Consider the following 57,671-nt stretch of genomic DNA (forward strand, 5'->3'; position numbering starts at 1 on the left):
CCTTCCGGTTATCTGGAATACGGGGGTACACTGGCCGAACTGGTGAAAATTTATCCGATGTCGAGTGCTTTAATAACAACAAACCGACAACAGGGGGCCGAAATGACCATCAGTTCCACACCAGACGGCGTCGCCGTCAAACCCAGGCATCTGCGTTTTGATGTAAGGGATGAGTTGAAAACCCTTTGGCACGGCAACGATGCCTTCCGCACTGCATTCTTCAATGCCTTGTCGCTGCAGTTTCCCGACGGAGAGCAGCAATTCATTAACGCCGTTCGCCTGTACCGGGACCAGATTACCGACCCTAAGCTCAAGGAAGAGATCAAAGGCTTTATCGGCCAGGAAGCCCTGCACAGCCGAGAGCACAAAGATTACAACGAAGCCCTGAAAGCCCGTGGCTATGATATCGATGCCCTCGACGCGCGCTTCCGCAAGCACATGGACTGGGTAGGGCGGTTGCCGCCCAGCCGCCAACTGGCGGGCACCTGTGGTGCAGAGCACTACACCGCCGTGCTGGCCAACGCCATTCTCAGTCACCCCGAGTGGATGGAGGGCGCTACGCCGACAATGCAGAGGTTATGGCGCTGGCATGCCATTGAGGAAACCGAGCACAAGTCGGTGGCGTTCGACGTATACCGGGCCTGCGTTGGCAATGAGCGGTTGCGCCGGATTGTCTTTCTGTTTGTCACCTGGAATTTCTTCAAGTACACCTTCATCAACACCTGCAGCCTGCTGAAGACGGATGGCAAGCTCTGGAGTCTGAAAACCTGGTTAGGCGGGCTGAATTTTCTCTGGGGGAAGCCCGGCGTTCTGCGCAAGTGCCTGCCGGAATTCCTGGCCTACTTCCGGAAAGGTTTCCACCCATGGCAGCAAGACAACCGTCGGCTACTGGAACATAACCTGAAAGAACTGGAGGTTTGACAGCCTGAGGTGGGTGCTGAAATTTTCACCAATCTGTGCAAGACTGTAGCGCGACAAAAATAATGACAATAAAGGGCATGCCCATGTGAGGTGTTGCCCGCACCCGGAGACACACAGCATGCGAGTAGGCCTGATTGTAGATTCCGCCTGTGACCTGCCCTATGACTTTGCCCGCAAGCACGACCTGTTCGTTCTGCCGGTAACCGCTATTATCGACGGCCAGACCTACACCGATAAACATTGCCCGGTTCGTACCCAGGAGTTTTATCAAAGTGGCCTGCTGGGCAAAGGTCATGAAGCGGAAACCAAAGCCTACACTGCCGAACAGATCCATGACCTGTTCATGGAAAAGATCGTGACCGAGTTCGATGTGGCCATCTGCGAAACCGTCACCAAAAGCCGTAGCCAGATTTTCCAGAACGCCGCGGAAGCCATGAACTCGGTCATGGCTCATTACGAGGAGGCCCGTAAGGCCGCTGGCCGGGATGGCAAGTTCTCCATGCGGGTGATCGACAGTAAACAGATCTTTGCCGGGCAGGGTTTGCTGGCGGCTCATACTCTGAAACTGATTGAGCAAAAGCTTTCCAAGAATGCCCTTCGGCATGAGGTTGAGACGTTTACCGACAAGATCTATACCTGTGTGATTCCCCGAGATCTGCACTATATACGCGAGCGTGCCCGGCGCCGTGGTGACAAAAGCGTCTCGGCGTTTGCCGCGTTCCTGGGTAAGGCCCTGAACATTGTCCCGGTGATCTTTGGCCAGGGTGCCGAAGGCAAACCCGTGGTTAAAACCCGCAACTTTGATATGGCAGTCGAGAAAGTGATGAATTACGCGGTCGCCCGGGTGGAGGCTGGTTTATTGACGCCTTTCGTCAGCTTGTCCTGCGGCCTGACCTGGACGGAGATCGAAGATCTGCCAGGCCTGAATCGCTTGCGCGATGCCTGTGAAAGCAATGGGGTAGAGCTGTTGCTGTCACAAATGGGTATTACCAGTGCCATCTACGTGGGCCCGGGCAGTATCTGCCTGGCCCTGGCCGCCGAGCCCCATACCTTCAACGATTTCCAGTAGCCTCCAGGCCCGTCGGCCCAGACTGGCCCTGCATTGCCCCAGCCGGGGTAATTCCGGCGAACCCGCGACAGGCCAGTTCGTGTTAGCCTCGTTGGCAACGTTCAGGACCCTAGCCAAAAGGATGCCCGGTTTATGTCAAAGACAAGCCCAAGCCTTGCCGATACTTTGTTGGAAGCACACGTCAAACATGAGATGTCTGCTCTCAAAGGGGCGAAACTGAAAAAGTTCATCGATAACGAGGTGGACGAACTGCTCGATCACGCGGGCAGTGTCACCCTGAAACGACTGGTGAGCGCGGACCAGGTGATGGGCGTGATCCAGCGTATTGTGGTGGATATGGAGCTGGACGCCGGTATTCCGGAGCTGGCCGCGGAAATGGCGACCGAGGTCATGAATGCCTCGGTCCAGTCGGACACCACCCTGGGCGATATCCTGTCTCGTGAACAGGCCAGCGGGTTCATCGAAGAAGCCCTGGAGCTGCGTCACCAACGTGAGCGCATTATTGCCGAAATCATGGCGCACCCGGTCTACCAGGAGCTGGTGTCCAACGTGGTCTACCACGGTCTGGTCAATTACCTCTATGAAGACAACCTGATTACCCGGTCTGTGCCTGGTGTTGGCTCAATGATGAAGTTCGGCAAGAAAATGGCCAATAGGGCGGTGCCCGGGCTGGACGAAACGTTTGAGCGGCGCATCAAGGCCTGGTTGGCAGACAGTTTGCCGGGGCTGATTTCCCGCAGTGAGCAATTCCTGCACAAGGCGCTGTCTGATGATGAGCTGAGAGATACCGTGATGGCTGCCTGGGTATCCCTGGAAGGTCGCACCATTGCTGAGCTCAAAGAGGGGCTGGGCGATGTGGAGTTGCAGGAGTTCGTGGTGATGGGGTACGAGTTTTGGCTGAATTTCCGGAAAACCGGCTACTTTGAAGGCTGCGCCAGGGCGGTGGTGGAGCATCTTTTTGCCAAGTATGGCGATCGCCCGGTCATGGACCTGTTGCAGGATGTCGGGGTGACTCGAGAGGTTATCGTGACCGAAGTGGAATCCCTGGCGCTGCCCATCGTGGAGGTGTTGGCCGAGGAGGGCTACCTCGAAGCGCTGGTACGCCGGCGTTTGGGAGCATTCTATCGATCTGCAGCAGCCAAGAAATTGCTGGCTTAGTCTTTTTGGCGGCTTCCTTGCCCTGAGCCCGTCAAGACCCGGGCTCAAACAAAAAGGCCGGACGATGTTTGTCCGTCCGGCCTTTTTGTTGTTGAAGTAATGTTGGAGGTTCTTAGCGCTCCAGGTACTTCAGTTTGTCAGGCTTGCCGTCCCACTCTTCAGCGTCTGGCAGCGGGTCTTTCTTCTCGGTGATGTTCGGCCATTTGCCAGCCAGCTCGGCGTTGATCTCAACGAACGCTTCCTGGCCCGCCGGCAGTTCGTCTTCAGAGAAGATGGCCTCGGCCGGGCACTCTGGCTCGCACAGGGCGCAATCTATGCACTCGTCCGGGTCAATCACCAGAAAGTTGGGGCCTTCGTAGAAGCAGTCCACCGGGCAGACTTCCACGCAGTCGGTGTATTTGCACTTGATGCAGTTATCAGTAACGATAAACGCCATAGTCAGATCCCTGGTTCGTAAAGTAATCGGTCTCATCAGGAGCCCTGATGTTCCGGCCCCATCTATAATTTTGTGCGCGATATTGTAGGGAGCGCCCCCCGCAGCCGCAAGCGTTGGGCTGCTATAACCTTATTACACAGATCAAGTTTGGCCCAGTTTCCTGTTATTTTGCCAGCAAAGCTTTCAGCTCATAGAGCTGATTGAGGGCATCCCGTGGTGAAAGTCCATCAATGTCCAGTTTTTGCAAGGCGTTCTCTACAACGCTCGGCTCCGCGCTGGCAAACATATCGCCCTGAAACACCGATTCCACGGCAGCCGGTTGTTTAGCCGTTTTAGGGGCTGGTGATGGCGCTGCAGCGGTACCGCCTGTAGCTCCCTTGGACGGGCCGGCGCTGCCTTCCAGATGCGCGAGCTGCGCCTTGGCATTGCGAATCACATCCTGGGGCACGCCCGCCAATTTGGCCACTTGAAGGCCATAACTCTGGCTGGCCGGGCCGTCGTGTACATTGTGCAGGAAAACGATGGAGTCGTCGTGCTCGGTGGCCGTCAGATGCACATTCACCGCATGTTCCAGGTCATCCGCCAGTTGGGTCAGTTCGAAGTAGTGGGTGGCGAACAGGGTGTAGCAACGAATGTCCTTGGCCAGGTGCTCAGCCGTGGCCCAGGCCAGCGACAGGCCGTCAAAAGTACTGGTGCCGCGGCCCACCTCATCCATCAGTACCAGGCTGTGATCGGTGGCGTTGTGCAGGATGTTGGCGGTTTCGGTCATTTCCACCATAAACGTGGAGCGGCCGCCGGCAATGTCATCGGAAGAGCCCATGCGGGTGAAAATCCGGTCTACCGGCCCCAGCACCGCCCGGTTGGCGGGCACAAAGCTGCCGGTGTAGGCCAGCAGGGCAATTAACGCAGCCTGGCGCATGTAGGTGGACTTACCGCCCATGTTCGGGCCGGTGATCACCAGCATTCGCCGCTTCGCATCCATCAGCAGGTTGTTCGGCACGAAGGGCTCGTCGAGCAGTTGTTCCACCACCGGATGGCGGCCTTCCTCCACATCAAAGCCCGGCTCTTCGGTGAATTCCGGAGCAGTGAAACGCAGGCTGGTGGCCCGCTCGGCAAAGTTGCTGAGCACATCCAGTTCCGCCAGGGCCTGGGCGGCGTCCTGCAGCGGTGCCAACTGCTCGGCGACGGTTTCCAATACGTCGTCGTACAGGCCTTTTTCCCGGGCCAGGGCCCGGCTCTTGGCGCTCAGGGCCTTGTCTTCAAATTCTTTCAGTTCCGGCGTGATGAACCGCTCGGCGTTTTTCAGGGTCTGGCGGCGGATGTAATCCACCGGCGCCTGGTCAGATTGGCCCCGGCTAATCTCGATGTAGTAACCGTGCACCCGGTTGTAGCCCACTTTCAGCGTGGAAATGCCGGTGCGTTCGCGCTCGCGGGTTTCCACATCCAACAGGTACTGGCCAGCGTTCTCGCTGATGTTGCGCAGTTCGTCCAGTTCTTCGTCGAAGCCTTGGGCAATCACGCCGCCGTCCCGGATCACCACGGGCGGGTTCTCGATAATGGCCCGCTCGAGCAGATCAGCCAGCTCCGGGTATTCGCCAATAACCGTGGCCAGCTTCACCAGGTGATGTGAGTTAACGGGCTTTAGAGCCTCCTGCAGCCCCGGTAAGGTCTGGAACGCATCCCGCAGGCGTGCGAGGTCCCGGGGGCGGGCTGAGCGCAGCGCGACTCGGGCCAGAATCCGCTCGATATCACCCACTTGCTTGAGCAGATCGTGGATTGGCTCGTAATGGAAGCCGTCCAGCAAAGCTGACACCGCCTGCTGGCGCTGGCGGACGACCTCCACATTCCTGAGCGGCCGGTTCAGCCAGCGGCGCAACTCCCGGGCGCCCATGGCCGTGGCCGTGCGGTCCATTACCCAGGCGAGGGTGTACTGCTGGCCGCCCATCAGGTTGGTGTCTATCTCCAGGTTGCGGCGGCTGGCGGCATCCAGGATCACCGCATCTTCCCGACGTTCACGGGTCAGTTTGCGGATGTGGGGCAGGGCGGTACGCTGGGTTTCCCGGGCGTACTGCAACAGGCAGCCGGCGGCACAGATTGCCAGGTGCAGGTCTTCGCAGCCGAAGCCGGTCAGGTCCTTAACCTGCAGCTGTTGGGTAATCACCCGCCGGGCGGAATCCATCTCAAACAACCAGGGGCCCTGGCGACGAACCCCGGTGAAGCCCTCCAGCACATCGCTGTAAGGGAAGTCCTCGCTGATCAGAATCTCCGCCGGCCGCAGGCGCTGCAGCTCCCCTTGCAGAGCTTCCAGGCTTTCCAGCTCTGCGACCGCAAACCGGCCACTGGAGATGTCCAGCGACGCGAAGCCGAACTGCTCCTTATGACTGAAAATCGACACCAACAGGTTGTCCCGCCGGTCTTCCAGAAACGCCTCGTCGCTCAGGGTGCCCGGTGTCACCACGCGCACCACCTGACGATCAACCGGCCCCTTACTGGTGGCCGGGTCGCCAATCTGCTCAGCAATGGCGATGGATTGACCTGCGCGCACCATGCGGGCAATGTAACCTTCAGCCGCATGGAAAGGCACGCCCGCCATCGGGATGGGGTTGCCCCCGGACTGGCCGCGGGCAGTCAGGGTAATGTCCAGAAGTTCCGCTGCTTTCTTGGCGTCGTCGTAAAACAGCTCATAGAAATCACCCATGCGATAAAACACCAGCTCGTTCGGGTGTTCCCGCTTGATCTTCAGGTACTGCTGCATCATCGGGGTGTGCTTGGAAAGATCGGTCTGGGCTACTGACATGGGTTTGTCCGGTTGATCGTACTTTTGGGTGAAAGCGGGGATTGTAAGAAAATAATGCCCGTGATGAAACGAAGGGTTTGGCAACAGACACAGGGAGATTGTTATGCAGGCCTCTGACCAACAACTGGAGAGCGCTGGAAACACGCTGGGTGAATGGCTCGTCGAGCACGGTAAAACCATCGCCACCGCCGAAAGCTGTACCGGCGGCTGGGTGGCCAAAGTGCTGACTGACCGGGCGGGGTCGTCTGCGTACCTGATGGCCGGGTTGGTGACCTACAGCAACGAGGCGAAACAGGCCATTCTGGGGGTTGAAGAATCGGTGCTCGCCGAGCATGGCGCGGTGAGCGAGCCAGTGGTTCGCCAGATGGTCGCCGGTGCCGTCCGCGCTGCGGACGCTGACATAGCCGTGGCCATCAGCGGCATTGCAGGCCCAGGTGGCGGCACTGATGAAAAGCCCGTAGGCACCGTATGGTTCGCCTGGGGCACCGGCCCGGACCGCATCGAAACCAGCACGCAGTGCTTTGACGGCGACCGGGATCAGGTGCGCCGAAAGTCGGTTTTGTATGTTCTGCAAGGGGTTACGGAGTTTCTGAAAACACTGTGACGTTTTTCACCCGGGCAGGGGTTGGTCTCAGCGAAGGCTTATGTTTTAATACTGTTCAAATATACAGGAAAACACTGGATGCCTCCGGTGTCATCGCTTTGAATTTCGCTGCTGTCGGCCCAATCGCGGCTCAGCAGCCCCGGCAAATGAGGGTCAGGTACCAATGGAAGACAATCGCAAGAAAGCACTCAGCGCAGCACTCGGCCAGATTGAGCGCCAGTTCGGCAAAGGTGCCGTGATGAAAATGGGCGACCAGCCCCGTGAAGCCATTCCTGCGGTATCCACCGGTTCCCTCGGGCTGGACGTAGCCCTGGGTATTGGCGGCCTGCCTTACGGCCGGATCGTTGAAATCTACGGCCCGGAAAGCTCCGGTAAAACCACACTGACCCTTCAGGTGATTGCGGAAGCCCAGAAGGCTGGCAAAACCTGCGCCTTCATCGACGCCGAGCACGCGCTCGACCCCATCTACGCAGAAAAGCTGGGCGTAAACGTAGACGACCTGCTGGTGTCCCAGCCAGACACCGGCGAACAGGCCCTGGAAATCGCCGACATGCTGGTGCGCTCCAACGCCATCGACGTGATCATCGTCGACTCCGTTGCCGCACTGACACCGAAAGCCGAAATCGAAGGCGAGATGGGCGACAGCCACGTAGGCCTCCAGGCCCGCCTGATGTCCCAGGCCCTGCGTAAACTGACCGGCAACGTCAAACACGCCAACTGCCTGATGGTCTTCATCAACCAGATCCGTATGAAAATCGGCGTCATGTTCGGCAGCCCGGAAACCACCACCGGCGGTAACGCCCTGAAATTCTACTCCTCCGTACGCCTGGACATCCGCCGCATCGGTGCTGTCAAAGAGGGCGACGAAGTGGTCGGTAACGAAACCCGCGTAAAAGTCGTCAAGAACAAGGTATCTCCGCCCTTCAAACAGGCCGAGTTCCAGATCATGTACGGCAAGGGCATCTACCACATGGCCGAAGTTCTGGACATGGGCGTAAAAGAAGGCTTCGTCGACAAATCCGGCGCCTGGTACGCCTACAACGGCGACAAAATCGGTCAGGGCAAAGCCAACGCCTGCAAGTTCCTGGAAGAGAACATGGATATCGCCAACGAAATCGAAGCCAAGGTTCGCGACAAACTGATGCCCAAGCCGGTGAAGAAAGAAGCGGCCGAGGCGCCGGTGGAAGCGAGTGGCGAGTTGCTGTAACCCGCTTCATACGGCTCTATGCGGCATTGATACGTTGGACGGCATATTCGGAGCCTAGCGAGTTGTGGCAGGGACCCCCTCACGGGAATCTCGTAGGCCATGGATGGCCGGAGCGAAGCGCACATGGATGTGCTCGTAGCGTTTCCCGTGAGGGGGTTCCTGCCACAACTCATGCTCCATGAGTTAACGGCAAGAAGGGAGTCGGACGGCAAATGTCTAGCAAAAAGAGACTACTCATCGTAGCCCACGCCCCATCCCCAAATACCCTGAAACTCCGTAACGCCATAGAAAAAGGCGCCCGTAACCCCGACATCGAAGCCGTAGAAGTGGTGGTAAAAGCCCCACTCGATGCCGGCCCCGAAGACATCCTCGCCTGCGACGCCATCATCCTCGGTACCACCGAAAACCTCGGCTACATGTCCGGCGCCCTCAAAGACTTCTTCGACCGAAGCTACTATCCGTGCCTCGAGAAAACCCAGGGCCTGCCCTTTGCCTACTACATCCGCGCCGGCCACGACGGCACCGGCACCCGCCGCGCCATCGACAGCATCACCACCGGATTACGCTGGAAACGCATACAGGAGCCATTGCTGTGCAGGGGAGATTACAGGGATGAATTCGAGCAACAGTGCGAGGAACTGGGCATGTACGTGGCGGCCAGCCTGGATGCTGGCCTGATCTGATTAACTGGCGAACCGGTTGTAAAAACCCTCAATCCGGGAAAGCGCATTGTCGATCGCTCTCGAGTAGCCTTTCTTGTCGAGACAGTAGCTGAACTGCAGACTCACACGGAAGCCCGTCTGAAACGGCTGGCACGACACCACTCGGGCATCAATGCGCGACTCGCTGATGTATTTACCCTCAATATCCAGGAACAAATGCGCGCCGGAGTCTACCGGCCGAGGGCACAGCACCGCCATACCGTAACGATTGAGGTCCAGGCAGGTTACCGCCACTGGCTGCTTCCCGCGACCAAAGAACGCCCTCTCACGGAGTTGCACCCTGAGACACGACGCCGAAAAACGATCCTTGATGCGGCGATCTGCGGAATAATTCGTCATTGCTTTGACCATCACCCGTATTGTACTTGTTGTGTCCGGAATCCGTCCGGGCATGGAAGTGTAGTAATCGACGGCCTGCCTGAAAAATGACCAAGGGGGAATTTGTGACCCGGTTGGCATATTGTCACGAATCCGGCCTCTTCCGATAAATGCGGCGCGGATAGGCGACAGCTTGAAGCTCAAACACTACAATGCGAGCGATAGTTACTACTCAAAACCGAACTCAACGGGAATCGAACTTGAAGTCATTGCCCTTGCATCAGCTCTACAAAGCCTGCGTTCTTAAAGATCTGCCATTCAAAACCACCCGGCAACTGGAGCCGCTGGCCGAGATTGTTGGCCAGAACCGCGCCCAGGAAGCGGTGCGTTTTGCGCTCGCCATGCCCCACGGTGGTTATAACGTGTATGCGGTCGGTCGCAATGGCTTGGGTAAGCGCACCATGATGCTCCGGTACCTTGAACACCACGTCGATACCGAACAGCAGAGCCACGACTGGTGTTACGTGGCCAACTTCGATGAGCCACGCAATCCGCGTCTGCTGCAACTGCCGGCAGGGATGGGTACCCAGCTCAAGCAGGACATGGACAAGCTGATGTCCCGGTTGGTGAAGGTGATTCCCCAGACGTTTGACAGTGACAGTTTCCTGGAGCGCTCCGAGCACCTCAAGAACGAGTACGGCAAAAAGCAGGAAGACGAGCTCGAGAAAGTCGCCAAGCAGGCGCGGCGCAAGAAAGTCAGCCTCACGGTAACCACACCGGGTGGCTATCGGCTGGTTGCCATGAATGGCGATGAGCCCCACACCGTGGAGAGCTTCCAGGCGCTTACCGATGAGCAGCGTGACAAGTTTGAAGACACCATCAACGCCCTTGAAAAGAAGCTCCGCCAGGCCCTTCGCAAGCTGGCCGATTGGGAGCAGGAGTACGCCGAGAAGCAACAGGCATTGAATCAGGAAACTCTCGAAGGCATTTCCGGTCACCAGATCGATGAGCTAGTCAAACGCTACAGTGACCAGCCAGACGTGGTTTCCTATCTTGAGGCCGTTCGCAAAGACCTGGTCGACAACCTGGATATCTTCCTTGAGGACGATGAAGAGCAGGCGGCGATCGCCTACGCCTCACTGGACAAGAAAACGCCCCGGCGCTACGTGATCAATGTGCTGGTGCACCAGAAAACCAATGAAGTGCCGGTGGTGGTGGAAGACAATCCCACCTACCACAACCTGTTCGGGTACGTGGAGAACGTCACGTTCAAAGGCACCGTGTTCACCGACTTCTCCCTGATTCGACCGGGCAGTCTGCACAAGGCCAATGGCGGTTACCTGCTGATGGATGCCATCAAGGTGCTGGAGCAGCCGTTTGTCTGGGACGGTCTGAAGCGCGCCCTGCGCTCCCGCACCCTGCAGATCAATTCCCTGGAGCGGGAGCTGACGCTTTCAGGGACCATTTCAATTGAGCCGGAAGCCGTACCTCTGGATGTTAAAATCGTGCTGTTTGGCGATCGCGAAACCTGGATGCTGCTGCAGGAATACGATTCCGAGTTTGCCGAGCTGTTCCGGGTGACGGCCGATTTCGAAAACGAGATGTACCGTACCGAGGAGAGCCAGCTGCTGTATGCCAAGTTCATTGCCAGTCTGGTGGTGGAGAAGAAGCTGCTGCACTGCACCAATAAAGCGGTGGCCCGTATAATCGAGCACAGCGCTCGCATGGCCGAACATCAGAACAGGCTCTCGCTGCATGCAGCGGACATCGCCAACCTTTTACGGGAATCCGATTTCTGGGCCCGACAGGCGGGTGCCAAACTGATCTCTGAAGTGCACGTTGAGCGCGCGCTGGAGAGTGCCCGTTACCGTAGCAGCCGTATCCGGGATCATTTTTACGATTCGGTTCGGGACGGCTCCACCCTGGTGACCACAACCGGCACCTGCGTCGGTCAGGTGAACGCCTTGTCGGTGCTGTCGACCGGCGGTTTCGAGTTTGGTCTTTCCAACCGGGTAACCGCAACCTGCTACTATGGTGATGGCGGTGTCATGGACATCGAGCGGGACGTGAAGCTGGGTGGCAATATCCATTCCAAGGGCGTGATGATTCTCAGCTCCTGGCTGGCCTCCCATTTTGCGGTGAATGACCCGATGCACCTGTCGGCCAGTCTGACCTTCGAGCAGAACTACGGCGAAGTGGACGGTGACAGCGCCTCCCTGGCCGAGCTGTGCGCCTTGATCTCTGCACTGTCTGGTATTCCGGTGCGGCAGGATCTTGCGATTACCGGCTCGGTGAACCAGTTTGGCGAGGTGCAGCCGATCGGCGGCGTCAACGAAAAGGTCGAAGGCTTTTACGCCACCTGTGAGCTGAAAGGCGGCCTGACCGGCTCCCAGGGCGTCATTATCCCGGTCACTAACGTGCAGAACCTGATGCTGGACAGCGAAGTGGTTACGGCATCCAAAGCGGGCAAATTTGCTGTATACCCGGTTGCCCGTGTGGAGGAGGCCATTACACTGTTGCTTGGCAAACCGGCGGGCAAGGCCGATGACAAAGGCAGGTACCCCAAGCAAAGCGTTTTTGGCATTATCCAGCAACGGCTCGAGAAAATGCGGGAACATGAACGGCAGGAACATGCCAGGGACGATCATAAAGATCCGTCCATCCACTGACCGGCTCCATAATAAAACGGACAGGAGAAAACAGATCCATGACTGATATCCAGCAGACTGTGTATGTGGTAGAGGACGACGAGGCCGTCCGCGATTCACTGGAATTGTTGCTGAAATCCGATGGCAAGCCGGTGAAAACCTATGAAAGCGCCGGCTCTTTTCTGGCGGATTATTCTGACCAGATGGCGGGCTGCATTGTGCTGGATATCCGTATGCCGGGTATGGACGGCATGGAGTTGCAGAAAAAACTCAACGACAAGCATTCGATCCTGCCCATTATTTTCGTGACGGGGCATGGCGACGTTCCCATGGCTGTCGATGCCATGAAGGAAGGTGCCGTCGACTTTATCCAGAAGCCCTATCGCGAGGAAGCGCTGCTGGAGAAGATCGAGGCGGCGCTGGAGCAGGATCGTGAGCAGCGGAAATCTCTGGATGAGCGCCAGGAGATCGTTCGCCGTATCAAGAGCCTGACACCCCGCGAGCGTGAAATCATGGATCGGATGATTGCGGGCCAGGCCAACAAGGTGATCGCCATCGAGCTTGAGATCAGCCAGCGCACCGTTGAGATTCACCGGTCCCGTGTGATGCACAAGATGGGCACCCATTCATTGGCACATCTGGTGCGTATGGTTCTGTCCGTAAAGGAACTTATCGACTAGGTCTGTCGGTATCGTCATCATACAATGACGTTTTTAACCGGCCATGTTTCTATGACTGAAGTTGTCAGTGAGAACTCCGAGGTGACGGTTCTGCTGGTTGATGACAACCCGCAGAACCTGAAAGTCCTCTACGAGACCCTGAAAGACAAAGGCTACCGGCTTCTGATCGCCAACGAAGGCGAGAAAGCATTGGACCTTGCCCACCGCCATCATCCGGAAGTGATTCTGCTGGATATCATGATGCCGGAAATGGACGGCTATGAGGTGTGTGAGCGCCTGAAAGCCGATCCGGAAACTTCAGATTGTGCCGTTGTATTCCTGTCAGCCCTGGACGACCTGCAGGCCAAGGTGAAAGGCTTCAGCCTGGGTGGTGCAGACTACATCTCCAAGCCATTCCAGTCCCTGGAAGTGATTGCAAGGGTTAAAACCCACGCCCAGGTGATTCGCCTCGAGCGGGAACTCCAGGCCCGGAACCGCGAGCTGCAGAGCGATCAGGCGCGCATCCTGAACTCCATCAGCGAGGGCATCTACGGCCTTGACGAGAACGGCATCATCGAATTTGCCAATCCCGCAGCCGCCATGATTATGGGATGCCCGGCGGAAGACCTGATCGGCAAGAGTTTTTTCGAACTGCACTTTTCGACGGCGGCGGAGTGCCAGGACAGCCTGCCGGTGATGGCCACCTGCCGGCAAGGTGTGGCGGAAAACCAGCGTGATATCCGGCTGCTGCGAGCTGATGGCAGTGGCTTCCCCGCGGAGTATCGTTCCACCCCCAAACTGGATGACGGCGAGTTGCATGGCGCGGTGGTTGTGTTTCGGGACATTACCGTGGAACTGGACAACGAACTGGCCCTGGAGGAAGCGCGGGCCCTGGTTCAGGAACAGCGGGATCAACTGGCCCACACCTCACGCCTGACCACCATGGGTGAGATGGCCGCAGGGTTTGCCCATGAGGTCAACCAACCGCTGACCGCTATCACCAATTATGCCCGGGTGTCCAAGCGCATGATGGCCAAGGAGCAACCGGACCTTGTGTTGCTTCAGGAAACCCTCGACAAGATCGAAGCGCAGTCGCACAGGGCCAGTGAGATTATTCGCCGCATCCGACGGTTCATGAAAAAGCCTGCCACTGGCAAAGAAGTCCTGTCTGTTCCGGTGCTGCTGGAGGACACCCGGCAGTTTGCGGAAGTGGATATGAGGAACAACGAGGGCGGTATTGATGTCCGCGTTGAAGATGACCTGCCAGACGTACTGGCGGACCCGATTCAGGTGCAGCAGGTTGCCCTTAACCTGATCCGTAATGCCCTTGAAGCCACTCGCAGTGCCGAATCATCCACGCCTGTGGAAGTCAGCGCCCGCCGATGCGGTGACCAGTGTGTGCGCATTCAGGTGCTCGATCACGGGGTGGGTGTGCCGGAGGATGCCGAGGAAAAGCTGTTTCATCCCTTCTACACCACCAAGGATGAAGGCATGGGCATTGGTCTGGCCACCTGCCGGTCCCTGATTCAGGCCCAGGGTGGCGACATTGGCTATGAGCGTCCGGAAGAGGGTGGTGCCTGCTTCTACTTCACGCTGCCTGTTGCCAATGCTGAGGGGCAGCCCTGCGCAGCAGGTTGAGCATCGATCTGGCGGTGAGCGGCCAGATCGAAGCGTTTATCCCGCCGTTATAGCCATTCAATACGACCACTCAGGTGTGGCGCATCGCCTTTGCTGTTCAGGAGCTGGTAATCCCAGGCGTCGCTGGCGGTCTGCCAGTTCAGTTGGGCGGTGCCGGGCAGAAACAGGGGTTTCTTGAACTGACAGCTCACCCGCACAGGGCCGGATTGCCAGTCAGCCTGCTGTTCCAGTAATGACAGCGCCCGGGCTTTGCTCCACATGCCATGGGCAATGGCCCGTGGGAAGCCAAAGGCTTTGGCACTCAATGCGTGCATGTGAATCGGGTTGCGGTCCCCGGATACCTGCCCGTACCGTCGCCCAAGGTTTTCCGGTGCCGTGATGGACTCGCTGAACGGATAGGTTTCGAGTTTGGGCGGTTGCGCTTTCGGCTTGCCACTTTCAGCATTTGCCATCCGGAACAGGTTGGTGCTTACCTCCTCCCAGATCAGCCGGCCCGCAGAGCGCGCCTCGGTGATCAGGTCGAACTCGATGCCGCGCTCCGTGCTCTGCTGATTGCCCAACGTAACCCGGATATCCAGGTTTTCGCCGGTCTGGATGGGTCGGTGTTGGGTGATGGTGTTGCGCAGATGCACAAGGCCCAGCAGGGGCAGTGGAAACCGTTTGTCGGTCAGCAATTTCAGGTGCAGCGGGAAAGCAAGGATGTGCGGCCAGGTCATGGGCAGGGTGGAGCCAGGCTTGAATCCGCACACGTTCAGATAGCGGGACAACATCGGCGTATCTGTGGCCACGCCCAGCAGCTCAGCCTGCAATTCCGGGATCTCTGTGTTGGCGCCGGGCTTGTGTGATTTTGGCAGCAGTGCTCTGCCGAACATGGGCAGCAGAGAGGGTGGGGTGCTGCGATAAATCAGTGGTTCTGTCATGGTATTCATCTCCCTTGTTGGCCTGATCGGCCGGGTAATTTCCCGTGAATCAGTAACGTAATTACCGATTTTCTCTACATTCTGGTACAACTGTGCGTCTGTGGCCTGATATGCTCTAATGTAAGACGAAAGTCGTGGCGGCCTCGCAGTCTGGCAAACCCCTCCAGATCGGGCATTGACCCACCGTGCCATGAGCACTGTCCGGTGGGTCAAAGTAGTAACCATATAAATAAAATAGCGGGATACTATGCAGGAACTACGTGATGCGGGCGTGATGTTGCGCCTGATTTATGAGGCGATGAAGAAAAAGGGTGTCGATACCGATGCCATATTCAGCCGCCTCGGCGTTGACGAGAACTACGTCTACACAGACCAGCTTCGCACTCCCCACAGCGCCCAGCTTTACTTCTGGCAGGCGGTGGAGGATGTATCCGGCGACCCGGACATAGGCCTGCACCTGGGGCCGCTGTTGCCCGCCTATAAGGGCCAGGTTCTCGAATACCTGTTTCTCAGCAGCCCAACCTTCGGAGAGGGACTGCGCCGGGCTCAGAACTATCAGCGCTTGCTGAGCGATGCCGCCAATACCGATTTCTTCATTGAAGGCGAAGAAGCCTGCATGGTGCTGGACGCCGCCTCCGATGAGATTCGCAAGCTCAAGCACTTCAATGAGTGCTTCGTACAGGGGCTGATTACCTTCTTCAAGTCCATCACCGATGGCAATTTCTACCCATCACGAATCGAGTTCGAGCATGGGCGGGAGCAGGGAGCCGAGCACGTACGCGAAGTTCTGGGTTGTAACGTGGTTTTTGGCGCAGAAGAAAACCGGTTGTATTTCCCCGCTGCGATGCTGTCCCACGCCTCTCCCCACGCCGAACCAGAACTGTTGGCGCTGCACGAGCGCTTTGCCAGTGAACAGGTGGCGCGGCTAGAGAAAAAGGACATTGTCGGTCAGGTGGAGCGCATCATCGCCGAGCTCCTGGACAGCGGCGAGGTGACCCTGGATGCCGTTGCAGAACGGCTGGGTATCAAACCAAGAACCTTGCGCACCCGGCTCACCGAGGCGGAAACCAGCTTCAACCAGGTGCTGGCGGATTTCCGCTATCGGCTGGCGCGGCAGCTCCTTGCGACCACCGATGAGTCCATTGATGAAATTGTGTACCTCACCGGTTTTTCCGAACCCAGTACGTTCTATCGGGCGTTCAAGCGCTGGTCTGGTATGACGCCCATCGAATACCGGAAGACGGCCCAGGGCAAAGACGCCATGGTTGACGCCATGTAACCGGGGGTTTGGAAAAATCTGAAAAAAGTTCAGTAAAAGCGTTGACATAAACGGGGGCCTCTTTATAATGCGCCCTCGTTGTCACCGAGCAGTCAGCAAACAGGCTGTTAGGCAACAAACGCGGAGCGGTAGTTCAGTTGGTTAGAATACCGGCCTGTCACGCCGGGGGTCGCGGGTTCGAGTCCCGTCCGCTCCGCCATTTTTATCTTCCCCCCCTTGCTTTACCTCAGTTACTTCCCTTGATGTGTTTCCGGTATTCTCCCGGGCTTATGCCATACCAGCGCCGATAGGCCTTGTGGAAGGCTGGTGGGTTCGCGAATCCCAAGAGCCAGGCGATTTCCGAAAGCGAACTGTTGGTCTCCTGCAAATAGTCTTGTGCGAGTTGTCGTCGAGTGTTGTCCAGCAACTCCCGAAAGCCGGTTCCTTCACTGGCAAGCTGTCGTTGCAGTGTCCAGGGCGTTGTTCCCAGTCGGTTGGCCAGGGTTTCAATGGTGGGTGTTTCTCCCCGCAATAACGGCGTCATCAGGTACCGGGCCCTGTCAGCCACACTCCAGCCTTTGCGAATCTGCTGCAGCTCCTGTTCACACCAGGCGGTCAGTTTTTCGTGCATACCTTGGTGCGCCTGGCTCGGTGCCTGAAGCCAAGCGCTTTCCTTCAGACGAATCGAGTTTTCCTTCGCGCCGAATTCCACGGGGCAACGAAACCAGCTCTCGAATACCTCGTCCAGCCCGATCGAGGGGTACTCAATACGCACCCGTTCCAGGATGTCGTAACGGCCGGTCATGTGTCTGATCAGTTGGGTCCAGGCGGCAAGGATGGAGTCCACGACAAAGTAGTTGTACTGGTTGTATGGACTGATCGAATAGAAGCAGGCCTTACGATGTTCAGCCGCCAGACTTGGCTCGCCTCTGGAGTTCCGGCTGCTTAGCAGCGCATACCGTATCAGTGTGGCAAGGGACTGGTGTACTGTGTTGGCGGTTTCTGCGGCCAGGCCGGCAATGCCGGCGTCGATGGGGCGGGTCAGGGCGCCCATACGCAGGCCCAGGGCGGGGTTGCCCGTTGTGGCGATGGCAGCCTGGCCCAGGCGCATGAACCTGGGAATGCTGATGCGTCCTTCCGGCGCGGCCAGCTCAGGGTCGTTCAGATGGAACTGGGATTTTAGCCTTTCGGCATCGCCTCCCTCGGCCTCAGTGGCACGCAGCAACACGGAAGCATAGAGCAGGCTGATGTCGCCCAGCGAATTCTGGTTGGGTCTGGATGCATTGGTCATGATCGTATTATCGGTGTTGTCCAGGGATAATAAAATGTTCTTTTTGGATATTGTTGCGCTGGCGGGAGCTGGGTAGTGTAGGGGCCATAACAACGGGCGCGATGGTTGCCCGATCCTACAATCGATGAGGAGATTACCAATGGCTGCATCACCGGGCGTGAGCAAGTACCCGCACCTGCTTGAACCACTGGACCTTGGTTTTACCACCCTGCGTAACCGCACACTGATGGGTTCCATGCATACCGGCCTGGAGGAAGTGAAAAACGGATTCGAGCGTCTGGCTGCGTTTTACGCCGAGCGCGCCCTTGGTGGCGTTGGCCTGATCGTAACCGGTGGCATCGGCCCGAATACCGAAGGTGCGGTATTCCAGCACGCAGCCAAGATGAACACAGAGGAAGAATCTGACAAGCACAAGGTGATTACCCAGGCGGTGCATGAGGCTGACGGCAAAATCTGTATGCAGATCCTGCATGCTGGCCGTTATGCGTATTCCCCTGAGCTGGTCGCGCCTTCGGCTATCCAGGCGCCGATCAATCCGTTCAAGCCCAAAGAGCTGGACGAAGCCGGCATCCAGAAGCAGATCGACGACTACGTGAACTGTGCTGCCCTGGCCCAGCGCGCTGGATACGACGGCGTGGAGATCATGGGTTCCGAGGGTTATTTCATTAACCAGTTCATTGTCAAACACACCAACCACCGCACCGATCAGTGGGGTGGCAGTTACGAGAACCGCATTCGCCTGCCCATTGAAATCGTTCGCCGGGTTCGTGAGCGCGTGGGCGAAAACTTCATCATCATTTATCGCCTGTCCATGCTCGATCTGATCGAAGACGGCAGTACCTGGGAAGAAGTGGTGCACCTGGCCAAGGAAATCGAGAAGGCGGGCGCCACCATTATCAACACCGGTATTGGCTGGCATGAGGCCCGTGTGCCGACCATCGCTACCTCAGTGCCCCGTGGCGCCTTCACCAAGGTAACGGCCCGCCTCAAGGGTGAAGTCAGTATTCCGCTGGTAACCACCAACCGGATCAACATGCCGGACGTTGCCGAGAAGGTTCTGGCAGAAGGTGATGCGGATATGGTGTCCATGGCCCGCCCATTCCTGGCAGACGCTGACCTGGTGCGCAAAGCTGTGGAAGATCGTGCCGAGGAGATTAATACCTGCATCGGCTGTAACCAGGCCTGTCTTGATCACACGTTTAGCGGCAAGCTGACGTCCTGCCTGGTCAATCCCCGCGCCTGCCACGAAACCGAACTGGCGTACGTGAAGACGGCTACGCCGAAGTCGGTTGCGGTGGTTGGTGCTGGCCCCGCAGGCCTGGCGTTTGCCTCGGTTGCCGCCGAGCGTGGGCACAAGGTTACGGTCTTCGACGCCGGCAGTGAGGTAGGTGGTCAGTTCAATGTGGCCAAGCGCATTCCGGGCAAGGAAGAGTTTTACGAAACCCTGCGCTACTTCCGGGTGATGCTCGACAAACATGGCGTTGATATTCGGCTCAATACCCGCGTTACCGCAGAGGACCTCAAAGCCGGTGGCTTTGATGAGGTGGTCCTGGCCACTGGCGTGGAGCCACGCACACCGGAGATCGAAGGCATTGATCACCCGAAGGTGATTGGCTACCTGGATGCGCTGTTGGAGCGCAAGCCGGTTGGTCAGAAGGTAGCTGTCATCGGTGCGGGTGGTATCGGCTTTGATGTGTCTGAATTCATCGTCCACAAGGGGGAATCGCCTTCGTTGAACACCGAGCACTTCATGAAGGAGTGGGGCGTGGATCTGACGGTTGAACACCGTGGCGGTATTGAGGGTGTTCAGCCTCAGGTGCCTGAGCCTGCGCGGGAGGTCTGCCTGCTGCAGCGCAAGGCCTCGAAAGTTGGCAAGAACCTGGGCAAGACCACCGGCTGGATTCATCGTACTTCTCTCAAGCACCGCAACGTGCAGATGGTGCCCGGCGTCAGTTATCGCAAGATTGATGACGAAGGCCTGCACATCACCATCACACCGAAAGGTGCCGAGCAGGGCGAGGATAAAGTGTTGCCGGTGGATACCATCATCGTGTGTGCTGGTCAGGAGCCGCTGCGTGAGCTGCAGGCAGGCCTGGAAGCAGCCGGTTTGCCGGTGCATCTGATTGGTGGTGCCGATGTGGCGGCAGAGCTGGATGCAAAGCGGGCCATTGATCAGGGTAGCCGCCTGGCAGCGGAGATCTGATCACAAAACGTTGCAGTTTTTCTCTGTGTTTCGGTTAAGGTCTGGCTAGACTATGGAGTTGAAGAGCGGGAGGGGGATGGAACTCTCTTCCCGCATCGGGCGTCCATAACAAGAGTTTTCCGAAGCATGGAGAAAGTGAATGGTTAATGCCGGGCAGGCAGCCGACGGGTATTCGGCGGTTTTCTTTATGGAGGGCAGTCAGGTTGCCCGGCAGATGCGGTTGTCTGAATTCGGCGCGTTTCTGGACGGCTATGTTGGCCTGTCTGATCTTGCCGAGACAGATGTTCGGGCGGTGCTGGTAAACCTTTCACCGGAGTTGACGGTTCGGTCGCTGGTTTTCTTCCGTATCTGGTTTGATGATGAGGGGCGGGCCGACAGTCACTGGAACGTGCCTATCGAGGCGTTGGCAGAGAAAGGCGCCAAGGGGCCGGATATGGGCGGCGGTGCTATCCGGCTGGTTTGTAGGAGCCAGTGTCCTGATCCGGCATTTGCCCAGGAACTCTGGGATCCGGACATGACGCCGGGTAGTAACCACTTCCAGTTGATCCGCAAAGCGGTTGACGCCAACGCTTTGCGTTTCCAGAAGGTGGAACCGGAAGAAGAGAATATTCCGGTCCTGACCGCGGCGAGTGTGGAGCAGCCCGTCGAGGATAACCGTGACCGGGCCCGTGTTGCCCAGATCCTCCGTGAACAGCGGCTCAGGATCAAAACCCTCCAAAGTGTGCATCGGGATTCCCTGGCTGACCTCCAGCGTGAGCATCGCCTCGAAATGCAGGCTTTGCGCAGCGAAATGTCAGATCTGGAACAGCGATACGAACGCACCCGGATCAGCAGTGAACAGCTCAAACAGCGCCTGGCTCAGCGCAACGAGCAATATCTCTCCATGCAGGAAAAAATGGCGGAGGGCGACGCCCGCCAGCGTAAGGACGTTCATGCTGACGCCGAGACCGTTCTGCTACATGAGCAGCTGGAGCGCAAGCAAAGGGAGCTGGAGCTTCGGGATGACAAAATTGTTGCCCTTGAGCAGGAAAACCACGAGCTTCGCCACCAGGTACCACCCGAGGATTCGCTGCTGGAACAGTTGCAGAGCCAGTCCGTATTCCTGGTTGCCTATCATCCCGGCGTGGGCCATATCACACTGCCTTACGACGATATCGATACCTATTTTGGCAATCCGGTGGCCTATGCCGCCGAGCGTTGCGGTATGAACGAGCCGGCCTACAAAGACTGGCTGGCACACTACGAACACCCGGTTTGCCGCCACGTGGATAGTGACGGAAATGCCTGCGGTGAGCCGATCATGCGCGTAACCCAGCCGGCGGAATTCCAGCCAGGGGTAGATGATCATTGCGAGCAGCACCGGTCCTGACGCGGATCTTTTTTCAGTATCTGTCTGAGATTCGTTAAACTGTGGCTCTGTTCGTTACAGAACAGGAGGGGCCATGCCTTTCCTGTCTCATTCAGACACCACGGGATACTTCATGGATCAGTTCAGGAATATCGGCATTGTCGGGCGCATGGGCAGCGTCAAGGTGGTTGAGTCTCTGCGGCAGCTCAAGCAGTACCTGACGGCCAACAACTACCACGTCATCATCGAGGAAGATACCTCCACCATGATTCCGGGCCATGGCCTGCAGGTCGCCAGCAAAAAACTGCTGGGCGAAATCTGCGACCTGGTCATTGTCGTGGGCGGGGACGGTAGTTTGCTGGGGGCTGCCCGTGAACTGGCCAAATCCAAGATCCCGATTCTGGGGGTCAACCGCGGCCGCCTGGGCTTCCTGACGGATATTTCTCCATCTGACCTCGAAGAGCGCCTGGCCCGGGTGCTTGAGGGTGAATATATCGAGGAATCGCGGTTCCTGTTGGATGGCCATGTGGAACGCAATGGCCAGCCTCTGGGCTACGGTTCTGCCCTGAACGATGTGGTGCTGCACCCCGGTAAGTCTACCCGGATGATCGGTTTTGACCTCTACATTGATGGCCACTTTGTTTACAGCCAGCGTTCCGATGGCTTGATTGTTGCCACGCCCACCGGCTCAACCGCCTATTCCCTGTCAGCAGGTGGTCCCATCATGCACCCGAAACTGGATGCTGTGGTGCTGGTGCCCATGTTCCCGCATACCCTGAGCAGTCGCCCGATCGTGGTCGATGGCAAGAGTGAAATCAAACTGGTGATTGGTGAAACCAACGAAACCTACCCGCAAGTCAGCTTTGATGGCCAGATGAACATTGCCTGTGCGCCCGGGGATATCATCCGAATTACCAAAAAGCCGTTCAAGATCCGTCTGATCCACCCGACCGATCACAATTTCTATGCCACCTGCCGTGACAAGCTGGGTTGGGCAAGCGAAATAGCAGCGAGTTGATTATGGCGGGACAGACTTCAACCGCGAGCCGCGGTTACGACATTATTGGTGACATTCACGGTTGCGCTCACACCCTGGAGCGGTTGCTCCAGCAGATGGGGTATCGTAAACAGAACGGCATTTACCAGCATCCCCGGCGCCAGGCCATTTTTATTGGCGACATCATCGATCGGGGCCCAAGAATCCGTGAGGCCCTGCATCTGGTGCGAGACATGGTGGAGCACGGTGCCGCCCGCATCGTTATGGGCAACCATGAATACAATGCCCTCGGCTATTGCACCCGGGCGCGGCCGGGCAGTGGCAAACAATTCCTGCGCGAACACAACCCTCGCCATGACCGCCTGATCAAGGAAACCCTTGAGCAGTTCGATGCGTATCCCCATGAGTGGAACGATTTTCTGGAGTGGTTTTACACCATTCCGCTGTTTATCGAAGAGGAGCACTTCCGGGTGGTGCATGCTTGCTGGGATCAGGATCTGATAGACAAGTTCCGGCAGAATCAGGGCGGTGCCTGTATTGATGAAGACTTTCTTCATGCCTCGGCCGCCATCGAATCTTTCGCCGGCCAGGTGATGGACACCTTGTTGCGTGGCACTGACTTGCGCCTGCCGCCAGGGGTCAAGATTACCGGGCGGGATGGCTATGTTCGGGAATTCTTCCGCACCAAGTTCTGGGCCGACAACCCACAAACATACGCCGATGTGGTGTTCCAGCCAGACCCATTACCACCGGAAGTGGCGTCCATGAGCTTGCGGGAGGATGAGCGTAAACAACTGATTACTTATCCGCTGGATGCGCCGCCGGTCTTCGTCGGGCATTACTGGATGGATGGTGAGCCGGCACCTTTGAAGTCGAATGTGGCCTGTATCGATTACAGCGCCGTAAAGTACGGCAAGCTGGTGGCCTATCGGCTGGATGATGAAAAGGCACTTTCCCGCGACAAGTTTGTCTGGGTAGAGGTGGATCGTCCCGAGCAGCCGGATTATCCCACCAGTGAAGACAGCGTGGCGCGCTAAGTATCAGCGAGGTTAGTTTGGACCAACATACATCATCTCCGATTACCCCCAGCGGGCGCTGGCAGCCGGCTCCCCGGCATGCACCGTTTGTTGTGAGCGTGATCGGCATCGCCGTTGCCATGGTGTGGCTGACATCCATGGGGCAGAACCCCCTGGCCGCGGCCATGATGATCGTCGATCCGAGGCACTATTCCTGGGACCTGTTCAGTTCCCTGGGCGGGAGGTTGGATGCGCTTTCTGCGACAGTGGCAGGCGGGCAGTTGTGGCGCCTGATTTCACCGGATTTCCTGCATTTCAGCTGGACCCACATCATTTTCAACTCGGTCATGCTCTGGTTTCTGGGCAGCCAGATTGAATGGATTGATGGTCGCGCCCGCCTGGTGGCGCTGTTCCTGGTAACCAGTCTGTCCGCCAATCTGTTGCAGTATCTGGTGTCTGGCCCCCTGTTCGGAGGTTTGTCGGGTGTCGTTTATGGCATCCTTGGTTACTGTTGGCTGAGCCAGCAACGCCGGCCCAGATTCCAGTTTCCACCTGCGTTGGTCACCTTTGCCCTGGTGTGGATGGTGATCGGCTTTACGCCTATCCCGGAAATGATTGGCCTGGGCCGGATGGCTAACGAGGCTCACCTGGGAGGCTTTGTGGGTGGTCTGGCGTTGGCAGCGGTGATGCCCGCCCGGGGGCGGTTTCGGTGAAGGCATAAAAAAGCCCCACCAAAGGGTGGGGCATTAAAAGAGCTTATAGCTCCTGATGAGAGAGACCAAATGATACGACCGTCGTCATTTGGTGAGATAATGATAATTGTTATCATTTCCATCTGTCAAACGGATTTGCCGATTTTTTTATGAATGATTTTTCAGGAGGTGGGTAATGACCTACGACGAACTCATTGAACGGCTGGATCCGACTGTATACCGGAACCTCAAGCAATCTATCGAGCTTGGTAAATGGCCTGATGGAAGGGCAATGACCCGAGAGCAGCGGGAAATCAGCCTGGAAGCGGTTATCTATTACGAGAACAAATACAATGTGCCCGAAGAGCAGCGGGTGGGCTATCTGGACCGGGGCGAGAAAGCCGGTACCGCCTGTGATCCATCCGTGCAGTTTCGTAAAGATCGCCAGAACGGCAACGATGTGGATCCAGACCAGTTCGTCGAGGTCAAGGTTTGAGCGAGTTAATTGATGTAACCGGCCGCTTGCGTAAGATGCCGGCGCAAGCCGGCGATCCGGTGGCCTACACCCTGGCCGTGGGTGACACCCGCATTCCCCTGAACGACCTGATTGGCCAGAAGGTGCGACTGGACTTTGACGGTGTGATTCGCTGCATCCACTGCGACCGCACCACCAAGAAGAGTTTCAACCAGGGCTACTGTTATCCCTGTTTCCGCAAACTCGCTGCCTGTGACAGTTGCATCATGAGTCCTGAGAAGTGCCATTACCATCTGGGTACCTGCCGGGAGCCCGAGTGGGGCGAGGCGAATTGCATGGTGGAGCACGTGGTCTACCTGGCCAATTCAAGTGGCTTGAAGGTGGGTATTACCCGGGGCTCGCAAGTGCCGACTCGCTGGATCGACCAGGGCGCGGTAACAGCCATTCCCATGCTGCGGGTAGCCAGCCGTTACTTGTCCGGTCTGGTGGAAGTGGCGTGCAAGAGCCATGTGGCGGATCGGACCAACTGGCGTGCGATGCTCAAGGGCGATGTGCCAGAGCTGGACCTGGTTCAGGAGCGCCGGAAAATGCTGGAGCTTATTGAAGACGAGTTGGCGCAATTACGGGCGCAACATGGTGAGGACAGTATCCGGGTTGTGGACGAGGCCTCACTTGGGCTTGGTTATCCGGTTCAGGTGTGGCCGTCGAAAGTGAAAACCCATAATCTGGATAAAACCCCGGAAGTCGAAGGGCTGCTGGAGGGGATCAAGGGCCAGTACCTGATGCTCGATACCGGTGTGATCAATATTCGAAAATTTACCGGCTACGAAGTCCGGTTCCGGGTTCTTGACTGAGCGCGGAAGTTTACCGTCTGGAGAGAGTGAATGCGTACCAACCAGCCACAAACCATCTACCTGAGCGAGTACCAGGCGCCGGCGTATCTGGTGGACCATGTCAGCCTGAGGTTTGAACTGTTCGAGGACGGCGCGCGGGTGCACAGTACCTTATCCATACGCCGCAATCCCGCCGCTGCGCAGAGCAGCGCCCCGCTGGAGCTGGATGGCGACGGCCTGACTCTGGAATCTCTGGCCTTGAACGGTCAGCCCCTGGCCAGCGATGAATACCAAAATGAGGGCGACAAGCTGGTGGTCCAAGCGGTGCCGGAGGTCTTCGAGCTGACCGTAGTCACCTGGATTGAACCGCAGAACAACACTCGCCTGGAAGGGTTGTACAAATCATCGGGCATGTTCTGCACCCAGTGCGAGGCCGAAGGCTTCCGCTGTATCACCTATTACCCGGATCGGCCGGACGTGATGGCGCGCTTCCAGACCCGCGTTGAAGCCGATAAATCCGCCTACCCGGTATTGCTGTCCAATGGTAATCCTGTTGAGCAAGGTGATCTTGAGAACGGCCGTCACTTTGTCACCTGGGAAGACCCATTCCCGAAACCAGCCTACCTGTTTGCGTTGGTGGCGGGCGATCTCGTTGAGAAACGAGACACCTTTACAACCTGTTCCGGTCGCAACATAGATCTGCGTATCTACGTGGAGGCGCGCAACGCACGCAAGTGCGATTACGCCATGGATGCGCTCAAGCGTTCGATGCGATGGGATGAGGAGGTTTACGGCCGTGAGTACGATCTTGATATCTTCATGATCGTAGCGGTGGATGATTTCAATATGGGGGCCATGGAAAACAAGGGCCTGAACATTTTCAATTCATCCTGCGTGCTTGCCAGCCAGGACACGGCCACGGATGCCGCTTTCCAGCGCATCGAAGCCATTGTTGCCCATGAGTATTTCCATAACTGGTCCGGCAACCGGGTTACCTGCCGTGACTGGTTCCAGCTAAGCCTGAAAGAAGGCTTTACGGTGTTCCGGGATTCCCAGTTCTCGGCGGATATGGGGTCGCCCACCGTCAAACGGATTGAAGACGCAACCTTGCTGCGCACTGCGCAGTTTGCCGAAGATGCCGGCCCCATGGCGCATCCGGTTCGGCCGGCGTCGTACATGGAAATCTCCAACTTCTACACCCTGACCATCTATGAAAAGGGCGCCGAAGTGGTTCGGATGATTCACAACCTGCTCGGCGCCGAGCTGTTCAGGAAGGGCAGTGACCTCTACTTTGACCGCCACGACGGCCAGGCCGTCACTACCGATGACTTTGTTCGGGCAATGGAAGATGCCTCCGGGCGCAACCTGAGCCAGTTCCGTTTGTGGTACGAGCAGGCGGGCACGCCGGTGTTGGCGGTAGCGGATCATTACGATGAGGCACAAGGTGTGTATCGACTGGATATCCGGCAGTCGATTCCGGATACGCCCGGGCAGTCCGGGAAAAAGCCGCAGCATATTCCGTTTGCGATCGGCCTGCTTGATTCCGAAGGGCAGCCGCTGCCTCTGAATATGGGGGCGGAGGACAGCAACGGTCCCGCTGAGCGGGTGCTTGAACTGACTGAGACGCAACACAGCTTTGAGTTCCATGGACTCAAGGAGCGGCCGGTGCCGTCGTTGCTGAGGGATTTTTCCGCCCCGGTGAGGGTTCATTACCCCTGGACCCGCGAACAGCTGTTGTTCCTGATGAGTCATGATCCGGATGGCTTTAACCGGTGGGATGCTGGCCAGAAACTGGCGGTCGATGTTATCCAGTCATTGGTTGACGCGCCTCAGGGCACGGAAATTGAACCACGGCTGGTGGAAGCCTATCGCCTGTTGTTGAACGATACCGAGTTGGACCAGGCGCTTGTGGCCAAGATGCTGCTGTTGCCTTCGGAAGCCTATCTGATCGAGCTTTCCGAGCAGGCCGACGTGCCGGCCATTCATGACGCCCGGGAGCAGGTTCTGACGCATCTGGCCCAGGCGCTCCGCGATGACCTGCTGGCCTGTTATCAGCGCAACGCTGGTCAGGGCGATTATCAGCTGACGCCGGGTGCCATCGCCCGTCGCAGCCTTCGTAATACAGCGTTGGCGTGGCTGCTGCACATTGATGATGAGCAGGGGCGGGCGCTGGCCGTTGAGCAGTTTGAGCAGGCGGATAACATGACGGACCGGCTCGGCGCCTTGCGTGCCCTGGTGAATTCCGGTTTTGAATCGGATCGGATCAGGGCCCTGGCAGAATTCTTCGAGCGTTTCCAGGATGACCCGCAGGTGGTTGAACTCTGGTTCTCGGTGCAGGCGTCCAGCGACCGGGCAGGGCAGTTGCCGCAGATCCAGGCGTTGTTGGAGCATCCGGCCTTCGACTGGAAGAACCCCAACAAGGTGCGTTCTGTGGTCGGGGTGTTTGCTGGCCAGAACCTGGCAGCTTTCCATAAACCGGATGGCAGTGGTTACCGGTTCCTGGCGGACCAGGTGTGTCGACTGGACGACAGCAACCCGCAGATTGCTGCCCGGTTGGTGTCTCCGCTTACCCGGTGGAAGAAGTTTTCACCGCAATACAGCAGTCAGATGAAGATCGCCCTTGAGCGGATTCGTGACAAAAACGAGCTTTCACGAGACGTGTACGAGGTGGTTCACAAGAGCCTGGCGGACTGACCCAGGCTCGTACCCTGGCTGTGATTGTAAAGCCGTCGTCACAGCCAGATACAAAATCGCACTTTCGGTCGATAGACAATGTTGCTCAATCGGCTAATCTGATGGAAAGTCTGCGATTACGTCAGACCATAACAATAAAGCCCTGTAGAGGCTCCCAGACGGATTTAAGGTTGCACAATGAGATACAACAAGAACGCATTTTTGGGCGGGCTGCTTGCGCTTTCGTTTGCAGCTGCACCGGTTCACGCCGGTGTGTCTGCCGCTGAGGCAAACCGCCTCGGTCAGGACCTGACGCCCTTCGGGTCCATCAAGGCTGGCAATGAAGCTGGTACCATTCCTGCCTGGACTGGCGGGCTGACAGAGCCCCCGGCTGGTTACGAAGGCAGTGGGCAGCACCACATCAACCCGTTCCCGGACGATCAGGTGTTGTTCACGATTACCGCCTCCAACATGGAGCAGTACGACGAGTACCTGACCGATGGCGTCAGGGCCATGCTCCGTACCTACCCAACCACATTCCGTATTCCGGTGTACCAGTCGCGCCGCACCCATGCCGTGCCCGACTGGGTTGCCGAGAATACCCGCAAGAACGCAGTCAACGCGGAAATTGTCGGACAGGCCGAGGGCTTGAGCGGAGCGTTTGGCGGTTACCCGTTCCCGATCCTGCACGGTACCGATGAAGAAAAAGCCTGGCAGGTGGTCTGGAACCATCTGACCCGGTGGCGCGGTATTTCCGTTACCCGTCGTTCCAGTGAAGTGGCGGTTCAGACCAACGGTGATTATGGTCTGGTGACCTCGCAGCAGGAAGCCTTCTTTAACTTCTACAACCCGGAAGGCGGCGAAGCCGATCTCGATAACATCATTTTCTACTACCTCTCGTTCACCCAGTCGCCGCCCCGCCTTGCCGGCGGTGCCATTCTGATTCACGAGACACTCAACCAGATTATCAACCCTCGCAACGGTTGGGGTTACAATGCTGGCCAGCGGCGGGTTCGCCGTGCCCCGAACCTCGGGTACGATTCCCCGATCGCGGCGGCCGATAACCTGCGCACCGCGGATGACACCGATATCTTTAACGGTGCCATGGATCGCTACAACTGGAACTACGAGGGTATGAGGGAAATATACATCCCTTATAACAACTACCGGATTGGCGAAAAAGGCACACCGTATTCCGAGATTCTGGGTATTTCCCATCTGAATCCTGATCTGACCCGCTGGGAGCTGCACCGCGTGCACGTGGTCGAAGCCACCCTCAAGCAGGGCGAGCGGCACATTTACGGTAAGCGTCGTTTCTATGTGGATGCGGACAGCTGGAATACCGTGCTGCTGGACCAGTACGACGGTCGTGGAGAGCTGTGGCGCGTGACCATGGGTATCCCCAAGAACTATTATGAGCTGCCCGGCGTGTGGACAGTGCTGGACGTGTACCACGACCTTCAGGCTCGCCGTTACCACGTGCTGGGTCTGGATACGGAAGAATCCGGTACTCGGGTGTTTACCGACGATGTACCGAATAAACGTTATTTCTCACCGGCCTCGCTGCGTCGGCGGAGTGTGCGCTAAGGACTCGGCGCACAGTCTGATCCCGGAGTGGCAGTAGTAGTGCCAGATATACCGGCGGCCTTATGGCTGCCGGTTTGTTTGTGCTTCTGCGAGGCTCAGGGATAACGCAACAAGATACAATCAACGTAAAGGCAATTTGAATGGCTAATAGGTTCATATGCGAGACACTGGGGTCTGCCTGTCTGGGGTTCTCCATGGTACTGGCAGCCCCCGCGGCATTTGCGGTGCCAGATATTCTTGAAACTCCTTCCCGCCCGACACTGCTGGCGCCGGAATCGTTGCTGAATGACGCAACGCGTGCCGGTGAGCGGATTGTTGCCGTTGGAGAGCGTGGGCACGTGATCTTCTCGGATGATGAGGGGCACACCTGGGTGCAGGGGGCTGTGCCGGTTTCCCTGACACTCACTGCTGTGGACTTCGGCACCGAACAGCACGGCTGGGCGGTTGGTCATAGCGGCGTGGTGTTGCATTCGTCGGACGGTGGAGAGAACTGGACCTTGCAGCTGGACGGTAATCAGGCTTCAACCCTGGCTATTGAAAGCAAGCAGTCTCAAATTGCCGAACTGGAAGAACAGATCGAACAGGCTGAAGACGATGAGAAAACGGATCTGGAGTGGGCGCTTGACGATCTGTTCTTTACTCTTGAGAACATGCAGGCAGACCAGGATGTCGGGCCGGTAAACCCGTTTCTGGATGTCTGGTTTGAAGATGACAGCCACGGGTTTGTGGTAGGTGCTTACGGCATGATCCTGAGAACCCAGGACGGCGGCGAAAACTGGGAAGACTGGGCGCCGAACCTGGATAATCCTCAGAACTTTCACCTCAACAGCATCACTCAGGTTACCGGTGGTGCCCTGGTAGCGGTTGGTGAAGCCGGGCAGATCCATGTGTCGGTGGACGGTGGCGATACCTGGGAACGCCGTGAAAGCCCCTATGAGGGGTCTTTGTTTGGGGTTATGGGTACTGGCCAGGTTAACGAAGTGTTGACGTTTGGTCTGCGGGGCAACACCTTCCGCTCGACCGACCTTGGCCGCAGCTGGACGGTGGTTCCCAACGAGGGCGGTGCAACCATTAATAACGGTGCGGTTGCAGACGACGGCAGGATTACCCTGGTGGGCAATGGTGGCGCCGTGCTTATGAGTACCAATGGCGGCGAGAGCTTCCGGGTGTACTTCCGGAACGATCGGGAAGGTGTGATGGCCGTTGTTCCCCTGCAAGGAACCAATCTTCTTCTGGTTGGCGAGGGCGGTGTCAAGTTCACCGACGCTCGTGGTCGGAATCCGAATTAACGCCCTGGTGTGGCATCAACAGATTAATGGATAGAGGGGCTTTTTAATGTCTAACCCGATGCACGACAGGGGTGAACATTACCTGACAACGCCAAAGGCGGAGCCGTTTCTCGAGCGGCTGATTTTCAATAACCGGGCACCGATCCTGGTTGCGTTTTTCATTCTGACGCTGTTCCTTGGCTACAACGCTGTCAAGATTCAGCCAGATGCGAGCTTTGAGCGGATGATTCCGCTTGAGCATCCTTACATCGTCAATATGCTCGAGCATCGGGACGATCTGGAGAACCTGGGTAACTTTGTCCGGATTGCGGTGGCCGTGGAAGAAGGCGATATCTTTACCGCCGAGTACATGGAAACCCTGCAGCAGATTACTGACGAGGTCTTTTACCTGAATGGGGTGGACCGTTCCGGCCTCAAGTCGCTGTGGACTTCCAACGTACGCTGGGTAGAGGTAACAGAACAGGGCTTCCAGGGTGGTACGGTCATTCCTGATGGCTACGACGGTTCCCGTGAAAGCCTGGAGCAATTACGTCAGAATATCCTGCGTTCCAATGAAGTCGGGCGCCTGATTTCCGATAACTTCCGTTCCACCATCGTTTACGCGCCGCTGTACGAGAAGAATCCGGAAACCGGCGAGGCGCTGGATTACGGTGAGTTCTCACGCCAGCTCGAAGAAAAGATTCGCGATAAGTACGGTGCGCAAAACCCGAACGTTAATATCCACATTGTCGGTTTCGCCAAGAAAGTGGGTGATCTGATTGAGGGTATTGCCTCCATTGCCTGGTTTGCGGGGATCACCATCCTGCTGACCACGCTGCTGTTGTTCTGGTACTCCCGCTGCATTGCGGGCACCCTGGTGCCGGTGTTCACATCGATCATTGCCGTGTTCTGGCAGCTCGGTACTCTCAAGCTGCTGGGCTACGGGCTGGACCCATACTCGGTGCTGGTTCCTTTCCTGGTCTTTGCGATCGGTATCAGTCACGGCGTTCAGATTGTCAACGCCATGGCGGTTGAAGCAGGCAAAGGCTTCGATGCCATTACCTCAGCCAGGCTCGCCTTCCGGGCCCTGTATATTCCAGGCATGCTGGCCCTGATTTCCGATGCCTTCGGCTTCCTGACCCTGGTGTTTATCGAAATCGATGTAATCCGGGATCTGGCTATTGCGGCGGGCCTGGGTGTGGCGTTCGTGATCATCACCAACCTGGTGCTGCACGTACTGATCATGTCTTACATCGGTATCTCCAAGGGTGGTGTCCGGCATGTGCAGAATCACGGGGAAAAACAGGATCGCAAATGGCGCGTTATGTCCTACTTCTCCCATCCCGGAGTGGCGCCGATTTCCCTGTTGATTGCGGTGATTGGTCTTGGCCTGGGTCTGTACTACAAGCAGGACCTGAAGGTTGGTGACCTGGACGAGGGTGCGCCGGAGCTGCGCCCGGATTCCCGTTACAACAAGGATAACTCCTTCATCATCAACAACTATTCCACCAGTGCCGACGTTCTGGTGGTGATGGTGAAAACCCAGGAAGAACAGTGCACCCAGTACAACGTATTGCGTGCGATGGATCGCCTTCAGTGGGAGCTTCAGAACACTCCGGGCGTGCAGAGCTCTGCTTCCCTGGCGGATGTTTCCAAGATGGTGACCAAGGCTCTGAACGAGGGTAGCTGGAAGTGGTATGAGATCTCCCGTAACCAGACCATCATCAACGCCTCCATTCGTGAGGCCCCGGCAGGTCTGATCAACACCACCTGTGATCTGACGCCGGTGCTGGTGTTCCTGGAAGACCACAAGGCGGAAACCCTGCAGACTGTGGTTGACCGTGTTGAGGAGTTTGCCGATAACTTCAACAACGACGAGCACACTTTCCTGCTCGCCGCAGGTAACGCCGGTATTGAGGCCGCTACCAACGAAGTTATTGCCAATGCCAAAGACATCATGTTGCTGCTGGTCTACAGCGTGGTGAGCTTGCTGTGTTTCCTGACGTTCCGGTCGATCCGCGCGGTGGCGTGTATCGTGATTCCGCTGGGCCTGACCTCCATCCTGTGTGAGGCAATCATGGCGGTCTCGGGTATCGGTATCAAGGTGGCGACCCTGCCGGTGATCGCATTGGGGGTAGGTATCGGTGTCGACTACGGTATCTATATCTACAGCAAGCTTGAGAAGTTCCTGCTGGAGGGCAAGACGCTCCAGGATGCCTATTACGAGACTCTGCGCTCAACCGGTAAGGCGGTTATCTTTACCGGTGTGACTCTGGGTCTTGGTGTGGTGACCTGGATCTTCTCGCCGATCAAGTTCCAGGCGGATATGGGCTTCCTGCTGTTCTTCATGTTCCTCTGGAACATGGTGGGCGCTATTTGGCTGCTGCCTGCGTTGGCGCGCTTCCTGTTGCGCCCGGACAAAATGCTTGCCAAGGCAAGAGCGGCGAAATAATCGCCAGAACTGCAAAAAAGCCCGCACTCGCGGGCTTTTTTGTTGCTGAGTCAGACGGTTAGCGAGCTAATGCATTCTTTATTTATGGCCCGAAGTGGTCTATGTTCTTAAACGACCGGGATGTTTGCCCGCACTTTGAGACGGGCAACTGACAATAAAGACCAAGAAGAGAAGGAAGAGCACACATGACACTAAAACTCAAAGCGTCCGCGTTTGCCGTTGCTGCCGCCGTGAGCCTCGGGGCCGCATCGACAGCCGTTTCCGCCCAGGAACAGCGCTTCGTGACCATCGGCACAGGCGGCGTGACCGGTGTGTACTATCCCGCTGGTGGCGCCATCTGCCGGCTGGTGAACATGGATCGGAAAGCACACGGTATTCGCTGCTCTGTCGAGAGCACCGGTGGTTCCGTGTACAACCTGAACGCCATTCGCGGGGGTGAGCTTGATCTGGCGGTGGCCCAGTCCGACTGGCAGTTCCACGCATACAACGGCACCAGCCAGTTTGAAGACGCCGGCAAGAACGAGAAGTTGCGGGCTGTTTTCTCACTGCATCCGGAGCCGTTCACCGTGGTAGCGAGCAAGGGCTCTGGCATCAAGAACTTTGAAGACCTGGAGGGCAAGCGGGTATCCGTGGGCAACCCGGGTTCCGGCCAACGCGCAACCGCTGAAGTTCTGATGGACGAAATGGGCTGGGGTATGGACAAGTTCGCCCTGGCGGCGGAAATCAAGGCGGCGGAGCAGTCCCAGGCTCTGTGTGATGGCAACATTGATGCTTTCTTCTACACCGTTGGCCACCCCTCCGGTGCCATCAAGGAAGCCACCACCTCCTGCGACAGTGTCCTGGTAAACGTGGATAACGCGGCCAGCAAGAAACTGATTGACGACAACCCGTACTACCGGAAGGCGGTTATTCCGGGTGGAATGTACCGTGGGTCTGACCAGGACGTAACCACTTTCGGTGTGGCAGCAACCTTTGTGTCATCAACCGATGTGGCAGACGATGTGGTTTATGAAGTGGTTAAAGCGGTCTTTGAGAACTTTGACAGCTTCAAGCGCCTGCATCCTGCGTTCGGTAACCTGAAGAAGGAAGAGATGGTCTCTGACGCCCTGAGTGCGCCTCTGCATCCGGGTGCCGCCAAGTACTATCGTGAGGCTGGCCTGATCGACTGATCCGGCACGTCGCCGGCAGGGTGGGCGTCCGGCCCGCCCTGCTGATTCCAACCAGGTTATCTCCCATCACAGGTACATTCTATGGCGAAGAACGACCTCGGTACCGGGGCGGGTGTTGACGCCGCCAAGGTCGATCAGCTGTTGCAGACAGAAACCGGAGGCAGGGCTCTCACCGGACCGGCATCTGTCATCCTGTTTATCGTGCCCCTTTGCTGGTCTTTGTTTCAGCTCTGGATTGCATCACCGCTGCCGTTCATTCTGAACTTCGGCATTTTCAATTCCACGGAAGCCCGCTCCATTCATCTGGCATTTGCGGTTTTCCTGGCGTTTTCAGCATTCCCCATGATCAAGGGAGTACACGCCGATAAAGTACCGGTCTACGACTGGATACTGGCACTTGCGGCTGCTTTCTCCGCATCTTACCTTTTCGTGTTCTATAACGAACTTTCTACCCGCCCGGGTGCGCCGATTACCATGGATCTATGGGTCGCGCTCGGAGGTTTGGTGTTGTTGCTTGAAGCCACTCGACGGGCCCTTGGCCTGCCGCTGACCATCGTCGCGGCGGTGTTCATCACCTATTCGATTGCCGGCCCTTACATGCCGGATGTCATTGCCCATAAGGGGGTCAGCCTCAACAAGCTGGCGTCTCATCAATGGCTGGGTACCGAAGGTGTTTTCGGGGTGGCGTTGGGTGTATCCACCAGCTTTGTGTTTCTATTCGTACTTTTTGGTGCGTTGCTTGAACGTGCCGGAGCCGGCAACTACTTCATCAAGGTGGCCTACGCCATGCTTGGCCACATGCGTGGTGGCCCGGCGAAAGCTGCGGTGGTATCCAGTGGTTTGAGCGGTGTTATTTCCGGCTCATCGATTGCCAATGTGGTCACCACGGGTACGTTCACGATTCCGCTGATGAAGCGTGTTGGCTTTCCGGCTACCAAGGCCGGTGCTGTTGAGGTTGCCGCATCCACCAATGGACAGCTCACACCACCTATCATGGGCGCCGCCGCGTTTTTGATGGTTGAGTACGTGGGCATTTCTTACCTGGAGGTGATCAAGCACGCCATTCTGCCAGCTCTGATTTCCTACGTGGCACTGATTTACATTGTTCACCTTGAAGCCTGCAAACTGAAGATGGAAGGCATTGAACGCCCGAACCGACCCTCGTTGGCGCAGCGAATGCTGAATTGGGTCGTGATTCTGATCGGCCTGATCGTACTCACCTTTGCGGTTTATTATGGTGTGGGTTGGACCAAGGAAGTTCTTGGCGCGGCGGCACCCTGGGTGCTTGGCCCGCTGCTTGTTGCCGTCTATGTGGGTTTGGTTGGCTATGCCACGCGGTATCCCGAGTTGGAAATAGATGATCCTGAGAAAGCGATGGGGGCGTTACCCGAGGTGGGCCCCACAGTCAAAACCGGCCTGTACTATCTTCTACCGGTGGTGGTATTGGTCTGGTGCTTGACCGTAGAGCGCTTTTCGCCGCAGTTGTCCGCGTTCTGGGCGACTCTGTTCATGATCTTCATCGTGATAACACAGCGCCCGCTGAAAACACTTTTCCGAAGCCGCGGTCAGGTGCTCCGTGAGTTTGCCAGCGGCTTTGTGGATCTGGCGCACTCCCTGGCGACCGGCGCTCGCAACATGGTGGGCATTGGTGTTGCCACGGCCACCGCCGGCATCGTGGTTGGTACCGTAACTCTCACCGGTATCGGGCTGGTGATGACAGAGTTTGTAGAGTTCCTCTCCGGCGGCAATCTGCTGCTGATGCTCATCTTCACCGCGGTGATCAGTCTTATTCTGGGGATGGGCTTGCCCACCACCGCTAATTACATCGTGGTATCTACGCTGATGGCGCCGGTCATCGTTACCCTCGGCGCCCAGAATGGCTTGCTCGTGCCGCTTATTGCGGTTCACCTGTTTGTGTTCTATTTCGGGATACTGGCGGATGATACGCCGCCCGTGGGTCTGGCCGCCTACGCGGCGGCCGCCATCTCGGGCGCAGACCCCATTCGAACGGGTATTCAGGGTTTTACCTACGATATCCGTACCGCCATCCTGCCGTTCATGTTTATCTTCAACACCCAGTTGTTGCTGATCGGCCTGACCGGGTGGGTCGACCTGCTGATTACCGTGGCCAGTGCGGTGACGGCAATGCTCGTGTTCTCCGCCGCAACACAGGGTTTCTGGTTTACCCGCAGCTACAAGTGGGAAAGCCTGTTGCTCCTGTTGATTACCTTCACCCTGTTCCGGCCCGGGTTCTGGTGGGACATGATCTATCCGCCTTATGAAGAGCGGCAGGGCAGTGCGATTATGGAGTACGTCGAGACGGTGCCGGTTGATGACGCAACGGTTTTCCGGGTATCGGGCATGGGGCTGGATGGCAGTGATGTCACCACCTATGTTCAGCTCGACATTCCGGCTGGTGGGTCAGCGGAGGAACGGCTCTCAGCTGTCGGTTTGGACGTGTCCGATCAGGGGGACGTGCTGGCGGTGAATTTTGTCGATTTTGGCAGCGCTGCGGAAGATGCCGGTATTGAGTTTGGTTGGAATATCGAAGCAGTTCAGGCAAAGCTCGACCGGCCACCGAGGGAATTGATGTTTATTCCCGCGCTGTTGTTGCTTGGATTGGTGGCGTTTGGCCAGCTCAAGCGCAAAGCCAGGGAGGACGCATCACCTCAAGCGGCGTAAAGCTCATGGCACTTAGTGAAAACCCGGCGTTGCTGCCGGGTTTTTTTCTGTTAGACTCGCCCTCAAACCGGCCCGTGGTTTGTATCACGGAGCCCGGCCACCATGTGATCTTTGGTATAGATCACCGCTGAGAAACCATCAGGAGAGAATCATGCCCGTCGTTACCCTGCCGGATGGCAGTCATCGCAGTTTTGCCGAACCCGTTACCGTTCATGATGTGGCCGCCGATATTGGTGCAGGCCTTGCAAAGGCCGCCCTGGCCGGAAAAGTGAATGGCAAGCTCGTGGATACCAGTCATCTGATCGAAAACGATGTAGAGCTGGCCATCGTAACCGAGCGCGATGAAGACGGTGTAGACGTGATTCGTCACTCAACCGCCCACCTGATGGCCATGGCGGTACAAGATCTGTTCCCTGGCGCCCAGGTAACCATCGGGCCGGTGATCGAGAACGGTTTCTACTACGACTTCAAATACGAGCGCCCGTTTACCAACGAAGACCTGGCGCGCATCGAAAAGCGTATGGAAGAACTCGCCAAACAGGACCTGCCGGTCTCCCGTTCCATCATGTCCCGGGAGGAAGCGGTCAAACTGTTTGAAAAAATGGGTGAGGAATACAAGGTTCGGATCATCGAGGATATCCCCGGTGAGGAAGATCTGTCGTTCTATAGTCAAGGTGACTTTATTGACCTGTGCCGTGGTCCTCACGTGCCCAGCACCGGCAAGCTGAAAGCGTTCAAGCTCACCAAGGTTGCGGGTGCCTACTGGCGCGGTGATACCAGCAATGAACAATTGCAGCGTATCTACGGCACGGCCTGGGGTAACAAGAAAGACCTGAAAACCTATCTGCATCGCCTGGAAGAGGCCGAAAAGCGGGATCACCGAAAGATTGGCAAGAAGCTGGGCCTGTTCCACATGCAGGAGGAAGCTCCCGGCATGGTGTTCTGGCATCCGGATGGCTGGTCCCTGTACCAGGAAGTTGAGCAGTACATGCGGGCCAAGCAGCACCAGCATGGCTACAAGGAAATCAAAACACCGCAGGTGGTGTCCCGCACGCTCTGGGAGAAGTCCGGGCACTGGGACAAGTTCAAGGATGGCATGTTCACCACCGAGTCCGAGAAGCACGATTACGCCATCAAGCCCATGAACTGCCCGTGCCACGTACAGGTGTTCAATCAGGGTCTGAAAAGCTATAAGGACCTGCCGCTGCGCCTGGCAGAATTCGGCTCATGCCACCGAAATGAAGCCTCCGGGGCTCTTCATGGCCTGATGCGGGTGCGCGGATTCACTCAGGATGATGCCCATATCTTCTGTGAAGAAGACGCCATCCAGGAAGAAGTGTCGGCGTTCATGAAAATGCTGCACGAAGTGTATGAGGACTTCGGTTTTACCGAGATTCTGTACAAATTGTCCACTCGCCCGGAGAAGCGCGTAGGTTCGGACGAGGTCTGGGACAAGGCGGAGGCTGCTCTTGAAGAAGCCCTGAACCGCGAGGGTGTTGATTGGGAATTGTTGCCGGGCGAGGGTGCCTTCTACGGTCCCAAAATTGAGTATTCCCTGAAAGACTGTCTCGGCCGGGTTTGGCAGTGTGGTACCATTCAGGTGGATTTCTCAATGCCAGGCCGCCTGGGTGCCCAATATGTGGCCGATAATTCCGAGCGGAAAACTCCCGTTATGCTGCATCGGGCGGTTCTCGGGTCTTTTGAGCGGTTTATCGGTATACTGATCGAAGAATACGAAGGCGCATTCCCCACGTGGCTTGCTCCGACACAGGTTGCGGTGCTGAATATTACCGATAACCAGCGTGATTATTGTCAGAATCTGGCCAAAAAGTGGGATTCTTTGGGTTATCGGGTTAATGCTGACTTGAGAAACGAGAAGATCGGCTTTAAAATCCGCGAGCATACTCTTAACAAGGTTCCCTACCTGATCGTTGTTGGCGATAAAGAAATCGAGAACAACGCCGTTGCAGTAAGAACTCGCAAAGGCGAAGATCTGGGCACCATGTCTGTCGACGAGTTTGAACAGCTGCTTGCAGCTGACGTCGACCGAAAAGGCAGAAACAAAACGGAGATCTGATTATTAAACAGCGAACGAATCGGGGTGGGCGTACTCCAAAAGCGCCTATCAATGAGAACATTGACGCAACTGAAGTCCGTCTGATTGATGCCGAAGGCAATCAGGTCGGGATAGTACCCATCGAGGACGCGATCCGCATGGCGGAAGAAGCCACCCTTGATCTGGTGCAGGTTACGGATTCCGATCCGATCGTCTGTAAGATAATGGACTACGGCAAGAAAATTTTTGAAGAGAAAAAGGCCAAGGCGGCTGCCAAGAAAAAGCAGAAGCAGACGCAGGTCAAAGAGCTGAAGTTCCGACCAGGAACGGAAGAAGGGGATTATCAGGTCAAACTACGCAACCTGGTACGTTTCCTTGAGAACGGGGATCGCGGCAAGATCACGATTCGGTTCCGCGGCCGTGAGATGGCACACCAGGAAATTGGTATGAAACTCATGGCTCGGATTGAAACCGACATCGAAGAACTTGCAACGGTTGAGATGCGGCCGAAAATGGAAGGCCGGCAGATGACCATGATTGTGGCTCCCCGCAAGAAGAAGTGAACCTGATCCCAGCACGGGTCCCCCGCAGCGGCGGGGGATTTGTCGTTCAGGGGCACAGTTGTTTTTATTCATAATAGAATGCGGAGTTTTAAAAATGCCGAAGATGAAAACCAAAAGCGGAGCTACCAAGCGGTTCAAGAAGACCGCCACCGGCTTCAAGCACAAGCAGTCCTTCACCAGTCACATCCTGACCAAGAAGAGCCCGAAGCGTAAGCGTCAGCTGCGCGGCACCAAGCTCATCGCCAAGTCGGATGTTGCATCTATCAAGCGCATGACCGCGTGCTGATCCAGCCGCGCGAAACGTTCCTTAGAAAGTAAAGGTAGAAGGATTAAAGTATGGCTCGTGTAAAGCGTGGCGTGGTAGCACGTCGTCGTCACAAGAAGATTCTCAAGCAGGCCAAGGGTTACTACGGCGCTCGTAGTCGTGTATTCCGCGTTGCCAAGCAGGCGGTTATCAAGGCTGGTCAGTATGCCTACCGTGACCGTCGCAACCGTAAGCGCGCTTTCCGCGCTCTGTGGATTGCCCGTATCAACGCTGGCGCCCGTGCAAACGGCCTGTCGTACAGCCGTCTGATCGCTGGCCTGAAGAAGGCGAATGTTGAAATCGATCGTAAGGTTCTGGCTGATCTGGCCATGAACGAGCAGCAGGCGTTTGCCGCTGTGGTTGAGAAGGCCAAAGCATCCCTGTGATCGCTTAAGCTCTTTCATCGATTACTGATCGATCCGGGTGCTTCATGTCATCGTGAATGCGCCCTCTGATAGGGGAAGGGCACGCTCTTCCCCTATTTTTGTTTTAACCTACCCCATTTCTGGTTTGGAGCAGGGTCAATGGAAAACCTGGAGCAACTGGTTCAGGACGGGTTGAACGCGGTAGAAAACGCGAGCGACCTTCAGGCACTTGATCAAATTCGCGTGGAATATCTCGGCAAGAAGGGGGTAATCACCCAGCAGGCGAAAACCCTGGGTAAACTCTCTGCGGAGGAGCGTCCTGCCGCCGGCCAGAAGATCAATGAAGCCAAGGGGCAGGTTGAGCAAGCTATCAATGCGCGCCGGGCAGATCTTGAGACAGCCGCCATAGAGGCGAAGCTGGCCAGCGAATCCATTGATGTGACCTTGCCCGGCCGTGGCCAGGACCTGGGGGGCTTGCACCCGGTCACCCGCACCCTGCAGCGTATTGAGGACATTTTTGCCCGCGCCGGTTACAGCGTGGAGCAGGGGCCGGAAATCGAAGATGACTACCATAACTTCGAAGCGCTGAATATTCCCGGGCATCACCCGGCCCGTGCCATGCACGATACCTTCTATTTCAATCCCGGCACTCTGCTGCGGACCCATACCTCTCCGGTTCAGATCCGCACCATGGAAGCCGGCAAGCCGCCATTCCGGATGATCTGCCCGGGCCGCGTGTACCGCTGCGATTCGGATATGACTCACACCCCCATGTTCCACCAGGTGGAGGGGTTGCTGGTTGAGAAGAACGTCAGCTTTGCGGATCTGAAAAGCACGGTGGAAGAATTCCTGCGGGTGTTCTTCGAGCGTGATCTGAAAGTACGTTTTCGTCCGTCGTATTTCCCGTTCACCGAGCCCTCCGCGGAGGTGGATATCGAGTGGGGCCGGGAAGCAGACGGCAGCATCAAGTGGCTGGAAGTGATGGGCTGCGGCATGGTGCACCCGAAAGTGTTCGAGCATTGCGGTATTGATGCCGAAGAATATCGTGGCTTTGCCTTTGGTCTGGGCGTTGAACGCCTGGCCATGCTCCGCTACGGCGTGAAAGATCTGCGCATGTTCTTCGAAAACGACCTGCGTTTCCTGCGTCAGTTCCGTTAAGCCCAGGGGCAGGACGACGTACGCAGAGCTCAGAATCAACCGCATAAACCGCATCAGGACAAGGCAAGAACGATGAAATTCAGTGAACAGTGGCTGCGCGAGTGGGTTAACCCGAACCTTGGATCCCAGGAATTGATGGACCAGATCACCATGGCCGGGCTGGAAGTGGATGGCTTTGAGCCGGTGGCCGGGGAGTTCAGCGGTGTGGTGGTTGGCGAGGTGATTTCCGCCGAACCCCACCCGGATGCTGACAAGCTGCGTGTGTGTCAGGTGAGTGACGGTACCAATACCGTTCAGGTGGTTTGTGGCGCTCCCAATGTGCGCGCCGGCCTGAAAGTGCCGTTTGCGGTGGTTGGTGCGGTGTTGCCCGGTAACTTCAAGATCAAGAAGGCCAAGCTGCGTGGCCAGCCTTCCGAAGGCATGCTCTGCTCCGAATCCGAACTGGCGCTGTCTGAAAATCACGATGGCCTGATGGAATTGCCTGTTGATGCGCCGGTTGGTCAGGACGTAGCGGATTACCTGAAGCTCAACGACATCGCCATTGATGTTGACCTCACTCCGAACCGCAGTGATTGCTTGTCCATCAAGGGGTTGGCCCGGGAAGTGGGTGTTCTGAACAGCCTGCTGGTAGAGGCACCAGACATTGCTCCGGTGGAAGCGGTGCATTCGGAAGTGCCGGATATCCGCGTAGAGGCGCCGGAAGGTTGCCCCCGTTACCTGGGGCGCGTTCTGCGTAACGTCAACCTGCAGGCGGAAACACCCTTGTGGATGCAGGAAAAGCTGCGCCGTTCCGGTATCCGGTCCATTGATGCCGCAGTGGATGTCACCAATTACGTGATGCTGGAGCTTGGCCAGCCCATGCACGCCTTCGACCGTGACGAGATCAGTGGCGGTATCATTGTGCGTATGGCCAAGGCAGGCGAAAAACTGGTGCTGCTGGATGGTCAGGAAGTTGAATTGACTCCGGAAACCCTCCTGATTGCGGACCACCAGAAGCCGATTGCCATTGCCGGCGTTATGGGTGGGGAGCACTCCGGGGTGAGCCCGAAAACCCGGGACCTGGTGCTGGAGTCGGCCTATTTCGATCCCATTACCCTGGCGGGTAAGGCCCGCGAATATGGTTTGCACACCGATGCCTCCCACCGTTTTGAGCGTGGTGTTGATTACCAACTGGCTCGCGATGCCATGGAGCGGGCAACGCGCCTGCTGATGGACATTGTTGGTGGCGAGCCCGGAGAAATCGTGGAAGTGGCTAGCCAGGAGCACTTGCCGAAAGCGAGAGTGATCGATCTGAGGGAAAAACGCCTGGCCGATGTGCTGGGCCTGGCGATTGACCGCACCACGGTGGAAGAAATCCTGTCTCGTCTTGGTCTGCATATCGACAAGTTACTGAAAGACGGCTGGCGCATCAGTGTGCCCAGCTTCCGCCCGGACATTTCCATCGAAGAAGACCTGATCGAGGAAGTCGGTCGTATCTTCGGTTACAACAACCTGCCGGTGACCGAGCCAACGGGCTCCCTTGGCTTGCGGGCGAGGGAAGAGGCGGTACGGCCGTTGTCGGCCATTCGCAACTTCTTCGTGGCGCAGGGCTACCAGGAAGCAGTTACCTACAGCTTTGTTGATCCGAAGGTACAACAGCTGATTGATCCAGAGCGGGAAGGCATTGCTCTGGCCAATCCGATTTCGGCGGATTTGTCAGTGATGCGTACCACCCTGTGGAGCGGCCTGTTGAAGACAGCGGTGCACAACCAGAACCGCCAGCAGCCCCGCATCCGTCTGTTTGAAACCGGTCTCAGGTTTGAGAAAAATGACGGTGAGATCGACCAGCAGCCGATGCTAGCCGGTGTGGTGGTGGGCAATCAGGCACCAGAAAACTGGGTAAACGGTCGCAGAACAGCGGACTTCTTTGATGTAAAAGGAGAGTTGGAAAGCCTGTTCCGTGTGCTGGGTATCGAGATTCAGTTCATCGCCAGCCAGCATCCGGCGCTGCACCCGGGCCAGACCGCTGAATTGTTGCGTGACGGTGAACATGTGGGCTGGTTGGGCACGTTGCACCCACAAGTTCAGAAAAATCTTGAACTTAATGGCACGATCCTGATGTTTGAGCTATTCTTGAATTCGATCGTTACCGGATATGTGCCTAATTTCAAAGATATTTCAAAATTTCCGGAAGTTCGGCGGGATTTGGCTATTATTATCGGGAGCGATGTGGCGTTCGCCCAGGTTGAGCATGTGGCCAGGAGGCATGCTGGTGAACACCTTACGGCGTTGCGTGTGTTTGATGTCTATGAAGGCGAAAGCCTGGGTGAAGGCAACCGAAGCCTGGCGCTCAGCCTGTTTTGGCAGCATCCCGAACGCACGCTCAATGAAGATGAAGTGCATTCGCTCTTCAACGGCGTTATTGATGCCTTGAAAGAAGAGCTGGGGGCAACACTGAGGAGTTGAGAAATGGCGGCTTTGACGAAAGCGGACATGGCAGAGCGCTTGTACGAGGAGTTGGGTCTTAACAAGCGTGAGGCCAAGGAAATGGTAGAAGCTTTCTTCGATGAAATCAGGGGCGCACTCAGCCACAACGAGCAGGTGAAGTTGTCGGGGTTTGGCAACTTCGATCTCAGGGACAAGAAGCAGCGGCCGGGACGGAACCCGAAAACGGGTGAAGAAATTCCCATCAGTGCACGACGCGTAGTTACGTTTCGACCAGGTCAGAAACTGAAGCAGAAAGTAGAAGCGTATGCTGGAACCGAGTCATAACAACGAGCTCCCCGCCATTCCGGGGAAACGCTATTTCACGATTGGTGAAGTGGCCGATTTGTGTGCTGTAAAAGCCCACGTATTGCGCTATTGGGAGCAGGAGTTTCCCCAGTTGTCGCCGGTCAAGCGCCGGGGCAATCGTCGTTACTACCAGCGGGCGGATGTGATTACCATTCGTCAGATTCGCAGTCTGCTTTACGATCAGGGGTACACCATTGGTGGCGCCAAGCAGAAGCTGAGCAGCTCTGAAGTCAAAGACGACACCTCCCAGTACAAGCAACTGATCCGGCAAATGATCACCGAGCTGGAAGAAGTGCTGGATGTGCTGAATTCCCCCGCCCGGTAAGTTGCCTCGGGGAACGCAGTGTAAGCCGTTGATGAAAGGCCGGAGTGGGTACCCACTCCGGCCTTTATGCTTTCTGGCGTGCGCTTTCTGCCTATTTGGTTTTGCAGGTTTTGATGCCCAGCAGGGAATAGGCGGGGCAGTTGCCAATGGCAGCGGTGGCCAGGGGCACCACACCAATCCAGCCCCAGGCCGTTTGTGGCCCTACAAACACCAGGGCAATCAGAATAACGCCAACAATGGCGCGAATAATCCGGTCCGCTGAACCCATGTTTACCGTCATCTTTGTCTCTCCTGTTTGATGTCGGGTGATGCTGGCACTATAGGCCTGCGGCGACGAGCGTTCAGTGATAAAGTCACACAGCCAACCAAGATTATTCGTCCGGAGCCAATAATGGCGAAACACAGTATTCTGGAAACCCTTAACGAAAGCCTGCGCAAAGACACGCTGACGTCGATCAGTGTTATGCGATTTCCTCCAGGGCAGGTGCTTTTCAGCGCCGGGGAGCATTGCCGGGGGCTGCCATTGGTGCTTGATGGCAGCATCAAGGTCCAGATGACCGGCGTTTCCGGGCAGGGCATCGTGTTGTACCGGATGGGTGCTGATGATATATGCACCTTGTCGATTGGCTGCCTGATGACCGGCCGTGGCTACCGGGCCGAGGCCATCGTTGAGGAAGAGGCGGAAGCGGCGATCATCCCTCGAGGGCTTTTTGACCGGCTGATGGACCAGTCCGCCGAGTTTCGCCTGGCGATTATGGAGTCTTACGGAAAGCGCCTCGACGATCTCATGTTGCTGGTGGAGGAGGTGGCGTTTCGCCGGATGGATGAGCGCCTGGAAGAGTGGTTGCTGGCGCGGGCGAGTCATGGCCAGCGGGTGCTGACCATTACCCATCAGGAGCTGGGGATTGAGCTGGGCACGGCTAGAGAAGTGGTCAGCCGCCTGCTGAAGGAGCTGGAGCGGCAGGATCAGGTCAGGTTGGCCCGCGGCAAGATTGAGCTGACGGGGCTTGCCGATAAGCTAGCGCCTGCCTGAAACGCTGTGCACCAGTCGTGCCAGCTGCCCTGCGGTTGTTTCCAGATTATCGGCGGCCTGGGTGTAGGCCTCCTGCAGTTCCATCGGTGCAGGGGTAATGGAAAAGGCAGCAGACAACCCGAGGCGGTGCAATTCTCCCAGTTCCGCCCCCAGTTTCCCTGCCAAGCCAATCACCGGAACACCGTATTTTTTTGCCAGCGAAGCAACGCCGGCAGGGGTTTTGCCGTAGGCGCTCTGGGAGTCAATCGCCCCTTCGGCAGTGATCACCAGGTCCGCCTGGGCCAGATGGCTTTCCAGCTCCACGGTTTCCATCACCAGCTCTATACCCGGGCGCAGTTCCGCCCCCAGAATACCCGCAACCATGCCGCCGATTCCACCCGCTGCGCCACTGCCCGGAAAGCTGGCAATATCCATTCCTTGCTGTTCCACCAGGCGGGCAAAGTGCCCCAGATTGCGATCCAGCTCCACCACTTGCCGGGAGTCAGCGCCTTTCTGCGGCCCGAACACCGCTGCCGCGCCATTCGGCCCCAACAGAGGGTTGTTGACGTCGCAGGCCACAACCAGGTTTACTCCGGCCAATCGCTCCAGAGCAGGGGCCAGGTCCAGGCTGGCCAGTTCTGCCAGGCCGTTACCGCCGCCCGGTATGGGGTGGCCACCGTGATCCAGAAGACGTGCCCCGAGGGCTTGCAATATGCCAGCGCCACCATCGGTGGTGGCGCTGCCGCCCAGGCCCATGATCAGGGTTTTGGGTTTGTGCTCAAGGGCAGCCAGTATCAGCTCACCGGTACCAACGCTGGACGCTGTCAGGGCATTTCGGCTGCGGGCCGGCACACAGTGCAAGCCGCTGGCCTCGGCGACCTCAACAATGGCAATCTCGCCATCATTAACCAGACCGTAGTGAGCTGAGACGAGTTCACCCATAGGCCCGGTGACCTTAACCGTGTGAAGCTGCCCCCGGCGCGCCTCCGTCAGAGCCCGGGTGGTGCCTTCACCGCCATCGGCCAGCGGCACCGTCACAAGCTGGTCATCCGGGGCTGCCTGTCGCCAGCCCCGGGCAATCGCCTGGGCCACCTGTTCGGCGGCCAGGCATTCCTTGAAGGAGTCCGGAGCAATCACAATCCGCATATCAAAGTACCGCGAGAGAAGTGAGCCACACGGCGGCAATGGTCACAAGGCCCATGATCAGTGTTGCCGTCGTGTGGGACTTGTACGCCGTAGCGACGGTCATCTTGCTGAACTGGGACACGACCCAGAAGTAACTGTCGTTGGCATGGGACACGGTCATGGCGCCTGCGCCAACGGCCATGACAGTCAGCACCCGGCCCATGTCGGAGTCCAGGCCCAGCTGCGGTAGCAGGGGCGCGACAAGCGCTGATGCAGTAACCAATGCAACCGTTGATGAGCCTTGAGCAGATTTAAGGGCAGCGGCAACAATAAAGGGCATCAGAACGCCAAGGCCCAGGGTAGAAAGCGTATCGCCCAGATAGCTTCCCAGCGGCGTGGCGGCCAGAACCGCACCGAAGGCACCACCGGCACCGGTAATCAGAATGATCGGTGCCGCAACTTCAAGACCTTTGCTGGTGTGGCGGCCGAACTCGTCCAGTTTGCCCTTGCCTTGCAGCAGGGTAAGGGCAAAGCCAAGGCCAATCAGCAGGGCATTAAGCGGTTTGCCCAGGAAATTCAGTATCTCGTAGAGCAGTCCGTCACCGAGCGGAGCGGTAGGGTAACTGGCGACCGAACCAACGCAGATCAACAGAATAGGCACAAAGATGGGAGCGAATGCCTTACCGGCAGAGGGTAGTTCGCCATAGTGTTGGCGCGCTTCTTCAAAGGCCTCTTCAGCCTGTTCCAGCTCGGTGCTGGTCATATTCTTGCAGCGGGAAGCCCAGAACAAACCGGCCAGTGCTGCGATGATGGCGAAGATCAGGCCAACACCTATGACCAGGCCAAGATTGTTCTCCAATCCGAGATTGCCGGCGGCGGCGATGGGGCCTGGCGTGGGCGGTACCAGGGTGTGGGTGGCAAACAGGCCGGTGGACAGGGCAACGGTCATGGCGACCGGGGATACGCTCAGGGTGCGGGCCATGGAGCGTTTGAGGCTGTTGAGAATGACATAGCCTGAATCGCAGAACACCGGTATCGATACGATAAAACCCACCAGAGACATCGTGAGCGTGGGGAACTTCTGGCCCAGCAGTTTAATGATGGTTTCCGCCATCACAATAGCGGCCCCCGTGCGCTCCAGAATAACCCCTATAATGGTGCCCAGAACAATCACCAGGCCGATGTAGCCCAGGATGTTTCCAAAGCCGGCGCGGATGGTGGTCTCTATTTCAGACAGCGGCAGGCCAAAAGCGAATGCGGCCAGGAAAGACGCCAGCAGCAGGGTAATAAAGGGGTTCAGTTTCAGTCGGCTGGTGGCGAACACAATAAAAATTATGACTGCGACCAGAATCAGCACCAGATGCATTGGCAATCTCCAGAAAGGCTCTGTTTTTATCCGACTCTTTTGGTCGGTCTTGTGGTGCTAAGTGTAAAAGCTGATTGCCAATTGTTCGTTATTCATTTGACCAAAGATGCTCTATTTTTGTGCGACTAAACTGTGCATATGCATAACTTTGGTCAGCGGTTTTCCATAGCCATGTACAAAAACAGCAGGTCTTCCAGCCGAAAAGGGGACCAGCCGGTCAGGGTTTCAATGCCCTTGAGCCGGTAGCGAACGGAGTTCCGGTGTAGGTGCAGCTGGCTCGCGCAGCGTTGAATGTCTCCGTCTGCCTCTATAAAGGTTCTCAGGGTTTTGAGGTATTGCTCCCGGCGCGGGTGGGCTAGCAGGGGGCGAATGGCCTGGTTAAGCTGGAGTTGCTGCCAACCGGGGCTCAGGCTTTGCCAGAGTGCTGCCAGTGGAAAATCCTGAAATGAGAAGTGCCCACCCGAGGGCTGGCGTTGGTTACCTGCCTTCAGGGTAGCTTCGGCAGACTCATAACAGGCTTTCAGATTGCTGTGAAATACCGTGCCGGTAGCGGCAGACACTGAATTCCGGCTCGTTGCAGGGATGCGCCCCAAGGCCGCATTCAAGGCCTCTGCCGCCGGGCGTTCGGTAAAGAAGAAGGCGAGATATCGCTGTCGGGTAAGTAACACCAGTGCCTCGGGCTCGGTGCGTTCGAGGTCTCTGGACAAAGTAGCCATATCGGGTGGCCAGGGTGAGGTCGGCTTATTCGCCGCCAGTACAACCGCAATTCTTGGCTTGTGAAGGTCCAGACCGATTTGTTGTGGCCAGTCCTCGGGAACCAGTTCACCGTCGAGCAGGGCCTGAAGGGTATTCTGTATCTGGTTCCGGCGGTGACGAGTCACTTCGATCAGCGCTGCCTGCTCCAGAATCAGTTCTGCGGTAATTCGCAGCAGGTCGGCGTAGGGCAGTACTTTATCAGGGGTGCCGGAAATGCCGACAACGGCTACCACCGATCCGGACATCACTACGGGCAGGTTGACCCCGGGCCTGACCCCCGGGTATTCGCCCGCTTGGGCCTCATCTACCACCAGGGGGGTTCCGGTCTTGGCGACGGTTCTGGCTCCCTCGTGCATTTCACCCACCCGCCGTGAGTCGCCAGAAGCAATGATGATGCCTTCCGGTGTCATCACGTTCACCGAGTGGCCAATGACGGGCATGGCCCGGTCCACGATCCGTTGGGCGGTGGCCTGGTCAAGAGTGTTCATCGTTGTTCCTCACAGGCCGCGGTCTTTAACGCTTTCCATTACTACAAAGGTGCTGGTTTGCAGCACATGGGGCAGGCTGGAGATCTGTTCGCCAAGCACTTGCCGGTACTCGGCCATGTTTTTGGTTCTGACTTTAAGAAGGTAGTCGAAGTTGGCAGCCATCATATGGCATTGCTCAACTGCGGAGATTTGCCGAACCGCCGTGTTGAACGCCGCCAGCGCCTTGCTGCTGGTGTCGTTCAGGGTGACCTGGGCAAAAGCTACGTGCGACAAGCCAAGCTTGGTCTGGTTCACCATGGCGCTGTAGCCGGTGATGTAGCCCTGCTCCTCCAGGCGCCGCATCCGGATCTGGCAGGGAGTCTTGGAGAGGCCTACCCGGGAGGCAAGGTCTGTCACGGTTATGCGGCCGTTCTTCTGTAGTTCCCGGATGATCGAGAGGTCAATCCTGTCCAGATCCGCCATGGCTGCTATCCTTTTAGAAAGTCGGTCTGTTTTTTGTGCCCAGGTAATAATTCCTGTTCTTGGCCTGAATTAGGGGTAATGAGTTTGTAATTTCAATTCAAAAAAGGAAAAAGGTAAACCAATTTCGACCTGAATAGGTAAATAGTATATAGCGGCTTCGTTAAAATGCGGACAGTATTCCAATAAGCAGGAGGGTATCCCCCATGAGTCCACAGCAATCCATGACGTCAGAGCTTCATAACATCCGCAAGGCCATTCGTGCCAACTACCTGGCGGACGAGTATGAGGTTATTCATCGATTGATTGCTGAGGCTCAGCTCTCCGATGACGCTCGGGTGGCGATCTCTGCCCGGGCGGCCGATCTGGTTCGCAGCGTCCGTGGCAGTGCCCGCCCGACCATTATGGAAAAATTCCTTTCCGAGTACGGGTTGACCACCAAAGAGGGCGTGGCCTTGATGTGTCTGGCCGAGGCGCTGTTGCGGGTTCCGGATAACCTGACCATCCATGATCTCATCGAAGACAAAATTACATCCGGTAACTGGGGCGCCCACGTGGGCAAGGCCAAATCCGGACTGATCAATTCGGCCACCCTGGCCTTGTTGATGACCAGTAACCTGTTGAAGGACTCCGAGCGCCAGAGCGTGGGGGATACCCTGCGCAAACTGGTCAAGCGCCTTGGCGAGCCGGTGGTTCGTACCGTGGCGGGGCAGGCCATGAAAGAAATGGGCCGACAGTTCGTGTTGGGCCGGGATATCGAAGAAGCGCAGGAGCGTGGCAAGGCCCAGGAAGCAAGAGGCTACACCTATTCCTATGACATGCTGGGTGAGGCTGCCCGTACCGATGCCGACGCCCAGCGTTACTACCAGGCGTACTCCGATGCTATCGACAGCATCAGCAAGCGCTGCGAAGGTGATGTGCGCACCAATCCGGGTATTTCGGTAAAGCTGTCCGCACTGCTGGCCCGCTATGAGTACGGTAACAAAGAGCGGGTGATGAATGAGTTGATGCCCCGGGCCCTGAAACTGGCCCAGAAGGCCGCAGCGGCCAATATGGGGTTCAATATTGACGCGGAAGAGCAGGACAGGCTCGACCTGTCCCTGGATGTGATTGAAGCGATTCTGTCGGAACCGTCACTGAAAGGCTGGGATGGTTTTGGCGTGGTGGTCCAGGCCTTTGCCAAGCGGGCGTCCCAGACGCTGGATTGGCTCTATGCACTGTCTGAGAAACTGGACCGCCGGATCATGGTGCGGCTGGTGAAGGGTGCCTATTGGGATGCTGAAATTAAACGGGCCCAGGTGATGGGGTTGTCAGACTTCCCGGTGTTTACCCGCAAGGCCTGCAGCGATGTGTCGTATTTGGCGTGTTCCAAGCAGTTGCTGGGCATGACAGACCGGATTTACCCCCAGTTTGCCACCCACAACGCCCATTCCGTATCTGCGGTGCTGGAGTTGGCAAAAGGCCTGGGTCGCGACAAGTTTGAGTTCCAGCGGCTACACGGCATGGGTGAATCCCTGCACGACCAGGTGCTTGAAGACAGCGGTGTACCTTGCCGGATCTATGCTCCGGTTGGTGCCCACAAAGATCTGCTGGCGTACCTGGTGCGCCGCCTGCTTGAGAACGGTGCCAACAGTTCTTTCGTGAACCAGATTGTGGACACCAGTATCACTCCGGAAGAGATTGCCAAAGACCCGATTGATGTGGTGAAGACTCTGGGGCACAACCTGTCCAGCAAGGCGATTGTGCATCCGTCGAAGCTCTTTGGTGAGCAACGCCGTAATTCCAAAGGTTGGGACATCACCGACCCGGTAACCGTTGAGGAAATCGACGAGGGCCGCAATCGTTACAAGAGTCATCAATGGCACGGCGGTCCGGTATTGGCCGTTGAGCCCGCCAGTGATGAAGTGGTTGAGGTGCGCAATCCGGCCAACCCGGATGATCTGGTCGGCCACATTACCTACGCCTCCGAGGCAGACGTGTCTGCTGCCCTGGACGCTGCCCGGGACGGGTTCAAGCAGTGGTCGGCGCTGTCTGCGGAGGATCGCGCCGAGATGGTCCGTAAGGTAGGCGACCTGTATGAAGAGAACGTACACGAGCTCTTTGCCCTGACTACCCGGGAAGCGGGTAAGTCCCTGCTGGACGCGGTGGCGGAGATTCGTGAGGCGGTGGATTTCGCGATGTTCTACGCCAACGAGGGTGTCCGTTACAAAGAGGCGGGCGAGGCCCTTGGCGTGGTTTGTTGTATTTCCCCCTGGAACTTCCCGCTGGCCATCTTTACCGGCCAGATCCTGGCGAACCTGGCGGCAGGCAATGCGGTGGTCGCCAAGCCGGCGGAGCAGACCTCACTGCTGGCGGTACGGGCGGTTGAACTGATGCACCAGGCGGGCATTCCCAAGGCGGCTATCCAGTTGCTGCCGGGCACCGGGGCCACCGTGGGTGCTGGCCTGACCTCCGACGCCAGGGTGAATGGCGTTTGCTTCACCGGTTCCACCATGACCGCCCAACGTATCAACAAAGCCATGACCGAACACATGGAGCCGGACGCGCCACTGGTGGCGGAAACCGGTGGTCTGAATGCCATGATCGTGGATTCCACGGCTTTGCCCGAGCAAGTGGTGCGGGACGTTCTGGCGTCGTCATTCCAGAGTGCCGGCCAGCGCTGTTCTGCTCTGCGCATGTTGTACGTGCAGAAAGACATCGCCGACAACCTGCTGGAAATGCTCTATGGCGCCATGGAAGAGCTGGGCATTGGAGACCCCTGGCTGCTGTCTACCGACGTTGGCCCGGTGATCGACGAGAACGCCCGTAAGAAGATCAACGATCATTGCCAGAAGTTCGAGCAGCAAGGCAAGCTGCTGAAGAAGATCAAGGTGCCCGAGAGAGGCCTGTTCGTTTCCCCTGCGGTGCTTCAGGTGAGTGGCATTGAGGAAATGGAAGAGGAAATCTTTGGCCCTGTTCTGCACGTGGCTACGTTTGAAGCCAAAGACATCGACAAGGTTGTGGATGCGGTGAACGCCAAGGGTTACGGCCTGACCTTCGGCATTCACAGCCGGGTAGATAACCGGATTGAGCACATTGCCAGCCGCATCAAGGTGGGCAACACCTACGTTAACCGGAACCAGATTGGCGCCATCGTGGGCTCTCAGCCGTTTGGTGGCGAGGGCTTGTCTGGCACTGGCCCGAAGGCCGGCGGCCCGCAGTACGTGCGTCGCTTCCTGAGAGCGGAGGTGGTCCACAAACGGTCTGAGTCCAGCAACAAGGTACTCGGGGCTGACAAGGTGCAGAAGCTGATCGACAAGCTGGAAAAGGCCGAGGTACCGGCGGCGGATCGCCGTAAAGAAGCTCTGCGCCCCTGGTTCAAGAACGTACCGGCGCCTCTGGATCTGGGCTATGAAGAAATGCCAGGACCAACCGGCGAACAGAACCACCTGTCCTGCCATGCCCGTGGCACCATTTTGTGCCTGGGGCCGGATGCGGAGTCTGCGGTAGAGCAGGCTGGCACGGCGTTGTCACAGGGCAACAAGGTGGTTGTGATTGCACCGGGTGCCGAAAAAGCCCTGGCGGATGCCATCAAAGCCGGCCTGCCGGTAGTGGCCGCCGACGGCGTGATCGCTCCGGATGCACTGACCCAGCTTGAGGGCTATGCCGCCATTACCAGCGTGGCCGAAAAGCCTCTGCTCAAGCAATATCGCCAGGCCCTCGCCCGGCGCGATGGTGCGTTGCTGCCCATCATCACCGAGCACAAACTGGACCAGCGTTACGTGATCGAACGCCACCTGTGCATAGACACCACCGCCGCGGGCGGCAACGCCAGCCTGATCGCCTCCGCCGAGTAGGGTCTGTCCCCAAGGGTCTGTCCCCGAACGGGGACTGACCCACTTTTACCTCGGTCAATCTCCGAACCCCGATGCTTGGTGCGATTGGGGTCAGTCCCCATTCGGGGACAGACCCCGTAGCTAAAGGGTCTGTCCCCGAATGGGACTGACCCCCTTTTACCTCGGCCCATCTCCAAACCCCCGATACCTGGTGCGATTGGGGTCAGTCCCCATTCGGGGACAGACCCCGTAGCGACCCCGTAGCCACGTAGCAAGCGACCCCATCCTGCGCTAACATCTCACTCTAAATTCACTTCTCCAATCGCACCGCTGGCCCACATTGAACACACCCGCACCCAGCAAAACCACCGAAGCCGAATCCACCCAAACCTTCTTCGCAGTGTGCCTGTCACTGACGCTCTGCTTTGTTGTGTACTCCATGCTGATCGTCGTGGTCCCGGTCTACGGCCTGCAGCTGGGGGCCTCTCCCCTGGTGCTTGGTGCCGTCCTGAGTGCCCAGTATCTGTTACCTCTGGCCCTTGCTATTCCGCTGGGTGGGGTGGTCAGTCGTTTCGGCGGTCGCGCAACACTGATAACCGGTGCCAGCCTGATGGTGGCGGGGCTTCTGGCCATGCATCTCTGGCCTGGTTTTGGCGGGTTGGTCCTGGGACAGCTATTGGTTGGTCTGGCGCATCTCCAGATGGTTCTGGCGGCACAAACCATTATTGCCAACCTGGGCGCGGGTCCGCGCCTTGAGAAGTATTTTGGCTGGTACTCCACCTGGCTTTCCGGCGGACAGGTGATCGGCCCTCTGCTGGCAGGGCTGTTGCTGAGCGCCAGCGGAACGGCCTACGCGTTTCTGGTGATGGCAGCGTTTGCGCTGGTAGCCGGCGTGGTAGGGTTCTGGTTGACCGGCCAGGCCACTGAACGCATTCAGGTTACTCGAAAGCAGGCAGGATTCCGGGCCCAGTGGGCTTTGATGCAATCGAATCGCGGCGTACAGCTGTCGGTTCTGGTGACAGTATTGGGCATGTTTGCCCTCGGTGTTTACGGTAGTTACCTTCCAGTTTATCTGGAGAGCCTTGCAATCAGCCCGGTGATCATCGGGATATTGGTGAGCCTCAGGGCGGGGGTGTCCATGGTGATTCGTCCGTTCATGGCGTCGATCATCCAACTCGCCGGCGGCCGTGTGAATACGGTGTTTTTGTCACTGGTCACTGTGTCTGCAGGTATCACGCTTCTGGGTGCAACGGAGCAGGTTGTCGTCATGGGATTGCTCGCGGTGCTGGTCGGTATCGGCTCAGGACTTACCCAGCCTTTGTCCATGGTTATTCTTGCGGAGTCGGTTGACCGCGCCAAGCGCTCCGGTGCGCTGGGAATGCGATTGATGGCCAACCGCGCCATCCACTTTCTGGCACCGCTGATGTTCGGCCTTCTGCTGGAGTTGGGCGGTTTCGCACTGGCGTTCGGCGCCTCCGGTGTTGCCATCGCCGCCGCGCTACCCATAGGGCGAAAGCTGTTCAAGCCGTAATCCTTTGCAAATTGAACTTCGGTACTCGGGTGGTTACCATTCAGCCTGCAGAAATGAGGGGCTATTCCGTGACCAGATTACTGATTTTCTTGATTGTGGTTCTCGCAGCCAATACTGCGCACGCCAATGAATCCCGCTGGTTGCTGCAAACCAGTGTTTTCACAACCCACCACAATCCCAAACCGGAACACAACAACGACCAGAAACTGGTCTCGCTGGAATATGCCCGTGAGGACGATTGGGTGGTTGGCGGAGCAAGCTTTCTGAATTCTTTCAGCCAGCGTTCAGCGTATGTTTTCACCGGCCGGTACTTTGATTTCGGGCCGGGGCCAGTGTTTGCCAAGGTGACCGGTGGGCTGATGCACGGGTATCGGGGCGAGTATCGGGATAAGATTCCGCTGAATCACCTGGGCGTAGCGCCCGCTATTATTCCTGCGGTGGGGGTTCGAGGGCAGCATGTATCCTCGGAGCTTTCCTTTCTTGGTGCGGCTGCCGTGATGATAACTACAGGGTTACAGTTCTAGGCAGCTGTCAAGGATTCCTTGACAGTTCAGGTTCGCACATAACGTTGTCAGAATTGATGAGCCAGAAACAACAAAACCCGGACCTTTCGGCCCGGGTTTTGTGTAGGGAATTCTGGTCGGGACGGTAGGATTTGAACCTACGACCCCTTGCACCCCATGCAAGTGCGCTACCAAGCTGCGCTACGCCCCGTAAACTGCGGTCCACCAAGAAAAGAGGTTTATCTCAGTGGCTTAGCGGGAGCGAAGTCTACACCAGCCCACGATAAAAATAAACAGGGAGCTGGTGATTTTCTTCGGCGGGTTATCGCAGTTTGGTTTCCCGCAGTTTCAGGATGAATTCCGGCGGCTCAAAGGTATCGGGCTGGGCTTCTTCCCAGTATTTGTCGAATACCGTCAGGCCGGTTTTGCCTTCCTGCAGGGCGCCGGGTTCCAGAAACGGGAACAGGTCCAGATAGCTATGTATTTCCGTTTTGGAGACGCGCCGGACAATATGCTCGGGGCCCAGTTCGGAGGGGTGTTTCAGGCCAGAAGCTTCCAGCAGGTTCTGAAGGGCGTCCAGCGTGTTCTTGTGGTAGTTGAATACCCGCTCGCTCTTAAGCGGCACATCCAGCTTGGTGCCCCGGCGTGGGTCCTGGGTGGCTATCCCGCTGGGGCAGCGTCCGGTATGGCAGTTAAGGGCCTGGATGCATCCCAGGGCAAACATATAGCCGCGAGCGGCGTTACACCAGTCTGCACCGAGTGCCAGGGTGCGGGCGATGTTAAAGGCCGAGGTGATCTTTCCGGCGGCGCCAATGGCGATGTCTTCCCGAAGGTTGGTGCCTACCAGGGTGTTGTGTACCAGCAACAGGGCTTCGGTCATGGGCATGCCCAGCCGGTTGATGAACTCGAGGGGCGCGGCACCGGTTCCTCCTTCGCCGCCGTCTACCACAATAAAATCAGGCTTCTTGCCGGTTGCCAGCATGGCTTTAACAATGGCAAACCACTCCCAGGGGTGACCAATGGCCAGTTTGAAACCGACCGGCTTGCCACCGGAGAGTTCGCGAAGCTGCTCCAGAAACTCCAAGAGTTCCACCGGGTTGGAAAAAGCGGAATGGCTGGCAGGAGATACGCAGTCTTCGCCCATCTGAACGCCGCGGGCTTCGGCTATCTCCGGGGTTACTTTTTCTCCAGGCAATATGCCACCATGGCCGGGCTTTGCTCCCTGGGATAGTTTGACCTCTATCATTTTCACCTGATCAATGCAGGCATTTTCCCGGAACATATCCGGGTTAAAGCTGCCGTCCGGATGTCGGCAGCCGAAATAGCCGGAACCAATTTCCCAAACCAGATCGCCGCCTGGCTCCCTGTGGTAACGGGAGATAGAGCCCTCGCCGGTGTCATGGTAGAACCCGCCTTTGCGAGCGCCGGAATTCAGGCTGAGAATGGCGTTGGCAGACAGCGAGCCAAAACTCATGGCGGAAATGTTGAATACGCTGGCGCTATAGGGCTTGTCGCAGTTCTTGCCGATCACAATACGGAAGTCGCTGGAGCTCAACTTGCTTGGTGTAAGGGAATGGTTCATCCATTCGAACCCCTCCTCATACATGCCGAGTTGTGAGCCAAACGGTCTCTTATCGAGTACGTTCTTGGCCCGTTGGTAAACAATGGTGCGTTGTTCCCGGGAGAATGGCCGTTCTTCGGTGTCTGACTGGATGAAGTACTGCCGGATCTCCGGCCCCACGGACTCAAACAGGTAGCGAAAGTTCGCCATGATCGGATAGTTGCGACTTACCGTATGACTTCTCTGGAGCAAATCCCAGGTTCCCAGGGTGGTCAATCCAGCGAAAATCAATGGAATAACGTATCCAGCGCCTGCCCACAAAGTGATCGGTAAGGAAATGATCAGACCGGCAATGCTGATTACATAGGCCGAGTAGCGCAGCGGGAAGGTGGTGGTTTTCGCCATGGATACCTCTGTGGTTGGTACGGGTCACGCCAAATTGGCGTGGGTTCAAGTATATCTTACGGCTTG

General features: G+C 57.2%; 46 protein-coding genes and 2 tRNA genes. 36 read left to right on the forward strand and 12 right to left on the reverse strand.

All coding sequences use genetic code 11. From position 1 onward, the window contains the following. Positions 1-102 precede the first annotated feature (102 nt). From RVM24_RS02480 to RVM24_RS02490, 3 genes are all read left to right on the forward strand, one after another. Entirely contained in the window at positions 103-921 is an 819-nt protein-coding gene (locus tag RVM24_RS02480; protein ID WP_138435602.1) for a metal-dependent hydrolase, read from the forward strand. A gap of 118 nt (positions 922-1,039) precedes the next feature. Further along, positions 1,040-1,990, forward strand: coding sequence for a DegV family protein (locus RVM24_RS02485; protein ID WP_286920881.1), 951 nt, complete (start codon positions 1,040-1,042; stop codon positions 1,988-1,990). Positions 1,991-2,122: 132 nt separating this feature from the next. Next, positions 2,123-3,148 (forward strand): hypothetical protein, encoded by a 1,026-nt coding sequence (locus RVM24_RS02490; RefSeq protein ID WP_286920882.1) that lies wholly within the window; start codon positions 2,123-2,125, stop codon positions 3,146-3,148. 112 nt (positions 3,149-3,260) lie between these two features. On the opposite strand, the gene fdxA is transcribed toward RVM24_RS02490, so the two are convergent. Next, positions 3,261-3,584: a ferredoxin FdxA gene (gene fdxA, locus RVM24_RS02495; protein ID WP_011785560.1), complete on the reverse strand. Its 324-nt coding sequence runs from the start codon at positions 3,582-3,584 to the stop codon at positions 3,261-3,263. A 163-nt stretch (positions 3,585-3,747) separates the two neighbouring features. After that, a complete protein-coding gene (gene mutS, locus RVM24_RS02500) occupies positions 3,748-6,381 on the reverse strand; it encodes a DNA mismatch repair protein MutS (protein WP_286920883.1) in 2,634 nt (877 codons plus the stop codon). 103 nt (positions 6,382-6,484) lie between these two features. Here mutS and pncC point away from each other — a divergent pair, with 103 nt between their 5' ends. From pncC to RVM24_RS02515, 3 genes are all read left to right on the forward strand, one after another. Then, positions 6,485-6,985 (forward strand): nicotinamide-nucleotide amidase, encoded by a 501-nt coding sequence (gene pncC / locus RVM24_RS02505; protein WP_286920885.1) that lies wholly within the window; start codon positions 6,485-6,487, stop codon positions 6,983-6,985. 163 nt (positions 6,986-7,148) lie between these two features. Next, entirely contained in the window at positions 7,149-8,192 is a 1,044-nt protein-coding gene (recA, locus tag RVM24_RS02510) for a recombinase RecA (protein ID WP_286920886.1), read from the forward strand. A gap of 212 nt (positions 8,193-8,404) precedes the next feature. Continuing rightward, positions 8,405-8,875 carry a flavodoxin family protein gene (locus tag RVM24_RS02515; protein ID WP_431474906.1) on the forward strand — a complete coding sequence of 157 codons (471 nt, stop codon included), beginning with the start codon at positions 8,405-8,407 and terminating at the stop codon, positions 8,873-8,875. Here the strand turns inward: RVM24_RS02515 and RVM24_RS02520 are convergent, their stop codons facing one another. After that, on the reverse strand, positions 8,876-9,253 hold the full coding sequence (locus RVM24_RS02520) for a PilZ domain-containing protein (protein WP_058093151.1): 378 nt from the start codon (positions 9,251-9,253) through the stop codon (positions 8,876-8,878). Positions 9,254-9,492: 239 nt separating this feature from the next. On the opposite strand from RVM24_RS02520, the gene RVM24_RS02525 reads away from it, so the two are divergent. From RVM24_RS02525 to RVM24_RS02535, 3 genes are read left to right on the forward strand one after another with little or no spacing between them, the layout of a single operon-like run. Beyond that, positions 9,493-11,901: a Lon protease family protein gene (locus RVM24_RS02525; RefSeq protein ID WP_431474907.1), complete on the forward strand. Its 2,409-nt coding sequence runs from the start codon at positions 9,493-9,495 to the stop codon at positions 11,899-11,901. Between the two features lie 38 nt (positions 11,902-11,939). Beyond that, entirely contained in the window at positions 11,940-12,560 is a 621-nt protein-coding gene (fixJ, locus tag RVM24_RS02530; protein ID WP_058093114.1) for a response regulator FixJ, read from the forward strand. Between the two features lie 51 nt (positions 12,561-12,611). Continuing rightward, positions 12,612-14,177, forward strand: coding sequence for an ATP-binding response regulator (locus tag RVM24_RS02535; RefSeq protein ID WP_286920985.1), 1,566 nt, complete (start codon positions 12,612-12,614; stop codon positions 14,175-14,177). Between the two features lie 47 nt (positions 14,178-14,224). Here the strand turns inward: RVM24_RS02535 and RVM24_RS02540 are convergent, their stop codons facing one another. Then, entirely contained in the window at positions 14,225-15,097 is an 873-nt protein-coding gene (locus RVM24_RS02540; RefSeq protein ID WP_286920984.1) for a MaoC family dehydratase, read from the reverse strand. A 247-nt stretch (positions 15,098-15,344) separates the two neighbouring features. Between RVM24_RS02540 and RVM24_RS02545 the strand changes: the two genes are divergently transcribed. Together RVM24_RS02545 and RVM24_RS02550 are read left to right on the forward strand one after the other, a co-directional pair. Further along, positions 15,345-16,376: an AraC family transcriptional regulator gene (locus tag RVM24_RS02545; RefSeq protein WP_061331690.1), complete on the forward strand. Its 1,032-nt coding sequence runs from the start codon at positions 15,345-15,347 to the stop codon at positions 16,374-16,376. Positions 16,377-16,498: 122 nt separating this feature from the next. Continuing rightward, positions 16,499-16,575, forward strand: a tRNA-Asp gene (locus RVM24_RS02550). Between the two features lie 27 nt (positions 16,576-16,602). Here RVM24_RS02550 and RVM24_RS02555 read toward each other — a convergent pair. After that, a complete protein-coding gene (locus RVM24_RS02555; protein WP_431474908.1) occupies positions 16,603-17,646 on the reverse strand; it encodes an AraC family transcriptional regulator in 1,044 nt (347 codons plus the stop codon). A gap of 139 nt (positions 17,647-17,785) precedes the next feature. On the opposite strand from RVM24_RS02555, the gene RVM24_RS02560 reads away from it, so the two are divergent. The 21 genes from RVM24_RS02560 (at position 17,786) to RVM24_RS02660 (ending at position 44,584) form a co-directional block, all read left to right on the forward strand. Continuing rightward, complete coding sequence (locus RVM24_RS02560) at positions 17,786-19,849, forward strand: FAD-dependent oxidoreductase (RefSeq protein WP_431474909.1); 2,064 nt, start codon at positions 17,786-17,788, stop codon at positions 19,847-19,849. Positions 19,850-19,988: 139 nt separating this feature from the next. Then, on the forward strand, positions 19,989-21,218 hold the full coding sequence (locus RVM24_RS02565) for a DNA repair protein (RefSeq protein WP_431474910.1): 1,230 nt from the start codon (positions 19,989-19,991) through the stop codon (positions 21,216-21,218). Between the two features lie 112 nt (positions 21,219-21,330). After that, positions 21,331-22,215: an NAD(+) kinase gene (locus RVM24_RS02570; protein ID WP_058093152.1), complete on the forward strand. Its 885-nt coding sequence runs from the start codon at positions 21,331-21,333 to the stop codon at positions 22,213-22,215. A 2-nt stretch (positions 22,216-22,217) separates the two neighbouring features. Continuing rightward, a complete protein-coding gene (locus RVM24_RS02575; RefSeq protein WP_061331693.1) occupies positions 22,218-23,231 on the forward strand; it encodes a metallophosphoesterase in 1,014 nt (337 codons plus the stop codon). A gap of 2 nt (positions 23,232-23,233) precedes the next feature. Continuing rightward, positions 23,234-23,923, forward strand: coding sequence for a rhomboid family intramembrane serine protease (locus tag RVM24_RS02580; RefSeq protein WP_197463824.1), 690 nt, complete (start codon positions 23,234-23,236; stop codon positions 23,921-23,923). Positions 23,924-24,098: 175 nt separating this feature from the next. Continuing rightward, a complete protein-coding gene (locus RVM24_RS02585; protein WP_431474911.1) occupies positions 24,099-24,398 on the forward strand; it encodes a YeaC family protein in 300 nt (99 codons plus the stop codon). Next, entirely contained in the window at positions 24,395-25,231 is an 837-nt protein-coding gene (locus RVM24_RS02590) for a DUF2797 domain-containing protein (RefSeq protein ID WP_431474912.1), read from the forward strand. Before RVM24_RS02585 ends, RVM24_RS02590 begins: the two co-directional genes overlap by 4 nt. A gap of 30 nt (positions 25,232-25,261) precedes the next feature. Beyond that, complete coding sequence (gene pepN / locus RVM24_RS02595) at positions 25,262-27,904, forward strand: aminopeptidase N (protein ID WP_431474913.1); 2,643 nt, start codon at positions 25,262-25,264, stop codon at positions 27,902-27,904. 177 nt (positions 27,905-28,081) lie between these two features. Continuing rightward, positions 28,082-29,470, forward strand: coding sequence for a DUF1329 domain-containing protein (locus RVM24_RS02600; protein WP_061331697.1), 1,389 nt, complete (start codon positions 28,082-28,084; stop codon positions 29,468-29,470). 140 nt (positions 29,471-29,610) lie between these two features. Next, complete coding sequence (locus tag RVM24_RS02605; RefSeq protein ID WP_286920976.1) at positions 29,611-30,759, forward strand: WD40/YVTN/BNR-like repeat-containing protein; 1,149 nt, start codon at positions 29,611-29,613, stop codon at positions 30,757-30,759. Between the two features lie 46 nt (positions 30,760-30,805). After that, the gene (locus RVM24_RS02610) at positions 30,806-33,190 is read left to right on the forward strand and encodes an efflux RND transporter permease subunit (protein WP_230714392.1); all 2,385 of its coding nucleotides are present in this window, start codon (positions 30,806-30,808) and stop codon (positions 33,188-33,190) included. A 185-nt stretch (positions 33,191-33,375) separates the two neighbouring features. After that, positions 33,376-34,359 carry a TAXI family TRAP transporter solute-binding subunit gene (locus tag RVM24_RS02615; RefSeq protein ID WP_058093128.1) on the forward strand — a complete coding sequence of 328 codons (984 nt, stop codon included), beginning with the start codon at positions 33,376-33,378 and terminating at the stop codon, positions 34,357-34,359. An 81-nt stretch (positions 34,360-34,440) separates the two neighbouring features. Next, positions 34,441-37,041, forward strand: coding sequence for a TRAP transporter permease (locus RVM24_RS02620; RefSeq protein ID WP_431474914.1), 2,601 nt, complete (start codon positions 34,441-34,443; stop codon positions 37,039-37,041). A gap of 151 nt (positions 37,042-37,192) precedes the next feature. Next, entirely contained in the window at positions 37,193-39,118 is a 1,926-nt protein-coding gene (gene thrS, locus RVM24_RS02625; RefSeq protein WP_431474915.1) for a threonine--tRNA ligase, read from the forward strand. Beyond that, positions 39,115-39,660: a translation initiation factor IF-3 gene (gene infC, locus RVM24_RS02630; protein ID WP_082780529.1), complete on the forward strand. Its 546-nt coding sequence runs from the start codon at positions 39,115-39,117 to the stop codon at positions 39,658-39,660. The genes thrS and infC overlap by 4 nt, the downstream gene beginning before the upstream one ends. A 94-nt stretch (positions 39,661-39,754) precedes the next feature. Next, positions 39,755-39,946 (forward strand): 50S ribosomal protein L35, encoded by a 192-nt coding sequence (rpmI, locus tag RVM24_RS02635; protein WP_007151842.1) that lies wholly within the window; start codon positions 39,755-39,757, stop codon positions 39,944-39,946. A 50-nt stretch (positions 39,947-39,996) separates the two neighbouring features. After that, positions 39,997-40,350 carry a 50S ribosomal protein L20 gene (rplT, locus tag RVM24_RS02640; protein WP_022989373.1) on the forward strand — a complete coding sequence of 118 codons (354 nt, stop codon included), beginning with the start codon at positions 39,997-39,999 and terminating at the stop codon, positions 40,348-40,350. Positions 40,351-40,488: 138 nt separating this feature from the next. Beyond that, a complete protein-coding gene (gene pheS, locus RVM24_RS02645; RefSeq protein WP_138436651.1) occupies positions 40,489-41,487 on the forward strand; it encodes a phenylalanine--tRNA ligase subunit alpha in 999 nt (332 codons plus the stop codon). A gap of 72 nt (positions 41,488-41,559) precedes the next feature. Further along, a complete protein-coding gene (gene pheT, locus RVM24_RS02650) occupies positions 41,560-43,932 on the forward strand; it encodes a phenylalanine--tRNA ligase subunit beta (RefSeq protein WP_286920531.1) in 2,373 nt (790 codons plus the stop codon). Positions 43,933-43,935: 3 nt separating this feature from the next. Beyond that, positions 43,936-44,238, forward strand: a complete 303-nt coding sequence (ihfA, locus tag RVM24_RS02655) for an integration host factor subunit alpha (RefSeq protein ID WP_044386556.1) — start codon at positions 43,936-43,938, stop codon at positions 44,236-44,238. Beyond that, complete coding sequence (locus RVM24_RS02660; RefSeq protein WP_058093133.1) at positions 44,219-44,584, forward strand: MerR family transcriptional regulator; 366 nt, start codon at positions 44,219-44,221, stop codon at positions 44,582-44,584. The genes ihfA and RVM24_RS02660 overlap by 20 nt, the downstream gene beginning before the upstream one ends. Positions 44,585-44,675: 91 nt before the next feature. Here the strand turns inward: RVM24_RS02660 and RVM24_RS02665 are convergent, their stop codons facing one another. After that, positions 44,676-44,864, reverse strand: a complete 189-nt coding sequence (locus RVM24_RS02665; protein ID WP_072677717.1) for a YgaP family membrane protein — start codon at positions 44,862-44,864, stop codon at positions 44,676-44,678. A 111-nt stretch (positions 44,865-44,975) separates the two neighbouring features. Between RVM24_RS02665 and RVM24_RS02670 the strand changes: the two genes are divergently transcribed. After that, positions 44,976-45,617, forward strand: coding sequence for a Crp/Fnr family transcriptional regulator (locus tag RVM24_RS02670; protein WP_286920530.1), 642 nt, complete (start codon positions 44,976-44,978; stop codon positions 45,615-45,617). On the opposite strand, the gene RVM24_RS02675 is transcribed toward RVM24_RS02670, so the two are convergent. The 4 genes from RVM24_RS02675 to RVM24_RS02690 form a co-directional block, all read right to left on the reverse strand. After that, positions 45,603-46,742: a glycerate kinase gene (locus RVM24_RS02675; RefSeq protein WP_286920529.1), complete on the reverse strand. Its 1,140-nt coding sequence runs from the start codon at positions 46,740-46,742 to the stop codon at positions 45,603-45,605. The genes RVM24_RS02670 and RVM24_RS02675 overlap by 15 nt on opposite strands. Position 46,743: 1 nt before the next feature. Then, positions 46,744-48,087, reverse strand: a complete 1,344-nt coding sequence (locus RVM24_RS02680) for a GntP family permease (protein ID WP_286920528.1) — start codon at positions 48,085-48,087, stop codon at positions 46,744-46,746. Positions 48,088-48,239: 152 nt separating this feature from the next. Further along, entirely contained in the window at positions 48,240-49,331 is a 1,092-nt protein-coding gene (locus RVM24_RS02685; RefSeq protein WP_420195377.1) for a CdaR family transcriptional regulator, read from the reverse strand. A 9-nt stretch (positions 49,332-49,340) separates the two neighbouring features. Next, positions 49,341-49,793 carry an Lrp/AsnC ligand binding domain-containing protein gene (locus RVM24_RS02690; RefSeq protein WP_061331707.1) on the reverse strand — a complete coding sequence of 151 codons (453 nt, stop codon included), beginning with the start codon at positions 49,791-49,793 and terminating at the stop codon, positions 49,341-49,343. Positions 49,794-49,996: 203 nt separating this feature from the next. Here RVM24_RS02690 and putA point away from each other — a divergent pair, with 203 nt between their 5' ends. The 3 genes from putA (at position 49,997) to RVM24_RS02705 (ending at position 55,660) form a co-directional block, all read left to right on the forward strand. Then, positions 49,997-53,626 (forward strand): bifunctional proline dehydrogenase/L-glutamate gamma-semialdehyde dehydrogenase PutA, encoded by a 3,630-nt coding sequence (putA, locus tag RVM24_RS02695; RefSeq protein WP_431474916.1) that lies wholly within the window; start codon positions 49,997-49,999, stop codon positions 53,624-53,626. 319 nt (positions 53,627-53,945) lie between these two features. After that, positions 53,946-55,136 carry an MFS transporter gene (locus RVM24_RS02700; RefSeq protein WP_431474917.1) on the forward strand — a complete coding sequence of 397 codons (1,191 nt, stop codon included), beginning with the start codon at positions 53,946-53,948 and terminating at the stop codon, positions 55,134-55,136. 68 nt (positions 55,137-55,204) lie between these two features. Continuing rightward, positions 55,205-55,660 (forward strand): sn-glycerol-3-phosphate transporter, encoded by a 456-nt coding sequence (locus tag RVM24_RS02705; protein WP_106695996.1) that lies wholly within the window; start codon positions 55,205-55,207, stop codon positions 55,658-55,660. A 113-nt stretch (positions 55,661-55,773) separates the two neighbouring features. Here the strand turns inward: RVM24_RS02705 and RVM24_RS02710 are convergent. After that, positions 55,774-55,850: transfer RNA gene (locus RVM24_RS02710), tRNA-Pro, on the reverse strand. 111 nt (positions 55,851-55,961) lie between these two features. Next, entirely contained in the window at positions 55,962-57,605 is a 1,644-nt protein-coding gene (locus RVM24_RS02715) for an FMN-binding glutamate synthase family protein (RefSeq protein ID WP_431474918.1), read from the reverse strand. Positions 57,606-57,671: the final 66 nt, after the last annotated feature.

This window comes from Marinobacter sp. KM021, from assembly GCF_050707965.1.
Classification (GTDB): domain Bacteria; phylum Pseudomonadota; class Gammaproteobacteria; order Pseudomonadales; family Oleiphilaceae; genus Marinobacter; species Marinobacter shengliensis.

What these genes read in the sequence shown, in the direction of transcription:
- RVM24_RS02480 (WP_138435602.1), top strand. Translation starts at nt 103, where the DNA reads ATGACCATCAGTTCCACACCAGACGGCGTCGCCGTCAAACCCAGGCAT.
- RVM24_RS02485 (WP_286920881.1), top strand. Translation starts at nt 1,040, where the DNA reads ATGCGAGTAGGCCTGATTGTAGATTCCGCCTGTGACCTGCCCTATGAC.
- RVM24_RS02490 (WP_286920882.1), top strand. Translation starts at nt 2,123, where the DNA reads ATGTCAAAGACAAGCCCAAGCCTTGCCGATACTTTGTTGGAAGCACAC.
- fdxA (WP_011785560.1), bottom strand. Translation starts at nt 3,584, where the DNA reads ATGGCGTTTATCGTTACTGATAACTGCATCAAGTGCAAATACACCGAC.
- mutS (WP_286920883.1), bottom strand. Translation starts at nt 6,381, where the DNA reads ATGTCAGTAGCCCAGACCGATCTTTCCAAGCACACCCCGATGATGCAG.
- pncC (WP_286920885.1), top strand. Translation starts at nt 6,485, where the DNA reads ATGCAGGCCTCTGACCAACAACTGGAGAGCGCTGGAAACACGCTGGGT.
- recA (WP_286920886.1), top strand. Translation starts at nt 7,149, where the DNA reads ATGGAAGACAATCGCAAGAAAGCACTCAGCGCAGCACTCGGCCAGATT.
- RVM24_RS02515 (WP_431474906.1), top strand. Translation starts at nt 8,405, where the DNA reads ATGTCTAGCAAAAAGAGACTACTCATCGTAGCCCACGCCCCATCCCCA.
- RVM24_RS02520 (WP_058093151.1), bottom strand. Translation starts at nt 9,253, where the DNA reads ATGACGAATTATTCCGCAGATCGCCGCATCAAGGATCGTTTTTCGGCG.
- fixJ (WP_058093114.1), top strand. Translation starts at nt 11,940, where the DNA reads ATGACTGATATCCAGCAGACTGTGTATGTGGTAGAGGACGACGAGGCC.
- RVM24_RS02535 (WP_286920985.1), top strand. Translation starts at nt 12,612, where the DNA reads ATGACTGAAGTTGTCAGTGAGAACTCCGAGGTGACGGTTCTGCTGGTT.
- RVM24_RS02540 (WP_286920984.1), bottom strand. Translation starts at nt 15,097, where the DNA reads ATGACAGAACCACTGATTTATCGCAGCACCCCACCCTCTCTGCTGCCC.
- RVM24_RS02545 (WP_061331690.1), top strand. Translation starts at nt 15,345, where the DNA reads ATGCAGGAACTACGTGATGCGGGCGTGATGTTGCGCCTGATTTATGAG.
- RVM24_RS02555 (WP_431474908.1), bottom strand. Translation starts at nt 17,646, where the DNA reads ATGACCAATGCATCCAGACCCAACCAGAATTCGCTGGGCGACATCAGC.
- RVM24_RS02560 (WP_431474909.1), top strand. Translation starts at nt 17,786, where the DNA reads ATGGCTGCATCACCGGGCGTGAGCAAGTACCCGCACCTGCTTGAACCA.
- RVM24_RS02565 (WP_431474910.1), top strand. Translation starts at nt 19,989, where the DNA reads ATGGTTAATGCCGGGCAGGCAGCCGACGGGTATTCGGCGGTTTTCTTT.
- RVM24_RS02570 (WP_058093152.1), top strand. Translation starts at nt 21,331, where the DNA reads ATGGATCAGTTCAGGAATATCGGCATTGTCGGGCGCATGGGCAGCGTC.
- RVM24_RS02575 (WP_061331693.1), top strand. Translation starts at nt 22,218, where the DNA reads ATGGCGGGACAGACTTCAACCGCGAGCCGCGGTTACGACATTATTGGT.
- RVM24_RS02585 (WP_431474911.1), top strand. Translation starts at nt 24,099, where the DNA reads ATGACCTACGACGAACTCATTGAACGGCTGGATCCGACTGTATACCGG.
- pepN (WP_431474913.1), top strand. Translation starts at nt 25,262, where the DNA reads ATGCGTACCAACCAGCCACAAACCATCTACCTGAGCGAGTACCAGGCG.
- RVM24_RS02600 (WP_061331697.1), top strand. Translation starts at nt 28,082, where the DNA reads ATGAGATACAACAAGAACGCATTTTTGGGCGGGCTGCTTGCGCTTTCG.
- RVM24_RS02605 (WP_286920976.1), top strand. Translation starts at nt 29,611, where the DNA reads ATGGCTAATAGGTTCATATGCGAGACACTGGGGTCTGCCTGTCTGGGG.
- RVM24_RS02610 (WP_230714392.1), top strand. Translation starts at nt 30,806, where the DNA reads ATGTCTAACCCGATGCACGACAGGGGTGAACATTACCTGACAACGCCA.
- RVM24_RS02615 (WP_058093128.1), top strand. Translation starts at nt 33,376, where the DNA reads ATGACACTAAAACTCAAAGCGTCCGCGTTTGCCGTTGCTGCCGCCGTG.
- RVM24_RS02620 (WP_431474914.1), top strand. Translation starts at nt 34,441, where the DNA reads ATGGCGAAGAACGACCTCGGTACCGGGGCGGGTGTTGACGCCGCCAAG.
- thrS (WP_431474915.1), top strand. Translation starts at nt 37,193, where the DNA reads ATGCCCGTCGTTACCCTGCCGGATGGCAGTCATCGCAGTTTTGCCGAA.
- rpmI (WP_007151842.1), top strand. Translation starts at nt 39,755, where the DNA reads ATGCCGAAGATGAAAACCAAAAGCGGAGCTACCAAGCGGTTCAAGAAG.
- rplT (WP_022989373.1), top strand. Translation starts at nt 39,997, where the DNA reads ATGGCTCGTGTAAAGCGTGGCGTGGTAGCACGTCGTCGTCACAAGAAG.
- pheS (WP_138436651.1), top strand. Translation starts at nt 40,489, where the DNA reads ATGGAAAACCTGGAGCAACTGGTTCAGGACGGGTTGAACGCGGTAGAA.
- pheT (WP_286920531.1), top strand. Translation starts at nt 41,560, where the DNA reads ATGAAATTCAGTGAACAGTGGCTGCGCGAGTGGGTTAACCCGAACCTT.
- ihfA (WP_044386556.1), top strand. Translation starts at nt 43,936, where the DNA reads ATGGCGGCTTTGACGAAAGCGGACATGGCAGAGCGCTTGTACGAGGAG.
- RVM24_RS02660 (WP_058093133.1), top strand. Translation starts at nt 44,219, where the DNA reads ATGCTGGAACCGAGTCATAACAACGAGCTCCCCGCCATTCCGGGGAAA.
- RVM24_RS02665 (WP_072677717.1), bottom strand. Translation starts at nt 44,864, where the DNA reads ATGACGGTAAACATGGGTTCAGCGGACCGGATTATTCGCGCCATTGTT.
- RVM24_RS02670 (WP_286920530.1), top strand. Translation starts at nt 44,976, where the DNA reads ATGGCGAAACACAGTATTCTGGAAACCCTTAACGAAAGCCTGCGCAAA.
- RVM24_RS02675 (WP_286920529.1), bottom strand. Translation starts at nt 46,742, where the DNA reads ATGCGGATTGTGATTGCTCCGGACTCCTTCAAGGAATGCCTGGCCGCC.
- RVM24_RS02680 (WP_286920528.1), bottom strand. Translation starts at nt 48,087, where the DNA reads ATGCATCTGGTGCTGATTCTGGTCGCAGTCATAATTTTTATTGTGTTC.
- RVM24_RS02685 (WP_420195377.1), bottom strand. Translation starts at nt 49,331, where the DNA reads ATGAACACTCTTGACCAGGCCACCGCCCAACGGATCGTGGACCGGGCC.
- RVM24_RS02690 (WP_061331707.1), bottom strand. Translation starts at nt 49,793, where the DNA reads ATGGCGGATCTGGACAGGATTGACCTCTCGATCATCCGGGAACTACAG.
- putA (WP_431474916.1), top strand. Translation starts at nt 49,997, where the DNA reads ATGAGTCCACAGCAATCCATGACGTCAGAGCTTCATAACATCCGCAAG.
- RVM24_RS02715 (WP_431474918.1), bottom strand. Translation starts at nt 57,605, where the DNA reads ATGGCGAAAACCACCACCTTCCCGCTGCGCTACTCGGCCTATGTAATC.